Source organism: Saprospiraceae bacterium, assembly GCA_016713025.1.
GTDB lineage: Bacteria > Bacteroidota > Bacteroidia > Chitinophagales > Saprospiraceae > OLB9.
Genome location: JADJPZ010000004.1, coordinates 2,133,843 through 2,191,513 on the forward strand (window position 1 = coordinate 2,133,843; position 57,671 = coordinate 2,191,513).

Genomic DNA, 57,671 nt, shown 5'->3' on the forward strand with positions numbered 1-57,671 from the left:
TGATGAAGCTTCATTTTCTGTATATAATCGTGGATTTACCAATAGAGCGGACTGGCGAAGAGACAATATCAACCTGCTGATCAAAATGATGAGTGAAAATATTAAAAAAGTGAAGCCTTGGGTAAAGTTTGGAATTTCACCATTTGGTATTTGGAAGAATAAATCAGCAAGTCAACCTGATGCATCGGATACAAAAGGACTTGAAGCTTTTCATAGTATATATGCTGACTCCAAAAAATGGATTCAGGAAGGATGGGTGGATTATCTTGCTCCGCAAGTATATTGGTCCATCGGATTTTCGATAGCCAATTTTGGTGTTCTTGTGCCATGGTGGGCTGAAAATAAAGGTAACTACAACAGACATTTGTATATCGGGCATGCCGCGTACAGGATCAACAGCGGAGGGACAGACCCAAACTGGGCTAAACCTTCAGAAATGCCACAACAAATCAATTTTACCCGCAATGTCACCGGTGTAAATGGTTCCATCTTTTACAATACTACATCATTTAGAAATAATTTGCTGGGATTTAATGATTCTCTACAAAGCAACCAATATAAAACAAAAGCATTTGTCCCAACCATGCCATGGATAGATTCTGTTCCACCAGCTATAGTTACAGGTCTTAAGATCGAAAAAATAAGTAATGGTTACGAATTGAAATGGGATGCCCAACCAAACAATCAATCTGAATTGGACAAGGTGAAATATTATGCTATTTATAGAAGTCCCGAAGTCAACCCTCCCTTAAGCCATGACAATTCACATCTTATAGCTGTGTTAAGGCATGACGCAATCCAGTTTGCAGATCAATTCGTACCTGATGGCAAATACTTATATAGCGTTACAGCTTTTGACCGATTGCACAATGAAAGTGTTCCGGCAAGTATATCATCTACCATCCCGTCAAAGACCAAAGATCTGTTACAAAAAATTGTAGAAATCTCCCCACCCTATCCTAACCCATTTTCAGATGTGATCAGTGTAAAATATTATATGAAGTCACCTTCTGAAGTGAAAATACATTTGTATGATAATACAGGAAAAATCGTGGCTGAATTGGACAATACCTACTCTCAGATTGGATGGCATGAGTTATCGTATGACGGAAAACACTTGTTACCAGGCATATATTACGTAGTATTAACTGCTTCTGATGGGCACACAACTAAAAAAGTGATCAAATCAGGGTTTTAGTATTTCGTTATATTATTAATGGGTCCCTACCGCATTAAATTAGAAAACGTTTTATTTTTTGTTCTTTTGCCAATCTGCACCGTCATAAAGTAAAGAAGAAGTTTGCAAAATCGTATGAACCAAAATAAGGGTTTCAAGTAAACACCCAAACAAAGTTACTGATGGTAAATTAAATCTAGGTTTCTACTATTGCACAATTCAATGATTTCTAAAAACAAAACTATGAACATAAATGTGAATTGCGTTTTTCAAATTGAAAGAAAAATATATTAAAAACTATTATTTTTTTACAACACCCCATTTTTTTATGGGGTATTGTAAATTATTTATCAATTATTATTCTATACACCCTTATTTTTTGCCCTATTTACCAAAATTATTTATTGTTTTAATAAAACACAAAATCTTAAGATAAATTCCTGTCTATAAGAACATTGGACTAAAAATTTCATATTTGGATATCACATTTTTTACAATTATCGATTTATAAGGGCAAAGTGCTGCATGTACATTTGTGTCAAATTTATTATTTCACAACTAAAGTTTTACATAAATGAAGAAATTAGAAGCAATTGTCAGATCTTCAAAATTTGAAACTGTAAAAAATGAGCTCGCAAAAATAGGGATCAATTTTTTTACATTTTTTGAAGTAAAAGGATATGGAAGACAAGCCTCAGAGCACGTAGTGTACAGAGGCGCAGAATATGATATAGGTTATATCGCCAGGATAAAAATCGAATTGATCGCGGAAGATGCAAACGTCAAAAAGATCGCTGAAACTATAAGAAATGCTGCCAATACCGGAGAAATCGGAGATGGAAAAATATTTATCACTCCCATAGAAGAAATTATATCTATCCGAACCGGAAACATCAATGAATCGGCTCTTTAAAATCAAAAAATTTACATCACAAAAAAATAGAAATCATGACAGAATCAACATTTATTACAAATAACTTATGGATACTGATAGCCACTACGATGGTTTTCATTATGCATTTAGGATTTGCCACTTTAGAGGCCGGATTGGCTCAGCAAAAAAACACTGTAAATATTTTATTTAAAAATGTTATCATCGTTTGTATTGGCCTATTGACATATTATGCGGTAGGATTTAATTTAATGTACCCTGGCAGCGATTATGCCGGAGGAATATTTGGCTTCTCTGGATTTGGCCTTACCCTTCCTGAAGGGGCAGCCGGTCTCCAGGAGTATGCATCAGGAAAATACACTTATTATACAGACTTTATATTTCAGGCAATGTTTGCTGCTACTTGCGCCACCATCGTTTCAGGTGCTGTAGCAGAACGGATCAAATTAATGCCATTTCTGGTGTTTGTTTTTTTATTTGTTTCCATCTCGTACCCGATCACCGGAATGTGGAAGTGGGGAGGCGGATGGCTCAATGAGCTAGGATTTATAGATTTTGCAGGTTCATCATTGGTACACAGTGTTGGTGGTTGGGGTGCATTGGCAGGGATAATGGTTCTAGGAGCCCGGAAAGGAAAATATACAGAAAAAGGAATCAGACCCATACCTGGCCACAATATGCCTCTAGCTACCATAGGTGCTATGTTGCTTTGGTTTGGATGGTTTGGATTTAATGGCGGTTCAGTACTATCAGCCGATCCGGGAGCAGTATCTTTGGTCTTTGTTACGACATGTCTTGGTGCGGCTTCGGGTGCCATCGGAACATTTGTAGTATCTTATGTTAAATTTAAATCTCTTGACCACTCGATGGTTTTAAATGGTCTTCTTGGTGGTTTAGTTGGTATTACAGCTGGAGCTGATGGGTTTACCCCAGGAGGAGCTATAATAGTAGGCCTAATTGCAGGTGCCATTATTCCATTTGCAGTTGTTTTCTTTGACAAACTTAAACTTGATGATCCTGTAGGTGCTACTTCCGTTCATCTTGTTTGTGGCATTTGGGGCACGCTGGCTGTGGGCATATTTGGTACGGGAAGTTTTGTCACTCAACTTATTGGAGTAGCTGCCATTGGTGCTTTCACTTTTGTATTTGCTTTTGTTCTTTTCTTTGTTATCAATAAAACAGCAGGACTGAGAGTGGATGACGATATGGAAAGAAGAGGCCTTGATGTGACAGAGCACGAAATGAGCGCCTACCAAAATATTGAAAGAGGAAATTTTGCACTTGCAACATCAGAAATATTATAAATAAAAAACCCTCAAAAATTGGAGTTTTTGAGGGCACTTAAGCACGAAGAAGTCTTGCATGCTCAGTTTCGAATGACAAAATTAGCTGATACCAGGCTATTTCGCAAGACTTCTTTGGATTTTTAAATCAATTTTTTAACTTATTAAATCTAAAGAAATGAAAAACATTTTAACTCTTCTTTTCGCAATCGTTTGTTTACCAGCTTATTGTCAAATCAAAATCGATTCTTTTTTTACCCTTTCAGGATCAGCAGATACCTACTTCAGAACGAATTTTAATACAACCAACGATGCATCCAATGAAGGCACATTGGCCCCACCAACATCCTTTGCCAATCTACCGGGGTTTTCCTTGGGTATGTTTAATCTGATAGGCAAATATGAAACAGCAAAATCCGGATTTGTAGCAGATTTGGTTTTTGGCCCCAGAGGAAAAGACGCAGTTTTCAACTCCTCAGGATCACTGAATATCGTCAATCAGGCCTATGCCTATTACAAACCAATAGATAAAATGATGATTACCCTTGGAAAATTTAATACCTTCGTTGGTTATGAAGTGATTTCACCTGTAGGTAATTTTAATTATTCAACATCATATTTGTTTTCATATGGTCCGTTCAATCATGCAGGACTAAAAGTCAACTATGACTTGGGCGGAGGATTTGGTGTCATGGCTGGAGTATTCAACCAAACAGACTATACCGACTTCAATCCCAATGGCAATTTTTTGACAGGTGGTCAATTGTCTTATAGTTTTGACAAAGGTGCTGTATATTTAAACGTATTGGCAGACAAGGGTTTCTTACAGCTTGATTTCACTGGGATGTACAATCTTACGGATAAAGCAAAAATTGGTCTTAATGCCACCAATGTCAGTGATAATTTCTATGGCACAGCATTATATCTCAATTACAAAACTTCTGATGTATTATCTCTGGGATTAAGGTCAGAATATTTTAAAGACAATGGTATCGGCATATTAAATCCATCTGAGACAACCATCAATAAAAATGAAGTCATGGACCTGACTCTTTCAGCCAATATTACTTTAGGTCATCTTCGCATCATCCCTGAATTCAGAACAGACCTGTTTTCAACAGATTTAATTACACCTGATGCCAAAAAGGTGCTACTTCTGATAAACTTTCTTCATTTTTAGTGGCTGCGGTGTATAGTTTTAAAGTATTTTTATAGATACTTTGACTGACTTTAATATTTTATACTCTGTAAAAAAACTCATTTATTAAGTCACCAATTAAAAACTGGAGTTCCAACCCAGTTTTTTTTTGTTGGCACTCATTGTTTCCATTTTCTTGATTTCTATGATATAAAAAAATTGTTGACCAAAAATATTCAAATTCTTTCTGGGCTATCAGTTATACTAAAAAGAAAATTGAATGTCATATTTTAAAACCATATTTAATTGATTTACAAAATATTATGCTTCTTTTTTTTTTGGAGGAATACTTATTAAGGACTAAACAAAGTCCTATTGAGAAAAGGCATATTTTTTTAACAAAATCTTTAATAAAAGGTAAAAAGAGCATTATACCTTCTTTTCTATCTCCTTTAGATTTTCCATCCTGCTTCTGATCAGGAAGTCATCTATGGTCTCAAAATGTTCGATCACTCTTTTGTTTTTGAATTCAAACACTTTTTCAGCGAGCCCTTGTAGAAAATCCCTGTCATGAGATACAAGGATCAATGTGCCGTCAAAAGCAAGTAGCGCATCTTTTAATACGTCTTTTGACCTTATGTCCAGGTGATTGGTAGGTTCATCCAGAATGAGGAGATTTACAGGCTCGAGCAGTAGTTTGACCATTGCCAATCTGGTCCTTTCACCACCTGAAAGCATGCTCACTTTTTTGTCGATATCATCTCCTGAAAACATGAAGCAACCAAGCAATGTCTTGATTTGTGTGCGGATCTCACCTTCTGCCACTTCGTCCACTGTCTGGAAAACAGTCAAATTACCGTCCAGCAGTGATGCCTGATTTTGAGCAAAATATCCCACTTTGACATTATGTCCCAGCGCACATTTGCCGGTAAAATCTATTTGCCCCATCATGGCTTTGATCATGGTGGACTTTCCCTCTCCATTTCTCCCCACGAATGCTACTTTTTGACCTCGTTCTATAGTCATGGATGCATTCTCAAAAACAATATGATCTCCGTAACTTTTGGATAGATGATCGACAATCACAGGATAGTCGCCTGACCTTGGAGCAGGAGGGAATTTGAGTTTCAATGAGGAAGTATCCACTTCATCGATCTCTATGATAGTCATTTTTTCCAGCATCCTCTCTACAGAATTCACCTGATTGGCTTTGGAATAGGTGCCTCTGAATCTTTCGATAAATTCTTTACTTTCGGCAATAGTCTTTTGCTGCTCTTTGTAAGCACGGATCTGAGCCACCCGACGGTCTTCCCTAAGTTGAAGATAGTGGCTGTAATTGGCACGGTAGTCATAAATTCTGCCCATAGTGACTTCTATGGTTCTGTTGGTGATGTTGTCAATGAAAGCTTTATCATGAGAAATCACCATCACTGCTTTGGCCTTGTGGATGAGAAAGTTTTCAAGCCATACAACCGATTCTATATCAATATGGTTTGTGGGCTCATCGAGGAGGATAAGGTCCGGTTTTTTAAGAAGAATTTTGGCGAGTTCGATACGCATCCTCCATCCACCACTAAATTCATTTGTTGGCCTGGTAAAATCATCGCGTTCAAATCCCAAACCCAAAAGCGTTTTTTCTACCTCAGCATCGTAATTAATGTCTTCAAGCGAGTAAAATTTTTCGCCCAGTTCTGATGACTCTTCGATGAGTTTCATGTATTCGTCAGAGTCATAATCCGTTCTGGTTTCCAGTTGTTGATTGATGAATGCCATCCTGTCTCTTACTGTAAAAATCTGATCAAAAGCTTTGAGTGCTTCTTCAAAAACTGTACAATGATCTTCAGTCAGCAAATGCTGGGGCAGATAGGCAATCACACCATCTTTCGGACATCGTACATTTCCTCTTGTGGGTTTTTGGACTCCGGCAATGATTTTCATCATGGTAGATTTGCCTGCCCCATTTTTGCCCATCAGGGCGATTTTGTCGTTTTCATTGATTACAAATGAAATATCACTAAACAAGGTTTTTCCACTGAACTCAACTGCAAGACTATCTACTGAAATAATACATCTAAAATTTAAAAAGGCCGCAAAAGTAAAAAAAATGCCGGAGTTTTGGTAAAATATCTTAAACTTGTGTGTATAACAAACTGCACAAATTCAAATTTTCTTCCTCGCTACCCTCAATCCCAAGCATAGCTTGGCAGGCTCTGAAGAGCCTGTCAAGCTGCGCTTGAGACGACCTGCCCAATTTAACCATGTTTTTACCTTTTATTAAAAAAAACACTGAAAAAGTGCAATTCCATCTAACTCACCATAACACCTTGATTATCAATTATGAAAACCCCCGCTATTGGGGTGTATCTCAAAATTGCACTATATGATATAATTTTTAAGTTTCTAATTTAGTGTATTATCTTAGTAGTTAAGAGTTAAAGGGTGGGTCGTCCCTTTAGGGAATGAGGGTAGCGGGCAGTTTAAACAATTTTAGTGCAAAAATGGGAAACCCCAGCTATTGTAATATATTTTTGATATATAGGCTTGTTTCTTTCGGAGGACAAGTTAGCATCAAATTTCTTTATTAGAGAAAATAACTTCTATTTTGTTAAACACTCCTTAAATTTTGTGATGTGTGTGACGGTATTAAGAATTAATCATCGGTTGTTGCTTCTGAAGAAAATACTCCCGCCAAGCCTGAGATGAGGTCAATAAAAACGTGAATAAAAATCACTATTATCAGTGATCCTGAAACTAAGAATATACCGCCGAACAACATGGAGATAATAAAGATTTTCAACACTGCCCACCATCCCTGATATAAGTGACTGACTGAAAAGACCACCGCAGGAATGATTATGGCTATCCACATTCCGTAAGCTAAATCAACTGTAAAATGTGCAATATATGTCACCAAAAAACCCCTGAAGACAATTTCCTCGCAAATACCGGCTGAAAAAGCCAGGAAAGTATATGGCTTGAACTCTTCCCAGTTGAGAGGTATGATATATTGCATTTCTTCTATCCTGTCTTTGAAATAGGATTTATTAAAATAGCCATAAGCTAAATCGCCTATGTAAAATGCCAGTATCACCAAACTTAAAATCCAAACCAAAGGATCAGGCTGAATCCAATCAAAACCCAGTGCAGACCAAGGCTTTTTACTGATATTCCAGGAAGTAATAACAAGTAAAGCCCCGATAAAAAGCATGAGACCGTTGCTGTAAAACAAATGTTTTTTGGGTGGTAGAGATTCTATCAGTTCCGGGGACATCTTTTGAGACCTGACTGACATGACCGGTATAATCACCAGAATGAGTATTGCAAATATATGATCAAACCAATTGAATTCCACTGACCTCTTTTTTTGTTACGGCGGGTCAAAGGTAAAAATTTCAACCGGAAAATTATCATTTAGTACGATAGTGCCTGGATCATCAATGAAAATCCTATTTTTGTGATCGTATAATACATCTGGATGGATACTGAACAAAGATCATTAATTCTGGCTTTTGATGCTAAGCGTCTATTTAACAATTTTACGGGACTGGGTAATTATTCACGTACTTTATTGAAAAACCTGCAATATTTTTATCCCCAAAATGAGTACCATCTGTTTACTCCAAAAATCACAAAAAACAAAGAGACAGAATTTTTTATTGATCATTCCGCATTTACTGTGCATACACCGGAAAGATTCAGCCCATTTTGGCGTACCTACGGCATGTCGGAACAAATCAATGCATTAAAACCTGATATTTTTCATGGCTTGAGTCATGAAATTCCATTTGGAATAAATAACAATGTAGTAAAGATAGTCACTTTTCACGATCTTATTTATGAGAAGTATCCCGAACAGTTCAATTGGCTGGACTTAAAGATGTACAAGTGGAAATACCGAATGTCTGCAAAAAGAGCTGATCATATCATTGCCATCAGTAAAAGTACAAAAGATGACTTAGTTGCTCTTTATGATATTCCTGCTGAGAAAATATCTGTGGTCTATCAATCCTGTAATGAAGTTTTTCAAATTGATGATGTTCAGGATTTTACACCTGATGGCGTCCTGAAAAAACAATCGCCTTATTACCTTTATGTCGGTTCCATCATCGAGAGAAAAGGTTTATTACAGACAGTCATCGCGTACGCCGGATTGCCTCAAACATATAGAAAACCATTTATCATAGTAGGTGGCGGTGATAAAGACTATATCAAAAAAGTAAAAGACTTGATTAAATACTATCAGCTGGAACCTGATTTTCATTTTATAAGTGGAATTCCAAATCAGGAATTGGTGACATTATATGATCATTGTTATGCTTTAGTGTATCCTTCTGTTTATGAAGGATTTGGAATACCCATCATTGAGTGTTTGTTCAGAGGCAAACCAGTGATTACATCCGATATCTCATCTATGCCTGAAGCAGCAGGAAACGGAGCTTTGCTGATCAATCCTTTTTCGCCCGAAAGCATTTCAAATGCCATGATTCACTTACATGATGAAAAGACGTACAAAAATCTGACCACTCAAGGTTGGCAACATGTGGTTTCCCATTTTTCATCAGATATTACAGCGCATGAGATGATGGAAATGTATCATAGTTTGAATAATAAAATTGACCAAGTCTAAAACCACATCCCTACCAACCAAATAGTACACAATCCCCAAAAAGTACCTGTGGCCATGCTTAAAACCGCGAGAATGATAGCATGTGGCATCATTTTTTTGTCATAGGTAGCAGTGACTGCCGGAGCAGTAGCAATGCCCCCTACATTGGCCATACTTCCTATTGCTACCCAAGCCATATTGGTCTTTAATCTCCAGGCCACAAAAACCGTAAACAAAAAATGACCGGATATCCAAGTACATAATATCAGAATCAACTGAACATTCATTGAGAGGTTATCAAATTTTAATTTTAAGCCCAGAATGGCCATAATAGTCATAATCAATATGGAAGCTACCTGCAATGCAAAATTTTTATTCCAACCTATCCAAAAATTTCCGATCATCAAGCCTGTCAATGACAGTACAATAATCTGGGTAATAAATGGCAAATTCAACACATAATTCATAGCAGTAATCAGAGCCATTACAAGCAATATCCAGCCGCCTCCTAAATGATTTGAGGTAGTGATGTTTATTTTTTCCAGGTTTTCTTTTGCAGTAATTCCCAACCGATTATTAATAACGTCAGAACGTTTTATAAACTGAAACATTATGATTGTCCATATATTGACCATCAAATTGTCAAAAATGAGAATGGATAGAAAAACATTTTCAGGGCATTCGACGGCTTCTTTTAAAACCAATTGGCTGATACTGCCACCTATCCAGCTGCCAATGACCGTTATAAGTCCTTTCCACTGATCTCCGGCATTCAACCACTCAGAAATGTATGGTACGAACTTACCAATTATAAAAAGTAAGACAGGAAAGAGTGCAATAAAAAAAGAACCGCTGATGAAAACCACCAGAGGTTTCCATCCAATACTTTTGAGTTCTTTGAGCGACATGCTGCTCATAACAATCAGAATGGTAAATGGTATCAATGCATTTCTGCTGATTTTGTGGATGATATGATCGTCAAAATTCAGACCTGCAAAGTTGCAAATGAAAGCAGGAATGATATATGCCATCAAAATGGCAGGTAACCAATCTAGCAGCGTTTTAATGGCAATATTTTTGCTTACAGACAGCATGCGTATCACCAGAATAGTAAATACTACTATGGTCAGGGGCCAAATCATTTCCATAAATGAAATATGCTCCATCAATACTTACCAATGTGAATGATTCTTGCACCCTGTGGTGCCACAGGATTGTTGCTCTTTCCTATGACAATTCCGTCGTAGGGGCATAAATATTCCCGAATGATATCACCAAAGGGATTGCGTAGAGTGGCAATCTTTTGCCCCTTTTTCAGTTTTTGAGTTAATTCCACTTCTACTTCGAGATATCCTCCTGTATCTGTATATATCCATGAAGATGACTTACATATTACTGCATCTTTAGACGTTTCAATTGTGCCAGGTATCATCTTAAGCCATTTAAGCGCATTATTGACTCCAATAACACCGCGGTTTATCATATCTTGCTGATATACCTGAGGATTACCATACTCAACAGTAATGGTTTTAACTCCCTTTTCCACCGATGCCGCCCTTGATGTTTGACCACTTCCACTTCCGAAACTAGGTTGACCCACATTGTCCACTATAATATCGGCATATTGCAGCACTGCAAGTTTGGCTAAAGTGTCATCTTTCATATCTGCCCTGGCGTAGTAACAATTTTCGCGTCCGAAACTCGCTGTATGCATATCAATATTGATGTCCATGTGTGAAATCAATTTATTCAGAATAGTGTACACCCTTTGCTCTGATTCGCTGCCATTTCCTTTGCCGGGAAAAATTCGGTTAAGGTCTTCGCCATCCGAAAATCGCCTGTCGTTCATGACAATACTTTCAGGATTGATACCAGGAATACCTATAACTATACCTTTTAAAGTCTTCGGATCAATACTTCCCATCACTTTTTGTATTACAGGAATTCCATTGAGTTCATTACCATGGATGGCCGCGGTAAGTCCTATCACCGGTCCCAAGCCGTCACCTTTGAGTACCATTACCGGCACCAAAACAGGTCTGCCAAAAGGATCCGTACCTACTTCATACCACAATTTTGAAAGAGCATGTGCAGGGAGATTTTTCAAATTTAATTCATTTACAATGAGAATCTCAGATTTTTGGGAATGTACTTCATTGATGTACATGATCAAAAAGAAAGTAATGAAAATGATCTTACACTTTATAATTGTGGATGTCATAACAAATTTTTAGGGATTTGTTATGTAAAGGTAAACTGTTGCAGGAAAAACCTTATGTTTTTAAAGAAAATAAATAAAATTTGTACTCTGAAACAACCTAACAGCGAAATTAAACGAAGAACTTACATTTCTACATTACTTCCCATCTTCTGGTAAGCAGCTTTTAATGTATGGAGTTGTGCGATGTCGTATATACCTTGTTCTTGTTTTTGGTCTAAATCAGATAAACTGAATGGTACATAGTCAGAGGTCAAAGTAGCATCACTGTTTGTATTTATAGAATAACTAAACACCGAAACCATGCCAAAAATCGTAACCATCACTGCAGCATATGAAAAGTATTTGTATAGCCGGATTTTTTTCTGTGATCTGTGTTTTTCCAATCGGGACTCCAGTCGAAACCAAGCGGTCTCGGGAGTTGACGCCTTATATTCTCTTGCTGCTATTTTCATTTTTTCTGCTTTCATCGTGTTCATAACTTTACATTATTGTATTAATCTATTGATCGGATTTGCTTTTTTTTTGAGAATTTCATGTACTCGCTTTTTTGCCAATATCAGCTGAGATTTTGATGTATTGATACTGATACCTAGCATTTCTGCTATTTCCCTATGTTTGTAATCTTCAAAAACAAACAAATTGAATACAGTACGGTATCCCACAGGCAATTCGTCCAAAATCTTTATGATGTCTTCGGCCGTAATATCATCATCATCTGCCAATTCATCCTCAGCAATGTCTTTTGCCGGGATTTCTACAGTCATATGCAGATTGGTTTTCTTTCTCAAAAACATCAGTGATTCATTGACCATGACTTTGCGCATCCATCCTTCAAAACTACCTTCACCTTTGTAGGCATCTATTTTGGTCAATACTTTAAAAAAAGCTTCGATAAATATATCCTCAGCGTCCTGATGATTTTTGACATATCTCAGACAAACACCATACATCTGATCTTTGTACATATTGTACAAGGTTTTTTGTGCTTCTGGGTCTTCCCTCTTGCAATTGTTGATGATATGTTCCAATTGACCGGACACGAACTCTTTTAATAGTTAAGATGCCAATTATATTATTTTGGTGTGTAGTAACTTCAAAAATTATCTGGGCTGATCCATCAGAATATTATTTCCATCAGGATCTGTCAATGTGATATGTGCCGGTCCCGCAGTAGTGGCATCTGCTTCTGATGTCAAATGAATACCGCAGTTTTTCAGATGTGCCTGTATAGTTCTTACGTCATCAAAGGGATCAACATTTTGTGCATTTTCATCCCATCCTGGATTGAAGGTGATGACATTGCCTTCAAACATGCCTTCAAACAAACCGACGATGGCATTTCCATTTTTCAGAATCAGCCACTTCTGATCGATGTTTTCTCCTAATTTTTCAAAACCAAGATTTGTATAAAATGCATTGGATGCTTGAATATCTTTTACTGCCAGGCTTATGGAAAAAGCCCCAAGTTTAATGTTGGTCATAATTCAAATACTTTAGATAACAAATATAAACCAATTTGTCAAATGTAAATGGCTTTTTTGTTTTTCAAAACAAATTATTTGTTGCACCTCATTTGTAACGAATTTATTTTAGTTATTTCATTGATAATTCAATCATTATTGTAGTTTTGATAAAGATAACATATTTTATAAAAAATGATCCATCCATGAATCAGAAGCCTGATAAAAAAATCGGCCTTATTTACAGCATTTCCCTGGTTATAGGTAATATGATCGGTTCCGGTATTTTTTTGCTTCCGGCATCACTTGCTGTGTATGGAAATATCAGTTTGCTGGGATGGATTTTTTCATTTTTAGGGGCAATGATACTTTCAGTCATTTTTGGAAATTTATCTAAACTTGTGCCTTCAGCAGCTGGAGGCCCCTATGAATACACCAAACAAATTTTTGGCCCATTTCCAGCCTATTTGGTGGCCTGGTGCTACTGGGCTTCCATTTGGTTTGGCAATGCAGCTATTGTGGTGGCCTTGCTTGGATATTTGGGTGTTTTCATTCCGATACTTAAAGAAAATGTTGTAGCCGCCATTTGCACTGGTTGGTTTTTTATCTGGCTGTTTACTTGGGTTAATACCAGAAATATCCGATTTGTTGGCAATGTACAGTTGCTGACAACGATCCTAAAAGTCATTCCCTTGTTGTTTATTGGTGTAGTGGGTATTTTTTATATTGACTATAATAAAGTGAATCTTGCTTTTGAATGGAACTTCTCTCATCTGACGGCGGCTGTAACTTTAACGTTTTTTGCTTTTCAGGGTATAGAAAGTGCAACCATCACAAGTGACCAGGTGGATGGTGACGAATCTACAGTAAAAAAGGCAACTATCTTAGGAACCCTGATCACATCCTTTATTTATATGATTGGCTCTTTTGTAGTCATGGCTTTACTCGGAACGGAAGTGCTGAAAACATCGACTTCACCATTTGCTGATGCGTCGAGTTTATTCTTAGGGCCCTGGGCCAAATACATCGTAGCTGCAGGTGCAGTTTTTTCAACGCTTGGAGCACTCAATGGCTGGATATTGCTTCAGGGTCATATACCTATGGCAGCGGCCCAGGACAGACTTTTTCCACCTGTCTTTGGCATCAAAAATCAAGAAGGATCACCAGCTCGGGGCATCATCATTACCAGCATTATAACTTCTTTGCTTATGCTATTAAATTATATAAATGGTTTGGTTTCGCTGTTTACTAATATGATAACTTTATCGACCCTTGCAGTGATAGTACCCTATCTGTCTTCAGTTGCCGCTTACTTTGTCGTTGCAAATAAAAATAAATATCTTACAGAAAAATCCAAAATATTTCTACCTTTGACAGCTTTTCTCTTTCTGTTTTGGGTCATATCAGGAACCGGATGGGAAACGATTTTTTACGGTTTGAGTTTTATTTTGGCGGGTGTAATATTTTACTATACCACCCTTAAATACAGAGTATAACAGCATGCAATTCAATTTTTATATAGACCCCGATATTACTAAAGCTGAGACTCTACCCGGCTGGTTTTATCATGATACAGCAGTCTTTGAAGCCATTAAAGAAAAAGTATTTGTCAAGACCTGGCAATGGATAGGAAATGGTGATCAGGTAGATTTGCCTGAAATGGCAAGTCCTTTTACCTTACTTGAAGGTTTTCTTAATGAATCCATGCTACTTATTAGAAATGGCAATGATCAGCTCCATTGTATGTCCAATGTGTGTACCCATCGCGGTAACCAGGTTGTAGAACATGCGGGCAAATACAAAAATCTGATGTGCCTTTATCACGGAAGGAGATTTGCGTTGGATGGAACTTATAAGATGATGCCGGAATTTAAAAACACTCAAAACTTTCCCAGACCGTGTGATCATTTACACCAATTCCCTTTATATCAGTGGGGACCTTTTTTATTTACCGGCATTTTTCCTGATTTTGATTTTGAACAAATAGCTGAAATAATAAATCAGCGAATAGGATTTTTACCATTACATGAGTTCAGATTTCAACCTTCATTAAGTAAAGATTATCTGGTCAACGCTCATTGGGCATTGTATTGTGACAACTACCTTGAAGGATTTCATATCCCTTTTGTGCATCAGGATTTAAATGCCGTTTTGGACTATGGTCAATATACTACTGAAATTTACGATCATTGCAATTTGCAGATCGGATCTGCAAATGATGGCGAAGAAATTTTTAATCTTCCATCAGGTCACATTGACTATGGTAAAAAAATAGGAGCGTATTATTATTGGGTTTTTCCCAATATGATGTTTAATTTTTATCCATGGGGACTTTCGGTAAATATCATAAAACCTATCAACAAAGACAAAACCAAAGTTTCATTTCTCACTTACATATGGGATGAGAGTAAGTTACATTCAGGGGCAGGCGCTATGTTGGATAAAGTAGAACGTGAAGACGAATATGTCGTAGAAAATGTACACAAGGGGCTTAGGTCCAGAGTGTATACAACTGGTCGATTTTCTCCTACCAAAGAACAGGGTACTCATCATTTTCACAGACTTCTGGCTGAATATTTAAAAAAATAAAACCTATTATTCTGTTTATCTTCATTGATGCTTACCCAATATAAATAGGTTAAACTAAAGACATTTACTCACTCATACTCTGAGCATTCCATAGGAATAAAGTATCTTAAGCCATTTATCTTTCATTTACCACCAGCATTTCAAAATCCTGTGTAGACAGTTTGTCATCTCTGGAAAATGCTCCAAGCTTTGCACCAAATATATCTATTTCTGTTTTAAAAAAATGAAAAAACTGAACAAATATTAAATAAATTATACTAAACAGAAAATTGTATATAAAAATTTAAATGATAATTATTAAATTTACAATATATTTTGATACAGATTCTTTGCAGAATACTTTCTGTTCTATCCATAACTGGTTTAATTTTTCTTAAAAAAATGATTTTTATATAACAAAAGTTATATATTCGCAATCGGATCATTATTGTACTTTTGTCCTGTTGTTATTTGGATCATGAGTAAAATTAGAATTTGTATTGTTGAAGATGATGCTGAAATCCTTCATCTCACAAAAGCTATCCTGGAGTTGAACGAAAGAATTTCAGTGACAAGATATTACTCCAATGCAGAAAGTTTTATCAGAGACAAAAAATATGTTGATGAAGATATTGTACTTCTCGATATCGGATTGCCGGGTGTCAATGGTATTGAACTTCTCAAGAGAGTTTTCAGCAAAAGCGATCCATCAACGTATGTCATGTACACCACTCATTTTGACACAAAAGAAGTATTTGAAGCGTTAAGAGCAGGTGCCAAAGGGTATATTCTAAAAGGGGCATCACCGGACCGGTTGACACAAGATATATTTGATATAATTGATGGAGGATCACCCATGTCACCTATCATCTCAAGGATGGTTTTGGAGTCTTTTTGCTTAGGAGGAAGCAATGTCGATCATATCAGTGACCTGAGTAAGCAGGAATTAGAAGTATTATCAGGTTTGGAAAAAGGATTGACATACAAGGAAATAGCGATGCAAAAGTTCGTTTCTCCTCATACTGTACGCGCACAGATACGCACGATATATGAAAAGCTGCATGTCCACTCAAAAATCGATGCAGTAAAGTTGTTTCAAAAGAGTCATTTATCAAGTCTATTTTAAACTTAATGGATTTTCTTAGACTAATTTATACCTTAGCAATATATTTTATATATACATCATTTATTTTTTGCCAACCCAATTCAGTATGTTCCATTGATCCTGCATACCATGCAAAAAACATCATCCCATGTAGTTTTGGTCTGCCTGATAAAAATTTTATACTTACACCGGATAAGGTTATTGAAAAATTTCATCAGGGACAGTTTGTAAAAATAAGTGAAACTAATGATGCAGACCAAAGCTGGCTCAGAAATGAACATTGGCTGGTCTTTTCATTAGTTTTTAGTGGCACCGGAAATCTGCCTTTGAAAATTAAATTTTCTGACCTTCAGGGCGTTTGGAAAGTAGAAGACAAATCAGTTGTTCCGATCGAATTTAGTGGATACATCCCTTCATACAGCTCATTTAAGTTTGTTGTTTTCCCAGACCAACACGCTCTTCATATTGAATTGCAGCAAAATAAAATTTATACATTCTTATGCAAAACTCATCCTAAATATACAGAAAGAGGTCCTGAGCATCCTTTGATCTATAATCCTTACCTAATAGAACGACATGTTCAGAAACGAACAGCAATAGAAACCTTATTGCAAGGGTTTGTCTTCGGTATCATGCTGATGTTTTTTATGGTTGCTCTTGTAGCTTTTACACTACTTAGCGAAAAAGCATTTTTGGCATATTGCGTATACGTTTTTTTGGTATCAGTTTATCTTTGGAGAGATTTTGAATATTTGAATTTCAATTTTTTCAGTACCATGAAGTACGTTCCATGGCATTATACCAAAGTCCTTACCACAGTGATTCTGGGCGTGGCTTATATGCTTTTTATAAGATACACACTCAATACTAAAAAGACTTATCCCCTCGTGGACAGGATTATGCAGTTTTTACTACTTTTACTCACACTGGCTATTCCGATTGATTACTTCGGTAGCGAATTGCTGGAATTATGGAATTACAGAGTTGCCATGTATTTTATTGGTATCGTCATCTTAGCCAATCAATTGTTCATCAATGTGTATTTCATACAAACCAATGATGCAATAGCAAGAAGCGTCGCTATGGGTTCGATATTTCTTGCCATAGGTGGCATGTCTATTCCATTATCTCCTCCTGACATCCATACCTGGATCGTCAGGTCTTGTTTTATAATTGAAATGAGTTTTTTTATGTTTGCTTTAGTCATCAAAGCCAAAGGTATACTTGCCGATAAAAACAAAATGGAAAGCCAACTAAAGGATATCGAGCTAAGGCATGAATACGATCTTAAGACAAAGTTGGCAGTGGAAAAAGCCACTACTGCAGATAATCTCCGCAATGAGCTGGCAAGAGATATTCATGACGAAATAGGTGCACTCATGACAAAAATCACCCTCTCAAGCCATTTGCTGTCAGGTTTGTCCTCTGATACGAATACACAGTCACACGCCAAAAACATCGAAAAAAATGCTTCTAACGCCAACACTCAACTACGCGAATTACTTTTCTCAATCAATCCGGATTTTGATAAATTTTCAGCGCTTCAAACATATTTCAGGCAAATTGCCAATAATTATCTGGAAGGTATTGAAAACCTAGATTTGGACTTTGAAATATCTACTGATTATCCAGATAGCATTTTTGACCGGTATATAAAAAATCAGTTATTGTTTATTTTGAAAGAGGCTTTAAACAATGTAGTCAAACATGCCAATGCTTCTCAAGTCTCTATTAGATTCATGATGATTGACAGAGATCACTATACATTTTCCATCCATGATAATGGCATAGGCTTTGATATAGGTGATTCAAAAACGCTCAGTATGGGTCTTAAAAACATGAAAATCAGGTCTGAAAATATCAAGGCAAAATTTATTATTTTGAGTAGCAAAGGCAGTGGCACTACTATTATTATTGAAGGATGCACTTCATAAGATTTTAGTGTTATGTTATACAAATTTATACCTTAAATTTAGAAATAAGAAATGAGAATAAAAGTATCTTTAAATTTTTAATGACTAAAATCAATGCACTATGACCCTGACTTCAAAATAATTGCCTTATTTAGCGATCTATATAAGGCAATTATTTTGATTTTTAGGTGCAAAGTTGATCTTAATGGAAACTCCTTGATGGAGACCTGTTGAAATTTCAAATTGAGCATGTATCTTTTGGCATCTTTTTTCTATATTTTTAATCCCATTGCCTTGAATGATCTTTTCTTTTTCAAATCCTTTGCCATCATCTTTGATGGTCAGTTGAGTATTGCTTACTTTTATATCAATATGAATGGCCTCACTATATTTGATGGCATTGTTAAGCGTTTCTTTAATGATCATATAAATCTGATGATGAAAACCAATATCTGCCAACAAGTGCTTATCGGTAATTTCATAGCTGTATTTGATATTTATTTGGGTGATATCTTTACACTCTCGAATAAAATTAGACAGCCTATCTTTAAAAAATGGCACATCGTGACTTTGATCGATAGACCAGACTATATCTTTGAGATTTGATAATATCACTTTAGTATCAGTACCTATTTTTGAAAAGGTTGTTTTGGCCGCAGCGTCACTAGAATTGCTACTGGCCAGAAACGCCATTAAATTTATTTTTGACAAGCCTGAGCCTATATCATCATGCAGATCACTGCTAATTTCTGCACGCATACTCGCTATTTGGAGCTTGGCTTCTATTTCTTTGGAAGATATTTCTTTTTCCTGTTGAATCCAGTTCTTTATAATTGCAATCTGAAAAAATATCATTTCAAACAAAGTACCCAATTTCATATACATTAAAGGATATTCATCAAATGAATACAATCTGACTCCAGAATTGTACCGTATAATCATCACCAAGGTTAATAAAGTGCCGATAACATTGAAAAATACGCCGTATCCAATCAGATTTTTGTTCTGATTTTTATCAAAATTAGTTTCCTTATATATTAAAATGCTTACTGGAAGTACCATCAAATGGATCGAATAAAATATGTATTGTCTTGACATTCCCAGGAAGGGTAGTATGATGAATAAAACAAAAAGAAGCATAAGACCGGTGATGGTCCACCTTATAATTTTTGACAAAAGAAGTTTGCTTTCGGCAAATATGGTTTTGATAAAATATAAATACATCACATTGGCCAAGGTCAAGAGCAAATAATTTACATTTACATACCATTGTGATTCAAAAATAAGATTATCATCTACATTGAGAAATGTATGGGGAGCATTGATGAAAAAATAGGCTGCATTGAATAACAAAAACAATCCATAGTAGATGATTTCTCTTTTCCTGGCATAATAGAGAATGATGCCAAAAAATAAGATTTGAAATAGAATGATACCTTGAAACAGGATGTAAAATTGTTCAATAAAAAATTCGTTCAAAGGAATTGATGTTTTTAAATAAGCAATTATAAAAAACTTCGGATGAAATTAACGCTTTCATAGTTCATTTGGACATTTTACAATTGATTTTCAATCAAAAACCTAAAAATTACCACAAATGAACTATTGTCCTCCCTATACTCATGAGATAATTTTGCCCTTATATTTAATTAACCTTAAAAAATGAAAAAATGAAAAATTTAATTTTACTGCTGACACTTGTATTTTCTATCATTGGCTGCAAAAAAGAGGAAGAAGAAGACAAATTGATAGTCTATAGCCTTAGTGACAAAGTCGCCGGATATGATATGTCCCAATTGAGTATTGAAACTAGCAAATGGATTTTTACCAATCCTTTAGATAATGGGCCTCTTTCTGATGCGGATGGTAGTTTTCATAAAAAACAACCGCTCCCTGATGTGACCATTCTTGCTCCGAATCTTGGTGAGACCCAGGAAAGATCTTTAATTATAAATTCAAAAAACCCAATTTTTATTCCAGCTATGGGTGTCACCGGCTGGTATTATGCCAATGATGCCTGCAATCCTGACTGGAACCCTAAAGCAGGGCAATCAGTTTTGGATTTTCTCCAAAAAGAATTGAGCGGCGTACTTGAAGGAGCTACCAATGTCAAAGTTGTACTCAATGGACAGCCATTGGTACCTGACATGAAAGCCAGAAAAACCACCACAGCTTTGTTTACCATGAAAGTAGATCAATCATGGAACAGTCCTGATTGTAACTATACCGGCAAAGATGCATCCGCTTATGCTGAAGATTACACTATTGCTCTGAAACTACCGAAAGGCAACCATATACTCAAAGTAGCAGGAGAATTTAAAGACATAAACCTGGTGCAGGACATCACATGGAAACTTACGGTGCAATAAGCCATCAGTAGCTAAAAAGTATTTAATATTTTACAAACAGTTATATTATTCATCAATCTTATAAAAAACAAAAACAATGAATGCTATCATCAAAAACATCATTTGGCTGTGGATCATTTTGATCCTGGCCGCCTCCTGCAGCAAGACAGAAGAAACTGAACCTGAAGCTACAAAGTTTAGTGAAAAGACAGTCATCGGAGCATGGAAAGGTGTCAGCATACAATCCGGCTATGACCCGAGCCCATTTACACTGAGTATTGAGAAAATTGAGGTCGGAAAAAAATGCGGAGAAATAGACAATCTTGGTCAGTGCGATTATGATTATATTTTTAAAGAAAAACTGGGTGAAAGCCTAATATTCAGAGAAGAACTCAAATCAAGTGCCATAAACCCCAATTGTATCAATGGCACTTCAGTACTGTCAATAATAAACCAGGACAAACTCAAATACGACTGGGTTGGAGATGATCATCCAAGAAATACCGCATCCGCTACGCTGATCAGAGTCAAATAACATATATACATCAAATCAGTACAATATTTCCGTTATGAATGAAAAGCAAGATATAATAAGCCCGGCAATCAGATTGAGAATCAAAGGTAAAGCCCGAAAGGTAAAACCTGAAGAGATAGTTTTGATCAATGCTGAGAGCAACTATTCAACCCTACACCTCAGCGATTGTACAACAGTATTTACGTCCAGGACACTAAAATACTGGAGTAGTCAGTTGCCCGATAATCATTTTACAAGAGTACACGCCAGCTTCCTGATCAACAGGCTCGAAATCCGGTCTATCACGAAGCGCAACCGCACCATCAACATGGCCAACGGCATGATGGTCAGTGTATCCAGAAAATTTAAATTTAATACTTTACAAATACAAAGTTAATTCCTCACATGAAAATGATGTATAAAATTGTAATTACTCTGATTCAGCTTTTTGTTGTTTTCACTTCAATGTACGCAAAACACTGCCTGTGGTGCCCGGGTGGAGGTGGTGGAGGCGGAGGTGCTTCTACAATAAATTGCTCCAGTTATGAGAATACCAGTACTTTGTTTGTTGACTCAAGCAGACCTAATGATACTGGGGACGGAAAGTCATGGGAAACAGCTAAAAAGTATCTTTATTCTGCTTTATCTATTGCCAATGCATGTGACGCCAGTAGCATAGAGACGATTAAAATAGCACAAGGTGTCTATAAACCAAGTACAGTTGAAAACAGCGATGCCACATTTTTTATTGGTAAAAACGGAATAGTGCTACAGGGAGGTTACCCACCTGGTGGTGATCCAGAGATAATTGATTATACTGCAAACCCAACTATATTGGATGGAGATCTGGGCAATACGATAAGGTCCCACCATCTGGTTATGATGTATGACGTGTATAATATCACATTCAATGGAATCAGGTTTAGAAATGCCCTGGCTGATGGACTTGGTTCACTGGAAATTTTTGAAGGGGTCTTTGCAAGCAGAAAAGATGGCGGAGGTATATTTATGAAAAAATGCAATAATATCAGATTTTATCATTGTGTCATCAACAACAATTATGCGCATGATGATGGCGGTGGCGTGTATTCTGATAGTTGCACTGCAAGGTTTTCAAATGTCATATTTGCAGATAATGTAACTATAAATGACGGAGGTGGAATCTATCTTCAAGGCACATCTAATGCCACTTTTACCAATTGTGCCTTAGTGAAGAATCAATATCTGAACGGTGGAGGTGGAGCCATATACAATACTACAAGTACTACGGTTAACCTGTACAATACAGTGTTTTGGGATAATACAAATTCGTGGAATGGTGGCGGTATCAGAAATGTTTACCATTGTTTACGGCAAGACAACAATACGTTAAATGGAGGCGTATCTTCAAACAATGTGACTCAGGATCCACTTTTCAACAATATTAATGACCTGAATGGACCGGACAACACATGGTTTACATCGGATGACGGACTTCATGCCTGTGATGGAAGTGTTTTGCTCAATCGCGGAGATAACGATGCTCCCAATATTTTACCAAAAGATCTGAAAGGTGCACAAAGAGTGTATAACCAACAAATAGATATTGGGCCTTATGAGCATATTTTCATACCGGATATATCTGAGTTGCCATTTGCCATCAACGATAGTGCAGCAAATAAGATTTACAGTGGATATACCACTCTGGCAAATGATTGTGATATAATTCTGGCAAGATTATGGCCTTCAGGCAGCATTGATGCCAAAATAAAAGTAGTAACCCGCAAGTCGCATGACAATGTCAATACCTTTAATGGCGTACACTTTGTAAACCGAATATATTATTTGGAAAACCTGAGCAGCGGAAACGATTTTGTCGGATATATTACTCTTTATTTTAAAAATACAGAGTTTACCGCTTTTAATAATTTACCGTACTCAGTTAAAAACCTTCCAACATCAACAAATCGGGGAGATACTACTCACTTTCGTATTATCAACTTTGTTGGTTCCACAAATGTATATCAACCACTATTGAACCCTTCAGCTGATCCGGTGGTGATTAAACCCACACATTTTCAGTATGATAGTGCAAATGACATCTGGAAGATCACTTTCAGAAATGAAGGCAGCTTAGGCTTATTTCTAGTGACATCTGTGACTGAATATCAATTTACTCAAAGCGGAGATTTTAGCAATACAAACAAGTGGCTTGATGGCTTGAAGCCAAGCGGGATTTTACCCAGTTTTAATAAAATCACAGTTAATGCTGGTCAGATTTGTAATATTGATGAACCTTTGGAATTAAAACCATATGCTTCATTAATTGTAATGGGTACAAACCCGATAAAACCAAAAATCAATAAAGAAGGCCAACTAAGTAATAGGTCCAGCATACATGATAAAAATCAATCAATAGAAAAAAATGAACACTAAAACCTTTATAATATTAATTGTTTGTTTCTTTTGTTTGACAGCGTGTTATAAGTCACAGAATGCTGTAAGTAGTAATGCGACAGTTGTTGACGAATCATTAGCCAAAAAAGACATTCTTAATGCCATCGAGCAGGAGACCAAATGTTTTTTTGAACGCAATTACGATTGCTGGGCAGAACACTGGAGTCACAAAGCATATGCCTATCAGGCCTGGAATAACAGTGATGGCAGCGTTGGGGTCGCTGCCGGTTGGACTGAAATCGACAAGCAATCTGGCGAATACATAAAGCTACACAAGGCTGATGGTACAAGTCATCCGGAAGTAAAGAGGGATACTATCCGGTGGAAATTTTTTAGTGACAGCCTTGCTTTTCTGATGTGGAAGCAGTACAATGCAGATCGGGATGGCAAGGCTTTTCAGGTATCATATGAAACAAGGCTGATGGAAAAGTCAGATAATAAGTGGCGGATATTGAATGTAAGTGCGTTTTGGGATTCGAAAAATAAAGTAATGCTATAGGTATTAAAATTTAAGTTTGAAGGTATCAAACAGGTAGTCTGACAGCCTTTTTTCGGTCAAAGTAACTCCATTTTATAATCCAAAAACATAACTATATAGTGAACAGAAAATATTCTGCGAAAAATTTAAATCATAATGTATTGTAAATTAAATAATTATGATTTAAATTTTCGCAATCAATTTTCTGTTTGGATAACTTAACCGTACTCTACATTCGCATATATCATTTTTTTATTTTGATCAAGACTTAAGTTGGATCCTGCAAAGCTACTCCAAATCTCTCTGCGATGACCAGCATTTCAAAATCCTGTGTAGACAGTATGTCATCTCTCGAAAATGCACCTAGTTTGGCGCCAAATATATCAATTTTTGTAAATCCCAATGATTTAAGTAGCCAAGTGATTTCAGATGGGACATAATAGCGTTCATTACACTCAATCTGTTTTTCGATACCTTCATCATCCTGAAATGATGTAACATTATGATCGCGAAATGTCATCAGGTCAAAGTTTTTGCTGTCATAAGTGGCATTGCCTTCATTCTTACTTTCAGAATGGAAATCATTGATGGAGTGAAACAAAGGAAACAAACCATTCAATGTTGTAAATATAAATTTTGATTTCTCTTTTAACGCGCGGGATACATTGGTCAGAATTTCAAAATTCATCTCATCAGTTTCCATCAGCGGAAAACCACCTTCACACAACATAATGGCGACATCAAACTGCCTGTCGAATGGTAACTTTCGCGCATCAAACCTCAAAAACTCAATATTTAACCCCTGTTTATTAGCGTTTTCTTTGGCTTTTGAGAGCATGGATTCTGAAAGATCAATACCTGTGACATCGTATCCCCTTTTGCACAGCTCTATAGAATGCCTGCCTGTTCCACAACCCACATCGATGATTTTCAGCTCTTTGTTGAAATGAACTTCTTTTTCAATAAAATCACTCTCACCAAGTGTGCCTTCGGTGAAGATCTCATTATCATATTTTTGACCGTAATTTTCAAACAGTGTTTCGTACCATTGTTTTCTGCTCATTTTGTAAGTTTTTAAATGATGTATTTTAGTTTAGGAATTTTTCTTTGTTTTACCCAATCTAAATCTTTCCCTTGCAAGGGAAAGACTTCATAAAGATATCTTAACTAAATGACATTGAGTTTTTAAATGATAAAAAAAACTTTGACGGGTGATTTTTATCTTTGCTTATCATGAAAGCGTTCGTGAACCGGCGTCACCATGAGGTTGCAAAAAAGTCCTATCAATAGCAATCCTGCCATAATGTGCATCGTCAGTGAATATACTTCAGCAGCAGGCATGCCTTTTACCTCCAATTGATATTGACGCAGATAGTTGATGATAACAGGACCAAAGATGGCAGCAGCCGACCATGCAAGCAACAGACGTCCGTGGATGGCACCAACTTGTTTTGTACCAAATAAATCCCTTAAGTATGCAGGTATAGTAGCAAAGCCACCTCCATACATACTCATGATGATCGCAAAAGCTGCCACAAACAGCACTACAGAACCTGATTTGCCGATGGAAGGTATGGAAGCATATAATATAATCCCAAGCGTAAAAAAGACTACATATGTCGTACGACGACCGATATAATCAGACAATGATGACCAGAAAAAACGTCCTACCATATTGAACAAGCTGAGTAACATCACAAAACCGGCAGCTTTTTTGGCATCGATGGCATTGGCTGCGCCTACTGAAGCTTCAGAAAACAATTCCTGTATCATCACCGAGGCCTGGCCAAGGACACCAATCCCGGCAGTCACATTAAGCATAAGGACACCAAAAAGCAAGTAAAACTGAGGTGTTTTTACCGCATTGTCTACCAGCACATGTTGTGTGGTTACCATCTTCTTCTGCTGCATTAGAGCGGGATCAAAACCTTCAGGTTTCCAGTTTTCAGCCGGAACTCTGACAAGAAAAGCACCCAATAACATAACAAATAGATAAATGATTCCCAATACAAGGAAGGTTTCACCTACTCCTGTCGAAGTATCGCTTTTGAAACGATCCATCAGGTAAACAGACAGCGGTGAAGCAATCATCCCACCACCACCAAAACCCATGATGGCCATTCCTGTAGCCATTCCGGGCTTGTCAGGAAACCATTTGATCAATGTAGATACCGGTGATATATAGCCGAGTCCAAGTCCGATGCCACCTACTACTCCTGACCCAAGATACAACAACCACAATTGGTGCGTATAGATACCCAGTGCAGAAAGTAAAAATCCGCAACTGAAGCAAATTGCTGCAGCAAACATTGCTTTACGAGGACCTACTCTTTCCATCCATTTACCAAAAGTGGCTGCTGATGCTCCCAAAAAAAACAAAGCGATACTAAAGATCCAGCCTAATTGAGTAAGTGTCCAATCTTCAGAAACTGCTGCCGAAACACCGATAAGTTGTGAAAGAGGCTTATTGAATACGCTGAATGCGTAAATCTGCCCTATGCAGAGGTGAATGCAAAGAGCTGCGACAGGTACTTTCCATCTGTTGAAGCCGTCAGGTGCTACGGTAAACTCTCTTGAAAGGAATGACATACATGAAATGATTTGGTTAGTTAAACTCCAGACATAGAATGCGATTTATTTTAAATCACACTCACATGACAAGTTAAAACGTAAAGTTAATATTTACATAGATCTTATTAATGGTAATGTGCGAAAACTTTATGTTTTTGACAAGCCGTCTTAGCCTTAAATCATGATGTTTGATCTTGTTACTGCTTGAAAAATTCAATAAACACACACATCTTAAACTTTATGCAATCTTGATATTTCCTCCTGAAAGTCATTTTGTAACTCATGGTGTACCAAGGGTATGAGCTTTTGCACCTTGATCAATGTATTCAGATATATGTTCAAAACTGCCTTATGAGTATGTTTGTTAATACCTTCCTTATGGATGTGTTTACAAAAATGAATCAATAACTCTGCTTCGGCATCTTTTGAGCCCATATACTTCGAATACCTCGTTATCAATTTGAGTGCTTTTCTGAGGGCTTTTTTTACCAAATATGGAGAAAAATTCTTTAAGTTACTTAACGATTCTGTTACTTCATATTTTATATCACTGATGTATCCTGCCTGATCAAAGTCATCAAACAGAAGATAGGAAATCAACTCTTTATTTTCTGTTTTGAATTTAATAAGTCTCAATGTCAAGGTCATCAACTTTTGGGGAGCAATTGTCTCCAATTCTTTTTTGATTTGATGTAAAGTTGCTGCTTTCACAATGGAATCGACTTGGTTTAGAAGTTAACTTTAAAGGAAATAAGAGCATGTTTAAATTTTTATTGCCTTAAAATCAATGTATTATGAACCTGACTTCAAAATAATCGCCTTATTTAGTTCACTAAATGCGTTGATTATTCTATTGCCAGAACCATAATCTCTTGATTTACAACTAAGAAAAATTTTAAACATACTCTAAATTTTTGAAGACTAAAATGCTTTTGATTTGAAAAACTAAATTTTAAAGAGCTGATTAACAATTGAATGTACCGTAGATCTTAAAAAATTGTTTTAAATTAATGTCAAACCTTGAAACTGGCTACCCAGAGGCTACATCTTTTCATAGAGTACAATTGATTCGATTGCCTGAATTCCCGTAGTTTTTTCAGTTGATAAAATTTTTCCCTGTTCATCTGTATATTCCAGAGTATAAGGTGTACTCTTTTTTAACCTGATTTTCAAATACTTATTAAGATCATCGGTGGCCGACGGAGAGTAGCCAAAATCAATTTCCTTGTCATTGGCTTTAATGGTGATCTTCTTGGAAACTCTTACATTTGAAGCTGGAGAAGTGTATAATACTATCTCTGCCCAAAGCTCATCTTCCATTAATTTCTCTTTCTCCATTTGCTTTTCATATAGTCTGATATATCGTTGTGTTACATTTTCAGCATGTATTTCCTTGGATGCACGATCCCAAACGAGTGGATACGACGTTTGTGATGGTTTATATGAAGCTGCATATATCCAGTGTCTGGGGTTTTGTATATCCGCTCTTCCCGCATCAGCTACAAACCAGCTTTTATTCAACCCATCAGGATAATATTCTGTAAAATACCATTCACCATTGATCCAGACCTCTACCCAACTATGATTACCACGCATATTGGTCCACATAGGAGTCCCTGCGATACGAGCCGGAATACCCACAGACCTGAATGCATTGACCAGCAAAAATGAAAGTCCTGTACAAGTGGCCATTTTTTCTCTGATAGCCTGCAAAGGACTATTATTGACTTTGCTGCGCTTCACATTGTAATCAACACCTAATATTTTTTGAATATTCAGATTGACAGAATCTATAGCCTGATATATGTTATGGCAATCTTTAACTAAAGGCTTAAAAGTTTTGTAAAACTGTGGCCTCCAGTTGTCTCGGTCTTCGTCAAGGCTACAATAGGGCAACACTTCATTATAAAACACACTGTCCGGCAAAGTGCGACACCAACTGAATTCATCACGTGCCACATAAGCCCAATTCAACTGATCGGATATAAATTCTGTAGTCAGTGAAGTGATATCTTTTTCGGGCATATGATTAAGTAGAAAAAGAGCACCTGGTTTTTGATTTTTAGATACATTTTGGATGACCTTCTTAATGTTATCAGCATTTGAGCCAGCCTTGACTAAAATTTTTTCCAATACAACTTTATCTGTATAAGCATGGGTAATTTTTGATGTATGACAACTCATGAATGCAAAACAAAAAAAGAAGAAAGTGATCCTGATCATAAGGCAATTATTGGATAGTGGAAACAAATGTATGTATAACAAATTGCACAAATTCATATTTTCTTCCCCGCTACCATCATTCCCTATAGAGCTTGTCAAGCTATGCTTGAGATGACCCACCCAATTCAACCACGTTTTTACCGTTTATTAAAAAGAACACTGAAAAAGTGCAATTTGTTATACACACGAAACAAATGTAAAGATAAATCATTTTCCAAAATTTAATAAATTTGCGGATCATCTTTAAAAACATGAATTTTTTTATGCATATTTAATCATAATTTATTCAAAAATATTTACCTTTGCGCTCCGTTTCAAAAAGTTCTTTTAATCATGGGTGTTTCTAATCTGTATTCTCTGCCTTATCTCGGTATGAAGGATGGATTGCACAAATATCACTTTACTGCGGGAAATGATTTTTTTGCTGCATTTGAGCATAGTCCTATCCATCAGGGTGATTTTGAAATAAATCTTGAAGTAGATAAGAGAGGTTATCTCAGTGAGTTTGTGTTTGAGATTTCAGGGAAAGCAAAGGCAGTATGCGATCGTTGCCTTGCAGACATCAATTTTCCTGTAGCCGGACATTATGTTCTTCACAGCAAGCTGAGCACTGAAGAAGTTGAAGATGATGAAATCATATCCATTAAACCTGACCAATCACATTTAGATCTGAGTCAGTATATATATGAGATGATATGCCTTTCTTTGCCTTTGACCAATGTATATGATTGTGAAAATGAAATGCCCAGAATCTGTGACGATGCAGTGTTGTCAAAACTGGCTTCCGGTGACAATACCAAAGAAGCAGATAAACCAGATTCCATTGTATGGCAAAATCTGAAAGGACTAATTGAAGACAACTGATTTTAAAATTAAAAACATTTAAATTATTTTATAATGGCACATCCAAAGAGTAGGGTCTCCAAAGCAAGAAAAAACAAAAGAAGAACTCACCATAAGGCGTTGATTCCTCAATTAACAGTCTGTAAGACCACAGGCGAAGCTCATATGATGCACAGAGCCTACTGGCATGAAGGTAGCATGTACTACAAAGGTCAGGTAGTGATTCAGGCTAAAGAAGAGGAAGTAGTAGAATAAAGCACCAAGATTTGATACTTTGAGAGATATAGCTCCATCAGTAATTGTTTACTATGGAGCTATATCTGTTTATACAAGAAATCAGACTTATTTTTCAAAACAAGATGTATTAAGCTTTGAAAGTGCACTACAAATAACTAATTTTGCAGGGTTACAAAAATTAAAATTCACATGAAGACAATCATCAATTCATCTAATGCCCCAGCCCCTGTGGGTCCATATAACCAATCGGTCCTTGTAGGAAATACACTTTATCTCTCAGGTCAGATAGCCATCAATCAGGCAGAAGGCAAACTCATGACCGATACTATAGAAGAAGAAACACATCAAGTAATGAAAAATCTTAGCTATGTCCTTGCAGAAGCAGGAATGACTTTTGAAAATGTGGTAAAATGCTCTGTTTTTGTTAAAGACATGGAGATGTATGGCAGAATTAATGCAGTATATGCGTCGTATTTCAATGAAGACACAGCACCTGCCCGTGAACTTGTCCAGGTAGCCAATCTCCCTAAATATGTCAATGTGGAGATCAGCTGTATTGCCGTAAAGAGCTGATCAATGTCGACTTACCATAACCCTATGGATTGGCTCTTTTATACTTTTTCCAGATCTGTTTGAAGTTTTTTGCCATAGCTTTAGAAGTGGTCTTACCAAACTGTATGACATCGTTATGATCTTCAAGAGCAGGTGCAGCACAAGCAACAGGGTCTTTGTCAGATCCATTGTAAATGCCTATTTCCATTACAAAAGGAGACAAATCCGACTCAGCAATAATTAAAAAGTTCTGATTGACTTCCTCTTCAGTAAGCTTATATTTTTTCTTATAGAGATCTAACTGTTTGGTAATGGTTTTTGAAGCAGGAATAATGTATTTATATTTAGTTTTTTGCCCGAGATTTACACTCACAAGCTCAGAAAAATCTTTGTTTTCTACATCATAATGCAGTGCCGGGCTGATGACCCATACTTCTTTGGCTTTATCTTCGAGTTTGATTAGTTGTTTAATTGTCATTTCTATTTATTTCTTTAATTGGTGCAAATATAGTTATGGTTTTTTGAATGTGCTGCGTTGTTGAAAGATTTTTCGAGCTCCAAAGCGTGAAAGGCAACAACTGGAAGGTGTAGTATGTTTAAAAATTTAGCCTTGCTATGAACAAGTCAATATTGAAGTACCATTTTCCAATTCACTTTAAGTGCGTACCATAAGAATGTGAAGTTATACCAAACAGAAAATTGATTTCGAAAAATTAAAATCATAACTATTTAATTTACAATACATTATGATTTAAATTTTTCGCAGAATATTTTCTGTCCACTAGTATTCAACTGTCAGTCTTTCAAACAATTGGCAGGCAAACTAAATTCGTTAATTCATATATTGTAAGAACATAACCTACAGTTTAGCTATTTAGTAAATTTTCAATTATGAAATAAGTAAATTACCATCACTATCGTAAATATTGCTTTTACTGATATTGTATCATATAATTCTCAAAAATGTAAATATACTCTTACCTTTGCGTCAAAATTATAAAACATAAATGATCAGTGATATACTTATAACCCTTACGTTGGTATTTCTCAATGGATTTTTTGTAGCAGCTGAATTTGCCATTGTAAAAGTTCGTGCTTCTCAACTTAAAATAAAAGCTGACGATGGGGATAAAACTGCCATATTATCATCCCATATTGTCAATCATTTGGATGGATATCTTGCAGCTACCCAACTCGGAATCACATTGGCAAGTTTGGGTCTCGGCTGGGTCGGCGAACCGGTTGTTTCCAAAATTATCATCAATTTGTTTCACTTATTTGGACTGCAGATATCAGAAACTTTGGCTCATAGCATAGCGCTGCCGATAGCTTTTGCCATAATAACTGTTTTGCATATTGTATTCGGTGAGCTGGCACCTAAATCCATAGCCATCCAGAAACCTGAATCTACCACAATGATGATTGCTTATCCACTCAATGTTTTTTATTATATTTTCAAACCCTTTATATGGGTACTTAATGGTATAGCCAATTTTATTTTAAGAGCATTGAACATTCAAGCAGTACATGGGTCTGAAATCCATAGTTCTGACGAACTGAAATACCTGATCAAACAGAGTACTGATGAAGGAAATATAGTCAATGCTGATTATGAAATTATCAGAAACGCATTTGATTTTTCTGAAACCAATGTCAGACAGATTTTGATCCCACGCAATCAGGTAGTAGCTCTTGATGTGGACACATTTGATGAAAAGATGATTGACAAACTGCTGGAAGAAGGCTATTCAAGAATTCCATGTTTTGAAAAAAATATTGATAATATTATAGGTGTTGTTTACGTCAAGGATTTGCTGATATTACTTAAAAATAATAATGAACTAAACATCCGTCAGCTTGTGAGACCACTGATTGTAACTCCTGAATCAAGAAAAATCGGTAGCCTGTTAAAAGAGTTTCAGCTAAAACACATTCAAATGGCCATTGTTGTCAATGAGTTTGGTGGCCTTGAAGGCATAGTCACTATGGAAGATATCATCGAAGAATTGGTGGGTGAAATCCAGGATGAGTACGATAATGAAATACCAATAGTAGAAAAAATAGACGAAAAATCATTTAACGTCATAGCCACTTCACCCCTTGATGATATCAATGAGTTTTTGCCATATGCCATTGAGTCCATAGAAGAAGCCACAACTCTGGCCGGTGTGATCATTCATAAGGTAGGCGGTATCCCCTCTGCCAATGAAAAAATAAGAATCGACGAATATGAAATCACCATCATCAAGAAAGTAAGAAACTCTATCAATCTTGTCCACCTGAAAGTGGTTAGTTAGAGCTGGTCGCCATTTATAAATGGACAAAATTAATAAGCGGGTTATTTAGTGATTAATTCTGCTTTGTCAAATTACATAGGCTATCTTATTGATTGGAAACTGGTGGTTTAACCCAACAGATGTGACGGAGTTTCGACCTTAACAAATTCAACTGTATTGGAAACTGTTGGGTTAACCCAACAGTTGTGACCCAAATTTAGCAATACATTAATCTTTAACTAACTAACTAACTATGAAAAAATTTCAAATTTCTGGTTTATTAACTTTTGATGAAAGTCTAGTTGACTTAGATTTTTAAAGGTGTCAAAGGGTGTCAAGGTAGAATAAATAGATAAAGACTTACTCCAATAACGAATAGTCGATCCCTAAATGAAACAGAGCATCTCCTAGTGAAACAACGCTGGCATTGTTATGCCCTATGATATGGCCTGAATTTGGAGCGAGCACCTGGAAAGATTTATTTCCAAATGGGTCTTTGATTTCTCCCATCACTTCATCTTTCTCGACATATTCACCGGATTTTTTGGACCATATAAAAATACCTGGCTCACTCGCCCTTACCCATTTATCTTTATGGATTATCCATTGGTCGTCTGACATCGAGAGCGATGGCTCCTGGATCATGGTAAGTTTCACCAAGAGGTTTTTTATGACCTGAATACCTGATAATATAGAAAGATTGTCCAATCTGATGGACTCACCTCCTTCAAACACTAAAGCCGGTATCTTCATATCATAAGCTGCCCTCCTGAAAGAATGGGGTATCAGTGGCTGCTCTATCAGATACTTAACACCACAGCTTTGTGCCAGCATGGTAGCAATCCGGTCATTTTTATTATAACGTATCTGAGGAAAATTGTGTCGAGCTTCTCCGCCTGTATGAAAATCAATGGCTACGTCGACATATGGAAGAATTTTTTTAGTTATGATCCTCGCTACCCTTGAAGCCAAGGAACCATTTAAATGCCCGGGAAAGGATCTGTTGACATCCTTACCATCAGACACATCTCTCGTAAAGTTGATGAAACCAAACACATTTAATAATGGAATTAATATGACTGTACCGCAAGTGACGGAATCAAAAATGGATTCTTCAATACTGCGCCTGACTATTTCGATGCCATTGATCTCATTTCCATGGACACCTCCAAGTACCAGCAATGACGGGCCAGGAACGCCAGTATGCAATACATAGGCGTATACGTTGATTCGGTTACCTGAAGCAAGTTTGCCTGCATTGATCTTGATTGTATGGAGTTTTCCATGCGTGATCATTTCATTTTCGATGATCAGCTCTGAGATATCTTTAAGCTTGGGAGTAATAAATTCAGGAAACATAGTATTATTTTCTGTTTTTTTACATATTGTATGATTTTTCCGGCAATGTCCACTCCAGTTGTACCTTCTATCCCTTCCAGGCCAGGAGATGCGTTGACTTCGAGCACAACCGGTCCTGAATGAGTTTTTAACATGTCCACACCAGCAATCTTCAAGCCAAGGATTTCAACTGACTTTAATGCGGTCTCTTCTTCCTGCGAAGAGAGTTTGATCAGTTCTGATGTACCACCTCTGTGTAGATTGGATCTGAAATCTCCGGGTCTTGCTTGCCTTTTCATAGCACCCACTATTTCACCATCTACTATAAATGCCCTTATATCCGCTCCTTTGGCTTCCTGGATATATTTTTGGAGTATGACTTTTTCTTTGGTTGCATAAAATGCTTCAAGAATTGATTCTGCATTACTTTTATTTTCAGCGAGTATAACTCCCATACCCTGAGTACCAGTGATGAGCTTTATGATAATAGGGTAAGGTTCCATTTCTTCCAATAAAAAAGGCATTGTGTACGGATTACTTACGTATACTGTTTTCGGTACCCCGATACCATTACTTCCGAGGATCTGAAGGCAACTTAACTTATCCCGTGCCTTTAGAAGCGGCTCTGCGTGAAGAGTTGAGAATACCCCCTGACTTTCAAACTGCCTGATGACAGCTGCTCCATAACTTGTAGCTGTATTACCTATTCTTGGTATGACGGCATCCACATTTTTAATCGGCTGATTATTAAAATAGACACTAGACCTTCCTGATTCCAATACGAGGTCACAAGTCATGTGATCTATCACACGAACATAGTGATTTCTGCGTCGTGCAGCGTCGACAAGGCTCTGTGTACTATACAAAGCAGCGTTGCGTGAAAGGATAATAATATTCATGCTTGTTTCAGGCCATATAAATTGGGGTAAAGATAATATTTAAAAGTTATTTGGGTCAGAATATGTAAAAATTGGATGAAACCATTACATTAGTGTCTCAAAAACAATTCATGATGCCAATCGCTCTAAACAATAAAAAAACGATCAAGGCCTGGGCTATTTTTGATTGGGCCAATTCAGCTTATGCGTTGGTTATTTCAACGGCGATATTTCCCGGATATTTTGAAGAATATACTCCAAAAGAAATAAGTATTGGGCCTATGAATTTTTCAAACAGTGCACTTTATTCTTTCGCTGTTTCTTTTTCGTATATAGTGATTGCTTGCCTCTCTCCATTATTGTCAGGTATTGCAGATTATAGCGGGAGAAGAAAGTATTTTCTAAAAGCTTTTACATTAATTGGCTCCTTAGCATGTATCATGTTGTATTTTTTTAAAGGCGAACCACAATTATGGCTTGGCACATCAGCTTTTATACTTGCCACTATTGGGTTTGCCGGTAGCCTCGTTTTTTATGACTCATATCTCCCACTGATTGTGACTGAAGACCAATATAATCGGGTCAGTGCCAAAGGATTTACATATGGATATATAGGGAGTGTCATTTTACTTATAGTGATTCTATTGATGATATTATTTCCTGCCACTTTTGGTCTTGCAGACAGTCAGATTGGTGCACGTATAGGCTTTTTGCTCGTTGGCGTCTGGTGGTTAGGTTTTGCACAATACACATTCCGCCACATGCCGCCAGACCAGATCAATCTGTTCAGTAAAGACATGATCAAAAATGGCTACATAGAGATCAAAGGTGCATTTGAAAGAATTAGAAATATCCCGGATATCAGAAATTTCCTCACTGCTTTTTTCTTCTACAGTGCGGGGGTTCAAACGATAATTTATTTAGCCACTGTATTTGCGAAAAAGGAGCTCGGTTTTGCTGTTGGCGAATTGGTCTTGCTTGTACTCATTCTGCAATTGGTGGCCATTGGCGGAGCACAGGCATTCTCTGTCTTAGGCAATAAAAAAGGTAATAAAACTTCCATACTTACTATGATTATCATTTGGATTTTTATATGTCTTGCTGCATATTTTACTTATGACAAGCTTACATTTTATGTCATTGCCGGATTTGTTGGTCTGGTGATGGGTGGTATACAATCACTATCCCGAGCAAGTTACTCTATGCTGATACCAGAAAAGGACCATGACACCACTTCATACTTCAGCTTCTACGATGTGGTATACAAATCAGCCATAGTTGGCGGCACATTCATATTCGGATTGGTGGATAATATTACCAATAATATGAGGTATTCTGTTTTGGCTTTGGCGTTTCTGTTTGTTATAGGATTTTATTTTATGAGCAAAACGAAGATAGAGAGAACGGTCTCAACTATATGAAATTGGTGTATCCCAAAATTACACTTTCTTAAAATTGCTTTTGTTTTACGCCAACTCTAAAGGAAGACAAAAGGAATTTTATAATAAGTGCCATAAAAAATCGATTGAATAAACAGGAGGAAAAATTTCTGACAATAATGATGAAAGTGATAAAAATCAAAGAACGAGTGCACTCCCTCCATTTTAAGGGTGACTGAATGGTTGCAAAGCAAATTGAGTGAACGATTTCACTCAATAATGAAGGAACCACAAACGTCGGCTTGTGGACACATTTGGGGTTGGTAAATTTAGAGGAATTGAATGAAAAAACGGTCTCACATATATGAAAGCCTTATTTTTACACAAGAATTAAAATAATCTATCTATTTGATACACAACATAATCAAATTTGGCTCTGCACTCCTTTTACTTTTGTGGCTAACGTCTTGCCATTCGATAAAAAATTCAAATCCGGTATCAACAATTACCGAAGTGTGGATAGGAACACCATTCTGTAAGCCGAAAAAGATTGTCTTGGAAAAAACAAACACCTACCAATGTCTCAATCATGAATTTATAATCAGTAAAGATGCGCTTCTGAATGAACCTTTGACCATTGAAGAAGAATTCCAAAATGCTTTCAGAGGGAATTATTATGCCAAATTTTTTGAAATCATCCACATAGATTCAAAACTGTACCGGGTTTTCAGGGATTCAGTACAATTGGTTTCCATCTCTGATCTGAACCTAAGTAAAAAACAATTATTTTCATGCCCAACCTGCAATAAAAGTGCCACTTTGATATTCAGAAACCGGACATATCATTATCCTTTCTTTTGGCCCGAAACGGCTTCCAGTTCATTTCAATATAACTTTACAATAGACACTATTTCAGGCTATTACCGGAAAATATGGATAGCTAAGTCAGACTCTCTGCCTTCTGGAGTCACATTCAGAAAATCTGCCTTAAAGTCCTTTACAATCTACAATCCTAAAACAAAAGACAAACAAGCCATTCAAAATATTTTAGTCAATATAAAACCTTTGTAATTCTGTCATTTCTTCTCCCGAAACATAAGTTTTGTACTGCTTTTAAAAAAAAACTAACTCTAAGCATGCAACATTAACTCCATTTTTGTTACTTAACTGTATAAATCAAATTAATTCATTTCTATATCCTTCAAGTTGTGGTAACAGTTGCGGAGCAAGATAACAAAATGAAAGAGTTAGCACAACGTTGCAAAAACGGAGATCAGCATGCCTATACTGAAGTGTATCATTTATATGCACGAAAAGTATATAATACGATATACAGATTTATCGGCCATACGGGAGAAGCTGAAGATATCATGCAGGATTGTTTTGTTGATGCTTTTACAAAAATAGATTCATTTATAGGCAAGGGTTCATTGGAAAGTTGGATAAAGAGTATTGCTATTAATAAGTCACTCTCACATCTGAGAAGCCGTAAACTGACATTTGCTGAACTGGATATCAACATACATCATATTGCAGAGTTTGATGATGACCAAATGGACTATATGAAATATTCTTGTGAACAGATACATAAAGCCATATTACAATTATCTGACGGATACAGGACTATAGTAAATCTTTATGTTTTTGAAAATATACCACATGAAGAAATAGCTCAATTATTGGGTATCAGTCACAGCACCGTCAGAAGCCAGTATCATCGGGCAAAGAAGAGAATAGAGATGTATTTAAATGGTTTTGATTAAATTTTTAATTTTAAAATAGTAATGGACAAATTTAAAGAATATATTGACCAAAACAGAGACCGGATGGATATCGAGGTACCACCATATGTCATCAATGCTGTAATAGGGAAAATAGAAAAGAAAAACAATAAAAAAAGTTTTGAGCCAAAGACCATTATTGCATTATTTCTGGCGGTGGCAGCGTGCCTTATACCAGCTATGCTCATTGTTTGGTTTGCGTTTAAAGGAGGTCCAACCCACGACAACCTACCTGATACGGTTACTATAACAGCCATTCAAAAGGAAAAAGATCTAAAGGCTGAGAATCCGATAGCCACTCCGGAACTGATACCGGCGGACAACAATAAAAACGTCGTACTTATCGCACCAAAACAGACATATCATAAACCAGCATCCGGATTCAATAAAAACCAATTTTACCAATTTGCCCATGATGGAAATTCGTCTGCCAACCGCTACAGTGCGATGAAGCTTCCGGAAAATGTTCATAAAATTGATCGTGAAATATTAAATGTCCTCATTCATACATTGAATAATGACCCTTCGGACAATGTAAAACTTGCAGCCTTGGAATCATTGGAAAATTTTGTATCAGAACCTTATGTTAAGAAATCTCTGATCGCTTCCCTTAAAACACAAACAGACCCAATCATACAAATCAAGCTTATCAATATTCTGTCCAATGCCCGTGTCAACGCTATTGAAGAAGAATTGAATCGTATGTACAATTCGGATGAGACCGAAATGATGATCAAACATGAAATCCTTCTTGCAAAACAAAAGTTATCCTTATAAATATTTTTAAACCAATTTAATCTTATTCTTATGAAAACACAGTTATTTATTCTATTTATCCTTATTACAGGGTTTTGCAATTCCTTCGCGCAAAAGTACGAAGCTAATACAACTGCCAAAACATTAGTGCTCGAATCCGGTGGATTGGTCATCGAAGGCCACACGGGCAAATCCATCATCATAGAACAGTATGAAGAAGATACTGAAGACGCTGAAGATGAAAAAGAGAAACAAGATAAAAAGGATAAAAAAGGTGAAAGGCTATCATCATTGTCAAACATTAGTGTGTATGTAAAACAGACAACTAAAAATCACCGTTACCCTGGAGATGATTGCAATGGTAACGAGGACAGAAAAAAAGGATTAACAGTACTTAATCCCAGTGGCTTGAAAGACAATACAGGTTTTGGATTGTATATTAATGACAACGGTACCAATATTGAAATCAAACCGGTATCCAGAAATTGCTGTAATAATATCGTTGTAAAAATTCCAAATACTATGAATATAACAGGAAATATCAATGGCATAGTAAATCAAAATTCAATAAAAATATCAAAAATTTCCGGAGAGATAGACCTGTCTACCCAATATAATAAGTTGTATTTTGATGATTTGTCTGGTCCCATCATGGCCAAAACTACTTATGGAGATGTCGAGGGTTCATTAGCTCAATCTATCAAAGCACCGATTTCAATAATTTCAGCATATGGACTAATAGACTTGAAGCTACAGCCTTCACCAAAAATAAACGTAGAACTCATCACACCTTGGGGCAATACTTATGTTCCAAACGACCTGACAATAGAACTTACTGAGAAATCTGATGCAAAGAGTATAAAGCTACCCGCTATAAAGGGTAAAATCAACGGAGGTGGCCCATTGATAGTTTTAAATGCCAGCTATGGCAATATTTATCTGAGAACAAATTAATTATACAGTTTAGCCCAGTTCATTCATTTTGTTACCAAAGGATCATGCAATAAATTTTGTTTGATCCTTTGTTTTTTGATGTTCACCAAATAGTCTTTTTTGACCTAATGACAATAACAAGTAACAAACCATTATGTGGTTCCATATCGGATGACTTTGTTAATATGAACATTTATTTGGTATTGGCATACGAATATGGGTGGCATCAGTTGAAGATTTTTAATTTTAGGATTGACCAGTGATATGGCCTTCATTTGATGTCAAAATCTGCTTCAAAATAGTGTCCAACTATTAAATTCAGTTATTTTTGTAACATGATTTTCAAAGGCAATATAATTTCATCTGTTCAGGAAAAAATAATGTGGGTATTTTTCTACCCACTTATTGCTCTATCATTTATTTATATTGCTAATGATAATTCTCTAGTTGAACTTCTTGAGAACCCTTCATTTTTTTCAGATATAGTATTTGCAATAATCTTGACTTATGGTGTTGGCCTGTATTTAAACAAATTAAATGCAAAACTCGACTTAGAATTTTCATGGGTTGAATATTTCAAAATTCGAGTAGCAAAACAATTTGTATTTGGTGTACTTTCGCCTTTGTTGGTGGCAATATTGCTCGAAATTGCATATTTGAAAGCCATAGATATTTCCTTTTTTGAAAGTTCTATTCTTAATTTAGAGTTGCCGCTTGCATTTATATTTTTGATGCTCATCAATTTGGGCTTATTAGCTGGCAACCTTTTAAGAAATGAAAAAGTCACCGATACAAGGCAGGAACCAATGTTTAAAAACTCATCAAAAACCTTAACTTACTTCAATGTCCAAAAAGGCCTTGTTGAAGAAAATCTGGCACTTGAACGATGTGCCCTAATAATGAGTGCCAATAAATTGTTGTGGTTGCAAACTTTTGAAGGCGAAAAGTATCGTTTACAAGGGACTTTGGATGAATGGGAAGAAAAACTGAAATATTCAAATTTTTACAGAGTAAACCGGCAGTATCTTGTTTCATACACATCCATCCAATCAGTTGAACCAACTTCCACAAGAAAACTAAAAATAAACTTTGTATTTCCTACTGAAAATGTGTACATTTCCAAACCCAAGGTTGCTAAATTCCGACAATGGTGGAAGCAATAATGGAAAGTTTAGCGGTTTTTTGTACCGGTTTAGTATTTTAGAACATGATTTTAAACTTGCCACAAAATAATTAATTTCATTTTTGCAAAAAAAATATCCGCAAGAATGAACAGAATTCAAGTATTGCTCATTTTCTTTGTATCAAAAGTTTTGGTAGGACAGGGCAAACCAATTCCAATAAATATTTCAGTTATTAACCAATCTACAGCTATCCCATTTACAAGGTTTGTATCAACACCTATCCACCCGGGACTTCAAGTGGGGACAGAATTCGAATATCAGGTTAATGAAAATTCACGACTTTTTCAGACAGCAAACATTAATTATTTCTACCACAACTATCTGGCACAAGGAATTGGGATCAATACAGAATTCGGATATGAATATCGTTTTAAAAATGGGTTAGCATTATCAGGACTTTTGGGTGTGGGTTATTTACACACATTTGCAACTGCTGAAGAATTTACGTTTACAATTGGACAATATGAAAAGAAAGCTGATAAAGGAAATGCAAGATTATACCCTTCATTTTCCTTAGATATTGGCTATTATCTCAAAATGAACGAAAAGAACAGTCCTAAAATATTTATCCGTTATCAATCTTGGGCAGAATATCCTTATTCCCCAGAATTTATTCCCGTAATGACACATATAAATTTGCATATCGGAGCTAAATTTTTTATTTATTCAAAGCACTATTAAAATGAAAAAATCAATATACCTTATCTTAGCTGTATTTTTGCTAAACTCTTGTCAGAAAGACCAAGATATTAATCCTATGTTTTATAATTGTAATTTCAATTTTGTCGACAGCAGTTCAGTAAATCCTAAAAACCAAACATATCAGACTATTCTAAATGATATTACATCAAGTGGTGTCGTTGGAATTACTATGTCTGTCTATCATACCCAAACAGGTATGTGGGTGGGTGCAAGCGGGAAAGCAGACTTGAGTAATAATATAGCAATGCAGCCTTGTAATATCAGCCGAGTGGGTTCAACAGTGAAAATGTATACTGCCACTACATTATTAAAACTTGCAGAAGAAGGAAAGTTAAATTTGGATGATAGAATTGCATCCTATTTACAAGGAGATGTGATTGATAAAATTGAAAATGCTGACAAAGCAACTATCCGACAACTGCTACAACATACAAGTGGTATTTACAATTACATTCAAAATTTGAAATTTCAAACCGCTTCCCTCAATGACTTCATCAGAGAATGGAAACCCAATGAATTATTAAAATATGCTTACAATCAAAAAGCATACTTTCAACCAGACGAGGATGTGCGGTACTCAAATACAGGTTACATTATGCTCGGGATGCTAATAGAAAAAATTGAAGGCAAACCGTTATATAAAGTCTTTGATGACAAAATATTTATCCCACTTGGTTTAACAATGACAAAATTTGCAGCTGAAGACCCTATTCCTAATGGTATAGTGAGAGGCTATATCGATATGTACAGCAATTTACAAGTAATAGAAAGTACGTACTTTAGCGGTTGGGATTATTATACAGCTGACGGTGGGTTAATTTCAAACCCTTATGATATGATTGTTTTTTTTAGGGCTTTAATGAATTTACATCTTATTAGCTCAAACTCTTTGAATCAAATGTTGACATTTAAAAAACCGAAAGAGATGGATAAAGAATTTTTCCCATTATCTTATGGAATAGGTATATTCAGAATCGAAACTGAAAAAGGTATTGCCTATATGCACAGTGGTGATGCTGTTGGTTATTATGCAAATATGCTTTATTTCCCGGCAGATAGCACCACCATAGTTTATGCTGCAAACAGCAACTATGGAAAAATAGATCAATTTGTATCAACAAAAGAAGCGATGGAGAAAATAATAAATGTTATAAAATGAAGATACATACCACAAATTATTTCAACACTTTTATAGAAATAGCCGACGATTGTCCTATTTCAAACAGTGAAATCCCACCTGTAAAAGGGGAAAATAGGACAGTTGCAAACATTCAGTTTGAGATGATCAGCAAAAATCCCTATACATATACTTCAGACGACGTACTATTTCAAGTTTATGCTGACAAAAATGACCTGATACATGGTGAATACAAAGCAGCAAGAGACCATTTTTTTTCCAAAGGTCAGCCTTGTTTTCGTGCGTCGCCATTGACAAAAAGATATGGTTGGGGAATTCACTATAACAAAGATGGAAAAATGGCCATTTATGGCGCAGATAGTGCGGAGTACGAAAATTTTAAAAAAGATAATACCATAAAACTTATCAAAGCTATGAAATCAAGTAAATAATATCTAAAATTAAAAAATTTAACATGAAACCTAAAATTTTAAACGCCCTCCTTATAGTAACATCACTGTTTGGATATCTGGAATGGAGTGGAGACAGCCATACCTTTCTTTTTCAGGCAGAAGCAGAAATTCTTTACAAACTATTTACAAATCCTACATCGGTAGTTCATCCTTTCATATTGCTTCCACTTGCCGGACAAGTTTTATTGTTCATCACTTTATTTCAAAAATCACCAAGTAAAATTTTAACTTATGTAAGCGTTGCAGGCTTGGGGTTACTCTTGGGTTTTATGTTTATTATTGGCATCATCAGCCAGAATTATAAGATTTTGATCTCCACCCTTCCGTTTTTAGTAGTAGCAGTATTGACCATCATAAATTTAAGAAAAACCAAATCAATATGAACATTTCATTCTCAGATATTAATTGGGTAGCCGTTATTATAGGAACTGTAGCATATACTGCTTTTTGCGGTATTTGGCACAGACCATTTGCTTTTGGCAAAAAATGGGAACAAGCTATGGGCTTTGAGAGACATGAAAACTGGAAGGAAACAAATCTATATTATGTTGTTCCAACTATTTCTTGCTTCCTTACCACCATAGTAATAGCAATTTTACAAAAAATGATTGTTGCAAATTCATTCTCACATGCACTCATTATTGGAATATTGACAGGTTTTGGTTTTGCGACAACCATTGTTTTTACCACTGCAGTAATTCCGACGATGAAAAAGTCATTGATGTTTGGCCTAGTTACCGGTACAGCACAAGCATTGGGAATAATAATATCATCGTTACTTGTTTTTGCATTCTCATAAAAGTCTAACCAACATACTGCTAAATTAGCATTAATAACTAAAAATGAAAATTGAACACATAGCCATTTGGACAGATGACATTGAAGGATTAAGGAATTATTATACAAAATATTTTGAAGGCATCCCAAATGAAAAGTACATAAATAAACATAATCGGTTTCAAAGCTATTTCCTGACATTTAAAACAGGTGCACGGCTGGAAATCATGTCAATGCCCAATATCCCTGACAATGCCAATGACACAGTCATATCACAGCACAAGGGAATCATACATTTGGCTTTTGGTGTGGAAACCATAAAAGATGTTGAAGAAAAAGCAAGTCAATTGAGAGCGGATGATTTTCCCATATTAAGTGGCCCACGGATTACCGGTGATGGCTATTTCGAGTTTGAAACGCTGGACCCTGACAGCAATCGTTTGGAAGTAACCACAAAATTGTAAAAAGTAGCATGCATAAAGCCATCGTCATAGGAGCAACATCAGGAATTGGGAAAGGACTTGCTAAAATTTTGGCACATAATAACTACGTTGTAGGCATAACAGGGAGAAGGACAGAATTACTGAACGAATTGAAAAATGAAAACCCTAACGCATATTTTATCAAATCTTTTGACATTACAGACGCCAAATCTACGTGTCAGAAACTGGAAGAGTTAACGACTGAACTTGGCGGACTTGATTTGCTTATTTTGAGTTCTGGTACTGGAGATTTAAATGAAACATTGGACTTGGACATAGAACACCGGACGATTGCAACCAATGTCGTAGGTTTTACAAACATTTTGATTTGGGCATTCAATTTTTTTAAGCGACAGAATTACGGTCATTTAGTAGCGATTAGCTCGATTGCAGGGCTTCGCGGAAATCGACATGCACCTGCTTACAATGCAACAAAAGCATATCAGATAAATTATTTAGAAGGACTGCGTCAAAAAGCAAATAGACTCAATAGTCCAATTTTTATTACTGATATAAGGCCAGGTTTTGTAAATACTGACATGGCCAAAAGTGAAGGAAAATTTTGGGTAGCCACCGTTGACAAAGCGGTTTTGCAAATATTTGAAGCAATTAAACAGCAAAAAAATATAGTTTATATTACCAAACGCTGGAGATTAATCGCCATTATTCTGCGGATGATTCCAAGTAAAATTTATGATAAAGCGTAGCTCACTTTTTCAAGACAATTTTGATCAGTTTTGAATTGGCATAAATATCCACACTAATTATTTTCATAAATCGGGCAAAAATTCCAGGTTTTCTGGTCCACCATTCAGGGGTCATTCCACTTCAAATTATATAATCTGATGGCTATGCAGGAAGCATTTCCGGAACCATTATATAACTCAAATAGTGAAATAATGCTGTTACCAAATTCTGAAAAATTAATATTGGCTTAACATTAGATCAGAATAAATTCAGATTTTTTCACCAACTTTGCGCGTTTATAAAATGAGCAAGTTCTATTAAGACACTTTAATCGTTTTCAATTAAAAACCTGAGATGGAAGCTTTTATCATAACTGGTGTATTTGTGCTGGCAATCTTGGCAGTGATGGACCTTGTAGTGGGTGTGGGCAACGATGCTGTCAATTTTCTGAATTCTGCGATAGGGTCCAAAGTGGCTTCATTCAGGACTATCATGTGGGTGGCCACTGCAGGTATATTTATCGGAGCCTTGTCATCTGCCGGGATGATGGAAATCGCCAGAGAAGGGATATTTAACCCAGAGTATTTCAGTCTTGAAAACGTGATGGTGATATTTCTGGCTGTGATGCTCACAGACATCATTCTGCTGGATACTTTCAATACTTTAGGCCTTCCCACTTCTACCACTGTATCTATCATCTTTGAGTTGCTAGGTGCTTCTATTATGGTGGCGTCAAGCATGATTCTGGCAGACAATCTTCCTTTAAACTACTTATTTAACATCAATGACGCCAGCAAAAACCTGACGGGTTTGATCAATTGGTCCAAAACCAATACTATTATTTCCAGTATATTTCTATCTGTACTGATTTCATTTAGTTTTGGTATTTTGGTGATGTGGATATCACGGGTTTTATTTAGTTTTAATTATACCAAAAGACTTAAATTCACAGGGGTTCTTTGGGGCGCATTGGCTATGTTGGCATTAAGTTATTTTTTGATATACAAAGGTCTTAAATCCACCTACTCTACTGAAACATTAACAACATCGGAACTGGTTTCTTACATTAAGTCCACCAATCCAAATGCTTCAGATACCTTATCTTTTCAAGAATCTGTCACCATCATCGGTACAGACGGTAATCCAATGGTTTTTGAAAAATTAAGTGGAACCGATAGCGGAAATGCTGAATATGAGATCTTTTTTGGAAATAAAAAAATAAAATCTGCAGTCAGTTTTATCAAAGACCATATGGTTTGGTTTTTGATTTCCTTTTTTATATTTTGGGTGGTCGTATTCAGTATATTATACAAATATGGCTACAATCCTCTTAAAATTGTAGTTTTTGCCGGCACCTTCAGTTTGGCCATGGCTTTTGCAGGAAACGACTTAGTTAACTTTATCGGAGTACCATTGGCCGGTATTCAATCCTATCAATTGTTTTCTTCTGCTCATGCTGTTTCAAGTAGCATTTCTCCCGATGATTACATGATAATTGGACTAAAATTCCCCATTCAGACACCATATATATATCTTGTTCTGGCAGGTATTATTATGACCCTTACTTTATGGTTTTCAAAAAAAGCAAAAAACGTCACTGAAACCGAGGTTAAATTAGGAACTCAGGAAGAAACGGATGAAAAATTTTCTTCCAATCTATTGTCCAGGACCATTGTAAGAAGCACTATTTCTTTTACGCACTCATTTGGGAAATTATTGCCGCTTTCGCTTAAAAACAAAATCAATGCTCAGTTTATACCGGTAGTACATCCTGATGATACGGATGCGCCTGCATTTGACCTCATCAGGGCTTCGGTCAATCTCACCCTAGCAAGTATGCTGATAGCATTGGGTACATCATTCAAATTACCGTTATCAACTACGTATGTTACCTTTATGGTAGCTATGGGTACCTCACTGGCGGACCGTGCATGGGGCAGAGAATCGGCCTCGTATAGGATTGCAGGGGTGATTAATGTAATAGCAGGATGGTTTGTTACTGCAATTGTAGCTTTTATGTCAGCGGCCATCATGGCTTTGATTTTAATTAACCTCAAAATCATAGGTCTAATCATTGTATGCGGGATAGTCGTGGCCACCATTCTTTATACTACTTACAAGAACAAAATCAAACAATCAAAAATCCTGGAGACACATCAGGTCATGCAAACGCTTGATTTTAGTACAGATAAAGCCCTTCATAAAACCGGAAAAAAACTTTCAGAAAGCCTGATCAAGATCGCTGATGCATACAGTTTGGTTTTAGAGGGATTAATTGCAGAAAATCTACAGAAGATAAGTGAAGCAAAATTCATCAATCAGGAACTAACTACATATTATGCAGATATAAAAAATAACTTGTTCAAAGCTATCAAAAAATCAAAATTGAGTGAAAAAACTACAGCACAACTCTATATCCTCAGTAATGACCACATGCAGGATATACTGCAGTCATTGACATTTATCATCAATAATATTGAAAATCATATTACAAACGCGCACAAACCTGTAGATCCAGGTCAGGCAGAAATTATAAGAAAAATCGAAATTGAAGTAGTCACATATCTTAACATAATTGCCAATGCCATTGATAGAAATGATTATGAAGATATCAATGATGTCAAGGCATACAAAAGATCGATTTTTGACAATATCGAAGAAGCACTGGCAAAACAGGTCGAAGGTGTTTCCAAAAAGGAATACGGCTTTAAAAACACCGATCTGGTCATCAATCTGTTGCTGGAAACCAAAGATCTTGTCGCAATATCTGTCAGGTTTTCTAAGTTGCTTCGCAGATTGCTGAAGGGAGAAAGTCCTCTTGGCAACAGATAAATACCCGGGATTATTATCCACTGAAAAGATTGGCCCAGCTTTATTTTAAATAAAGATGAATCGTACTCATTTTTAATTCATTCAGAATAAGATGTATATCATAAAATGTACTTGAAGATGATTTAAATCATTGACATAAGGGTAGTTTGAGACTATCTTTGTACATGAAATAAATCTATCAGTCATGAAAGACATAGCAAAATGGTGGGCAGCAATTTGCTGCATGTTTTTACTCACAACCTTTTCCTTTGTTTCATGTAAACAGTCGGCAGAAAAATCGGCAGAAAAAGTGATGGAAAACACTTTGGAACGTTCTACCGGTGAAAAAACCGACATAGATATCGATGACAACAAGGTAACTTTTGAAAACGATAATGTAAAAGCCGTTATCAATACAGATGCTAAAGTCTGGCCTGAAGATGCTCCGGCAGAAGTTCCAAAATTTGCCTGGGGTACTATCACCAACACAACGACCACCGATATGGGTGAAAGCAAAAATTGGGGTGTACATTTGAAAGATGTACCTACAGAAGCACTCAACAAGTATAACGCTGAACTTAAAAAAGCAGGGTTTGAAACATCTAAGTTTACTATGAACAAAGGAGGTAATGTTACCGGTCAAAAAGGACGGCTTATAGTCACCGTAAACATGGGTGAAGGAAATGCACATGTGGGAATTCAACTGGAACTCTGATTTTCTATCCTTTAGTTTTCAACAATACCTATACAATTTTCATAATTGATTTATCTGGTCTTATTAAGAATCTATAGATATCTTGCATAATTACCAGAGTTTTAACCTTATTAAACCCGAAATTTTGTCCCTTTCTAAAGGCGACATTTGTACTACTTTTTCCACTTTAATTATTATTAGATTTATAAAAATCTGATAGTCTTACTTTAATACAATAAAAAAAAGATGAACTAATGATATTATTTTTAATATTTTAATCTTGTTATTAAAAATAAAATTACCTTTGCATCATCAATTGAAAAATGATTTTAATTATTTGAGTTATCAAACTTGTGATATTAAAATTAAAAGAGTATATATTGAAAAAGATATTTGATTGTATAAAACCTTGCTGATTGAAATAAAAGCCTTAAAAACAAGACAATTTACAATCCCAGATTTGCAATTAAAAATTCTTTAATTTTTAAATTCAATAGAATACTCATACAGGTTTACCCCAATTTTCCAAAAAAATAAATACCAGAATCTCTATCTTGAGTATATAAATTGATGCACTTTACCATCACACAATTAAAAACTCTAAATAGATATTTTTAGTTTGATGACAATGTGATTTTATCAGATTGAGATATTCCTTAACGAACTTAAAATCAATGACATATGCATAGTTCATTACTTAAATTTTTGTTTACAATATTCTGTATGTACATGATCCAATCCATTGGATTTACACAGGATATACATTACAGTCAGTTCTATAATTCACCTCAAAATCTAAATCCTGCCCAGACAGGCATATTTAATGGTGACCATAGATTCATTGCCAGTCATCGCAGCCAGTGGCGATTTGTTCCGGTACCCTGGACTACTTTCAGTGGTGCTTATGACAAAAACATCACTCCATATGGTAATGAAAAATTTTTCTATGGCCTTGGTTTTAACCTGAATTATGACAAACAGGGTGATTCCAGATTAAACCTGATAAATCTGGGTGTGAACGGAGCCATACATCGTATGATCAACCAAAAGAATGTGATTAGTCTTGGACTTGGGTTAGGATTTGCCACACGAGGATTTGATACAAAATCACTCAGGTGGGACAAGCAGTGGAATGGAGATATTTTTAATACTGGATTGTCCAGCCAGGAGCCTTTTGAAACAACAGAAAGAATCAATTATTTTGAAACAGGACTCGGAATCAACTATAGGTATCAGAAATCCGCAAGGACACACCTTGACTTGGGGATCGGAGCAATGCATCTTATCGAACCCGAAGTGTCCTTCAACGGAGAGAAACCTACTAAATTACCAAGGAGGTATACTTTATCTGGAGTAGGAAACTTTCAACTCACTGAAAAGTTGGATCTGCAGTTGCATGCATTACATCAGATTCAAACAAAATATGACGAGACTGTTTTCGGTGCATTGGGAAAAATTCATGTAAATCAGGAAAGAGGCAAAGCACTTCAATTACATCTGGGTTTAGGGTACAGAACTTCGGGATCATTTATCCCTACAGTAGCAGCCCAGTACAATGACTGGTATCTGGGATTCAACCTTGACATGGATAAAACAGGCTATAACAATGCACTGAATACAAGCCGTGGCGCATATGAACTTCACCTTAGGTACATCATTAAAAATGTAAAACCATTTAAGTTTAAAAACTGTATGATTCTTTAATATTTAAATGGTTATACATTATTTTAAATTATAATATAAAAAATAAATTTATGAGCAAGATAAAATTTTTATTTCTATTTATCGCTTTTGCTGTGCTCTCTGGATTACAGGCTCAATCAAAAAAAGCATTTCTGGCAGAAGCTGAGAAAGCATTTGCAGAAAAAAACTATCATGGAGCATTGGTGTATTTTGAAGAAGCATTGGCTTTTGATAAAACCGATGCAGCTATCATGTATAAAACTGCAGAATCGGCCAGAATGTACAATGCCTATGGATATGCTGCTTCAAAATACCATACACTTCTTGATACCATCAAGAGCAATCAATATCCAGAAGCAGTATTCAGACTGGGCGAAATGTACCACAAATTGGGCATGTATGACAAGGCATCGATGTATTACAATCAGTATTTGTCTGAATATGCAAATGACAATCAGCAACTGACCGGGGAATCCAGAAAAAATATTGCCGCAGTCAATAAAGCTAAAAGTTTGAGTCAAAATCCCGATCCCAACTTCAAAGTGGATTTGATGGGTGAAGACATCAATACTATAGATGCGGATTTTGCTGCATCAGATAATCGAGGAACTTTGTATTTTAGCAGCATGAGATTTGAGTCAAAATCAAAAAATCTTCAGTATAAGCAGCTAGCCAAGACCTCATGAAAAAGTCAGAAATGTCTGCAGAATTAATTGGTCTTAATACTATACATGCCGACAAATCTGTTGCCAATTTTGCATTTAACGATGCCGGGAATAAGGTTTATTACAGCATCTGCGATTATGTCAATGGTTGGACACAATCATGCGAGATCTATGTTTCCGATATAGATCAAAACGGCAATCTTACGAACGAAACTAAAATAGGTGAAGCGGTAAATCAAACAGGCTCAAGTAATACTCAGCCCTACCCCGGCACCCATCTGACATCCGGCAAAGAAGGTTTATATTTTGTATCTGATCGTGCCGGTGGATCAGGAGGCAGAGATATTTGGTTCAGCGCCATGGAAAACAATTCTTACTCAACTGCCACACCGGTAAAGGAAATCAATACCGATAAAGATGAAATCACGCCATTTTATCATAAGGCATCAACCACCCTGTATTTCAGTTCTGAAGGCAGGGAAGGTTATGGTGGCATGGACGTGTATAGTATTCCTTCCAATAGCACTGACATCACTCTCCTGCCGCCACCTGTGAACACCAGCATGAATGATATGTATTATTATGTCAATCCTGATGGCACCCAAGGATATCTTACATCAAACAGGACGGGATTTTACAATCAGTTTGCTTCATATGAAGCCTGCTGTATGGACATATATACTGTAAAAATCGATAATAAAATTGAGCTGGATGTATATACATTACTTTATCCTGATGGTACCGACCTGACCGGCACTACTATATGTCTGTACGACGAAGATACAGGTAAGCTCATCCAATGTCTAACCAATACAGATTTGGAAAATAAAAAGTCATTTATACTTGCTCCAAACAAAAACTATAAAATCACAGCTACGAAAGATGGATATACTACCGCAATGGAAAGATTCAAGACCAATAGTACTGATAAAAAATTAGTAAAAAAGCTTTACTTAGAACCCGAAAAAATCAGACTTGAAGTCTTCACTTTTGACGAAAATACAAGAAAGGAGCTCATCGGAACCACTGTGACACTTACTGACCTTACTGATGGTAGCGTAAAAGAGATAGTAATCACAAATAGTTCATCCAATGATTTCAAATTTGATGTGGTAAAAGGGCGACAATACAAATTGACAGCGTCAAAATCAGGTTACTCATCCACCCTAGAGATATTTAATACAAACAATGCCACAGGAGTCATCAGGAAAAATCTGTATCTTCCATCCATGTTGCCATTATCTTTATATTTTGACAATGACTATCCGAATCCAAGGAGCAATTCACCATCTACGAAGCTATTATATATCCCTCTCGCATCTGATTACCTAACCAAAGAAGGTGAATATATCTCCAATTATACCCAACCTTTGTCTGGTGCTGAAAAAGAATCTGCAACTAAAGATTTGAATATGTTTTTCCAAAATGATGTAAATCGCAGCAGGGAAAGATTGACAGAAGTATGCAGATATCTTCAGTCATCATTAGAAAGCGGAGAAAAAGTAGAATTGGAGATCAAAGGTTATGCTTCACCCAGGGCAAAGACTGGATACAATAAGACATTAAGCAAAAGACGTATCAAGTCTGTTGTGAACGAATTGGTCTCTTATAATAATGGCGTTTTGAAAACATATCTGAAGAACAAATCACTCTTTTTTAAAGATGTTTCCTACGGGGAAGATGAAGCTAAACCAGGACTGTCAGACAATCTGGATGACCGAAGAAATTCTGTCTATTACCTGGGTGCAGCCAAAGAAAGACGTGTAGAATTATTGAGAATAAACATTAAATAAACTGATTATTTTAAAAATAAATTTCAAATGATGAAAAGTTTTAATATAATTGTAAAAACTATTGTGTTTTTGCTGATTAGCCTTGCAACAGCACATAAAGTGGATGCAACTCACATTATAGGAGGAGATATATCGTATCGATACGTCAGCGGAAATCAATATGAGATTACATTGACATTAAGAAGAGATTGTGCTCTGGGACAAGTAGATTTTGACAATCCTGCTTCTGTAGGTATATTTTCTGGTGCTACTAATGTGCTTATCAGAGAAGTTAGTATACCATTCAACTCCAGTGATACTATAGGCAATACTCTAAGTAATGCTTGTGGAGTAGAAGGATTGGGCGTATGTGTGCAAGCAACAACGTATAAAGCGATCGTGGATTTGCCATCTATACCTGGAGGATACATTATTTCGTATCAGCGTTGCTGTAGAAACAGTAGCTTGAACAATGTTGTCAATCCACTTGAATCGGGATCTACAGAATGGATTGCCATCACAGAAGAAGCGCTTGCATTGAAGAATAGCTCACCAAGATTTGTTACATGGCCTGATGTGTATATTTGCGCCAACAAACCGCTGATATTTAACCACTCAGCCATTGATAGTGATGGTGATTCTTTAGTATATAGAGTCTGCAACCCATCAGACGGAGCATCATTTCAATTTCCGCAACCACAGCCACCTGCCAGTCCTCCATACAATTTAGTACAGTTCAAGAGTCCATATTCATTAAGTAATATGATGGGCGGCGTGCCTTTAGAAATCCATCAAAAGACTGGTGTAATTACTGCCAATCCTAATCTGGTTGGGCAGTTTCTTATAGGCATATGTGTCGAAGAATACAGGAATGGCAGATTGATATCCACTGTCAGGAGAGATTTTCAGTACAATGTAAGAATATGCCAACCACCTATCATTGTAAACTTCACACCGGAAGTCAATGACCCTTGCGATAGTCTTTCATACGCATTTAAAAACAATACAGAAAACGGCAATACATACGAATGGAACTTCAATTACCCATCATCTGACCCAAGATTCCTTTCAACAGCTCAAAATCCTACTTTTAAATTTTCTCAGCCTGGAATTTATAAAGTTCGGTTATTGGCAAGGTCTTCAACTGGTGCGTGTGACAGCAGCCTCATAAAGGAAATAGCTGTTAAAAGTGGGGGCAATTTTCCGATTTCACCTCTTACTAAAAGAATAGTGGAACTATGTAGCGGCACTTCTTATGATATATTTTCAAAAGTGGACACTAGCAATAAATACACCTGGATACCAACATCCGGATTAGACCTTACCAACCCCGGAAATCCAAAGTTTATAGGAACTCAATCAGGAAAATATAAGGTTACTATAACAAATTCTTTGGGATGTTCGATCACTGACAGTTTGGATATAAAAGTGCTGGATAAAACACCGCCAATAGTTATCACCGGAGAAAAAAATGTATGTTCAGAAGCCGATCTAAGCGTGGCAGGAGGCAACGGAAGTTTTGAATGGAGTAGTACGAGAGATTTCAAATCTATTATAAGTTCGACTTCAAATCTTAAGGCAAAATTAAATGCAATCACCACTACGTTTTATGTGAGGACTGTAAATGGTGCCTGCGGAAATAGCCTTGATTCCATTGAAGTGACAGACCAATCCCTTAGTATATCTATCCCGCCATCCAATACTTTTTGTAAAAATGGGACCAAAGCTATAACAATAATCAATAATATAAATTCGCACAACCTTACCTGGACATTTAGCGATCCTCGCGTAATATCTGCAAATGGAAATGTCATCACTATAAAACTAAATAGTAATGACACTGCATCGTTTCAAATCAAAGGGTCAGTTAAAAATCAGTTTGGCTGTATCCAAGATATCATAATTCCTATCAGTGTGACCTTACCAAAGCCTGTGACATTTTCTGCAGTGCTGGAGTCTTGCAAAGATTATGCTATGTGTTTTTCCACATCAGGTAACTTTGAGGGGAATTTACGTTGGAATTTCGGAACAGGACTTGCAAAAGATACTCTGGTAATGCGTGCCCCATGTTTCAAATATGAAAAACCCGGTACCTATACCGTAACGGTTCAAAATGTAAATACAGAATGTCCATTTGATAATGTCACCAGCCAGATAGTGGTGCCCGAAATCGGTGACTCCACGGTAAAAGTGACTGTCAAAAATGATGTGTGTGCAGGTGACAAAAATGTTTGTTTTACTATTATCGGAAAATATACAGGGAAATTGGAATGGAATTTCGGCGACCCAGCAAGTGGCAACTCCAATACTTCTGATTTGGCTGCGCCTTGCCATTTATATTCGTCCAATGGCACCTATACTATAACTTTAAAAAATCCGAATACAGTTTGTCCATTCAAAGAAGTAAAGGAAACGGTTACGATCATTGAAAAATTTAAAATAAGTCCAATAGCCGATCAGGTAGTGTGTGAAGGTAGTGAAGTCACTTTGACAGCCACATCTAATGGAACAGGAGCCACATATACATGGACTGATCTGACCGGAAAAGTTTTAGGTTCAGGCCCTACTTTCAAACTCAAACCAATGAGCACCACGGATATCCTGTTAAAAGGTACCAATGGTAATGGCTGCCAGGATTCAATAAGAACGAAGATCAGCATTTTTAAATTTGATTATGCTGTTGATCTTCCGGCCATTATTTGTCCTCGTACCGACTATCAGATCAAGATCAATATAAGTAATCCGCAAAATTACACCTTTGTATGGTCTCCTGCAGAACTCATCGTCAGCGGAGGTACAACAAATCAGCCTATAGTCAATGCACAAACCGGCAAATCTTTGAGTGTGGTCATCACAGACAAAGCTACAGGATGTAAAGAGACCAGGAATATCACCCCGGATGTCAAAAGCCCTGTAGTTGCTACTTTCGCTGGAAAATTTTGTGCCAACCAGCAATCAGTGCTCACCCTCAATATAAGTAATCCGAATGACTATACCTACACATGGAGTCCAACATCAGCTATAGTTTCAGGAGGTAATACCAATGCCCCTGTAGTCAGAGTCACCCAAGGTCAGCAGATCAAGGTAATCGTAAAAAATAAGATTACAGGTTGTGAGGAAGAATTGACCTATACGGCACAAGTACAGCCTCCGTTAGTGGTAGAATTTGTCGATCCTAATCTTGAAATCAAACAAGGAAAGACTGCCACCATCAGCATCAAAAATCCTGTCACAGGAGCAACCTACCTGTGGAATAACGGAGACAGAGGTACATCGATAACTGTATCGCCCATCACTAATACCACCTATACTGTTACTGTCACAGACCGAGATGGTTGCGTCGGGACCGGTCAGATTACAGTTAGAGTCACGGTAGTACCTTGTACAGACAAAGACGAATACCTGCCCAATGCATTCACACCTAACGGTGATGGTAAAAATGATATCCTTTTGGTAAAATCCAATGTCATCACCGAACTTGAATTTGTTGTTTACAACAGATGGGGGCAGGAAGTATTTAGTACTACAAGGATTGATGAAGGCTGGGATGGAACATTTGAAGGAAAACTCATGGCGCCTGATGTGTATGCGTATTATATCAGAGCTACTTGTATCAGTGGTGACCGGTTTTTGAAGAAGGGAAATGTCAGCTTGTTAAGGTAAGATATTTGATATAGCCAAAGCTTGGCTGAGATGTAATACATCATTAAGACTGACTCACAGTGATTGTGGGTCAGTCTTTTTTTTTCTGATAACCACAAATATTAAGATGGTCTGAATAAGCGTAGCCAAACCATTGGAGATAGTGATAGCAACAGCATCAAATCTGATACCATAAAAAAACCAAAACACAAAAATAAGCCACCATCCTATGACGTATCCTAATGAAAGACTGCTTGGCTGATGAGATTTAAACTCTTTAAAAACTTGTATGCCGATGACAATATTGGCCCCTAATCCCACTATTAAACCCGCAGTTTCAAAAAATCCGGCTGGTATGATATCCAAAAAATCCATGATGATCTATTTTACATTTAATGGCCAAAAGTAGAAGGATTTTTAGAATAAATAGTGTTTTAGTAATTTTAATCTCAATGTCGTTTAGTTAAAGTATTTTTACTTATTTTTACCCATCCTAAATCCTTCCCATAGAAAGGAAGGACTTCATAATATGGCCTTAACTAAACGACATTGATTTTAATCTAATCTTTCTTGGTAAAAGTATCCATCAGTAGACAAACGTAAACTTTGTAACCAATATAAAAAATATTCATACCTTGTTCTAAATTATTCAATTAGAGAGAAAATGAAAAAATTGTTTTGCATTTTTGGAATGCTGATAGTACTTAGCCAATCGGTATCTTCTCAGAAATATGATATTATAATTCTCAATGGAAATATTTTTGATGGGTCGGGCCAAAAGTCTTTCAAAGCTGATATTGGGATCACCGGTGAAAAGATCACTTTTATCGGAGATGCAAAAAACATGAATGCAAAAAGAGTTATCAATGTTGACGGAATGGCGATTTCACCGGGATTTATAGACCTTCATGCACACCTGGAGCCGATCCTCCAGACACCTGACGCTGAAAGTCATGTCAGACAAGGAGTAACTCTGGCTTTAGGTGGACCTGATGGAGGAAGCTTATGGCCTTTCGGACAAGCATTAAAAAAGATTTCTAAAATGCCTTTGGGTATGAATGTAGCATATCTGGCAG

The 57,671-nt window shown here is 36.4% G+C and carries 53 protein-coding genes and 1 pseudogene (2 of these 54 cut by a window edge); 38 read left to right on the forward strand and 16 right to left on the reverse strand.

The window, feature by feature from the left end; translation table 11 throughout:
- The 4 genes and pseudogenes from IPK35_15410 to IPK35_15425 all read left to right on the forward strand — a co-directional run.
- Window positions 1-1,198, forward strand: the 3' portion of a protein-coding gene (locus IPK35_15410; protein ID MBK8054606.1) for a family 10 glycosylhydrolase. It extends 602 nt beyond the left edge of the window; only the last 1,198 of its 1,800 coding nucleotides appear in the window; its start codon lies beyond the left edge, outside the window; its stop codon occupies window positions 1,196-1,198.
- Window positions 1,199-1,751: 553 nt separating this feature from the next.
- Entirely contained in the window at window positions 1,752-2,090 is a 339-nt protein-coding gene (locus IPK35_15415; protein MBK8054607.1) for a P-II family nitrogen regulator, read from the forward strand.
- Window positions 2,091-2,125: 35 nt separating this feature from the next.
- Window positions 2,126-3,373 carry an ammonium transporter gene (gene amt, locus IPK35_15420; protein ID MBK8054608.1) on the forward strand — a complete coding sequence of 416 codons (1,248 nt, stop codon included), beginning with the start codon at window positions 2,126-2,128 and terminating at the stop codon, window positions 3,371-3,373.
- Between the two features lie 157 nt (window positions 3,374-3,530).
- A pseudogene (locus tag IPK35_15425) lies at window positions 3,531-4,567 on the forward strand (porin).
- A gap of 352 nt (window positions 4,568-4,919) precedes the next feature.
- On the opposite strand, the gene IPK35_15430 reads toward IPK35_15425, so the two are convergent.
- Window positions 4,920-6,557: an ABC-F family ATP-binding cassette domain-containing protein gene (locus tag IPK35_15430; GenBank protein MBK8054609.1), complete on the reverse strand. Its 1,638-nt coding sequence runs from the start codon at window positions 6,555-6,557 to the stop codon at window positions 4,920-4,922.
- A gap of 583 nt (window positions 6,558-7,140) precedes the next feature.
- On the reverse strand, window positions 7,141-7,842 hold the full coding sequence (locus IPK35_15435; protein MBK8054610.1) for a CPBP family intramembrane metalloprotease: 702 nt from the start codon (window positions 7,840-7,842) through the stop codon (window positions 7,141-7,143).
- Window positions 7,843-7,965: 123 nt separating this feature from the next.
- On the opposite strand from IPK35_15435, the gene IPK35_15440 reads away from it, so the two are divergent.
- Complete coding sequence (locus IPK35_15440) at window positions 7,966-9,117, forward strand: glycosyltransferase family 4 protein (protein MBK8054611.1); 1,152 nt, start codon at window positions 7,966-7,968, stop codon at window positions 9,115-9,117.
- On the opposite strand, the gene IPK35_15445 is transcribed toward IPK35_15440, so the two are convergent.
- From IPK35_15445 to IPK35_15465, 5 genes are all read right to left on the reverse strand, one after another.
- On the reverse strand, window positions 9,114-10,235 hold the full coding sequence (locus IPK35_15445; protein MBK8054612.1) for a DUF819 family protein: 1,122 nt from the start codon (window positions 10,233-10,235) through the stop codon (window positions 9,114-9,116). The genes IPK35_15440 and IPK35_15445 overlap by 4 nt on opposite strands.
- A 26-nt stretch (window positions 10,236-10,261) precedes the next feature.
- Entirely contained in the window at window positions 10,262-11,263 is a 1,002-nt protein-coding gene (locus tag IPK35_15450; protein MBK8054613.1) for a succinylglutamate desuccinylase/aspartoacylase family protein, read from the reverse strand.
- Window positions 11,264-11,439: 176 nt separating this feature from the next.
- Entirely contained in the window at window positions 11,440-11,784 is a 345-nt protein-coding gene (locus IPK35_15455; protein MBK8054614.1) for a hypothetical protein, read from the reverse strand.
- Between the two features lie 18 nt (window positions 11,785-11,802).
- Window positions 11,803-12,357, reverse strand: a complete 555-nt coding sequence (locus IPK35_15460) for a sigma-70 family RNA polymerase sigma factor (GenBank protein ID MBK8054615.1) — start codon at window positions 12,355-12,357, stop codon at window positions 11,803-11,805.
- A 60-nt stretch (window positions 12,358-12,417) separates the two neighbouring features.
- Window positions 12,418-12,789 (reverse strand): VOC family protein, encoded by a 372-nt coding sequence (locus IPK35_15465; GenBank protein ID MBK8054616.1) that lies wholly within the window; start codon window positions 12,787-12,789, stop codon window positions 12,418-12,420.
- Between the two features lie 194 nt (window positions 12,790-12,983).
- On the opposite strand from IPK35_15465, the gene IPK35_15470 reads away from it, so the two are divergent.
- The 4 genes from IPK35_15470 (at window position 12,984) to IPK35_15485 (ending at window position 18,384) form a co-directional block, all read left to right on the forward strand.
- Entirely contained in the window at window positions 12,984-14,273 is a 1,290-nt protein-coding gene (locus IPK35_15470) for an amino acid permease (protein MBK8054617.1), read from the forward strand.
- A gap of 4 nt (window positions 14,274-14,277) precedes the next feature.
- Complete coding sequence (locus tag IPK35_15475) at window positions 14,278-15,366, forward strand: Rieske 2Fe-2S domain-containing protein (protein ID MBK8054618.1); 1,089 nt, start codon at window positions 14,278-14,280, stop codon at window positions 15,364-15,366.
- Window positions 15,367-15,823: 457 nt separating this feature from the next.
- Window positions 15,824-16,471, forward strand: a complete 648-nt coding sequence (locus IPK35_15480; GenBank protein MBK8054619.1) for a response regulator transcription factor — start codon at window positions 15,824-15,826, stop codon at window positions 16,469-16,471.
- A 5-nt stretch (window positions 16,472-16,476) separates the two neighbouring features.
- The gene (locus IPK35_15485; GenBank protein MBK8054620.1) at window positions 16,477-18,384 is read left to right on the forward strand and encodes a hypothetical protein; all 1,908 of its coding nucleotides are present in this window, start codon (window positions 16,477-16,479) and stop codon (window positions 18,382-18,384) included.
- A gap of 138 nt (window positions 18,385-18,522) precedes the next feature.
- On the opposite strand, the gene IPK35_15490 is transcribed toward IPK35_15485, so the two are convergent.
- Window positions 18,523-19,842 (reverse strand): hypothetical protein, encoded by a 1,320-nt coding sequence (locus IPK35_15490; GenBank protein MBK8054621.1) that lies wholly within the window; start codon window positions 19,840-19,842, stop codon window positions 18,523-18,525.
- Between the two features lie 191 nt (window positions 19,843-20,033).
- On the opposite strand from IPK35_15490, the gene IPK35_15495 reads away from it, so the two are divergent.
- The 5 genes from IPK35_15495 (at window position 20,034) to IPK35_15515 (ending at window position 24,160) form a co-directional block, all read left to right on the forward strand.
- Complete coding sequence (locus IPK35_15495) at window positions 20,034-20,732, forward strand: hypothetical protein (GenBank protein MBK8054622.1); 699 nt, start codon at window positions 20,034-20,036, stop codon at window positions 20,730-20,732.
- A gap of 76 nt (window positions 20,733-20,808) precedes the next feature.
- Entirely contained in the window at window positions 20,809-21,246 is a 438-nt protein-coding gene (locus tag IPK35_15500; protein ID MBK8054623.1) for a hypothetical protein, read from the forward strand.
- A 34-nt stretch (window positions 21,247-21,280) separates the two neighbouring features.
- Complete coding sequence (locus tag IPK35_15505; GenBank protein MBK8054624.1) at window positions 21,281-21,622, forward strand: LytTR family transcriptional regulator; 342 nt, start codon at window positions 21,281-21,283, stop codon at window positions 21,620-21,622.
- 14 nt (window positions 21,623-21,636) lie between these two features.
- A complete protein-coding gene (locus IPK35_15510) occupies window positions 21,637-23,640 on the forward strand; it encodes a hypothetical protein (protein MBK8054625.1) in 2,004 nt (667 codons plus the stop codon).
- Window positions 23,630-24,160, forward strand: coding sequence for a hypothetical protein (locus tag IPK35_15515; protein ID MBK8054626.1), 531 nt, complete (start codon window positions 23,630-23,632; stop codon window positions 24,158-24,160). Before IPK35_15510 ends, IPK35_15515 begins: the two co-directional genes overlap by 11 nt.
- Before the next feature lie 247 nt (window positions 24,161-24,407).
- Here IPK35_15515 and IPK35_15520 read toward each other — a convergent pair whose 3' ends face one another.
- The 4 genes from IPK35_15520 to IPK35_15535 all read right to left on the reverse strand — a co-directional run bounded on the left by IPK35_15520 (window position 24,408) and on the right by IPK35_15535 (window position 28,933).
- A complete protein-coding gene (locus IPK35_15520) occupies window positions 24,408-25,202 on the reverse strand; it encodes a methyltransferase domain-containing protein (protein MBK8054627.1) in 795 nt (264 codons plus the stop codon).
- A gap of 155 nt (window positions 25,203-25,357) precedes the next feature.
- Entirely contained in the window at window positions 25,358-26,728 is a 1,371-nt protein-coding gene (locus IPK35_15525) for an OFA family MFS transporter (protein ID MBK8054628.1), read from the reverse strand.
- A gap of 213 nt (window positions 26,729-26,941) precedes the next feature.
- On the reverse strand, window positions 26,942-27,421 hold the full coding sequence (locus IPK35_15530) for a hypothetical protein (protein ID MBK8054629.1): 480 nt from the start codon (window positions 27,419-27,421) through the stop codon (window positions 26,942-26,944).
- Between the two features lie 330 nt (window positions 27,422-27,751).
- Window positions 27,752-28,933, reverse strand: coding sequence for a transglutaminase domain-containing protein (locus IPK35_15535; protein ID MBK8054630.1), 1,182 nt, complete (start codon window positions 28,931-28,933; stop codon window positions 27,752-27,754).
- 333 nt (window positions 28,934-29,266) lie between these two features.
- Between IPK35_15535 and IPK35_15540 the strand changes: the two genes are divergently transcribed.
- The 3 genes from IPK35_15540 to IPK35_15550 all read left to right on the forward strand — a co-directional run bounded on the left by IPK35_15540 (window position 29,267) and on the right by IPK35_15550 (window position 30,586).
- Window positions 29,267-29,797, forward strand: coding sequence for a DUF177 domain-containing protein (locus tag IPK35_15540; GenBank protein MBK8054631.1), 531 nt, complete (start codon window positions 29,267-29,269; stop codon window positions 29,795-29,797).
- A gap of 33 nt (window positions 29,798-29,830) precedes the next feature.
- Window positions 29,831-30,031 (forward strand): 50S ribosomal protein L32, encoded by a 201-nt coding sequence (rpmF, locus tag IPK35_15545; GenBank protein MBK8054632.1) that lies wholly within the window; start codon window positions 29,831-29,833, stop codon window positions 30,029-30,031.
- Window positions 30,032-30,202: 171 nt separating this feature from the next.
- The gene (locus IPK35_15550; protein ID MBK8054633.1) at window positions 30,203-30,586 is read left to right on the forward strand and encodes a RidA family protein; all 384 of its coding nucleotides are present in this window, start codon (window positions 30,203-30,205) and stop codon (window positions 30,584-30,586) included.
- Between the two features lie 22 nt (window positions 30,587-30,608).
- On the opposite strand, the gene IPK35_15555 is transcribed toward IPK35_15550, so the two are convergent.
- Window positions 30,609-31,043, reverse strand: coding sequence for a hypothetical protein (locus IPK35_15555; protein MBK8054634.1), 435 nt, complete (start codon window positions 31,041-31,043; stop codon window positions 30,609-30,611).
- A gap of 529 nt (window positions 31,044-31,572) precedes the next feature.
- On the opposite strand from IPK35_15555, the gene IPK35_15560 reads away from it, so the two are divergent.
- Window positions 31,573-32,862: an HlyC/CorC family transporter gene (locus tag IPK35_15560; GenBank protein MBK8054635.1), complete on the forward strand. Its 1,290-nt coding sequence runs from the start codon at window positions 31,573-31,575 to the stop codon at window positions 32,860-32,862.
- 339 nt (window positions 32,863-33,201) lie between these two features.
- Here the strand turns inward: IPK35_15560 and IPK35_15565 are convergent, their stop codons facing one another.
- Complete coding sequence (locus tag IPK35_15565) at window positions 33,202-34,200, reverse strand: succinylglutamate desuccinylase/aspartoacylase family protein (protein ID MBK8054636.1); 999 nt, start codon at window positions 34,198-34,200, stop codon at window positions 33,202-33,204.
- Window positions 34,152-35,078, reverse strand: coding sequence for a RimK family alpha-L-glutamate ligase (locus IPK35_15570; GenBank protein ID MBK8054637.1), 927 nt, complete (start codon window positions 35,076-35,078; stop codon window positions 34,152-34,154). Before IPK35_15570 ends, IPK35_15565 begins: the two co-directional genes overlap by 49 nt.
- Before the next feature lie 110 nt (window positions 35,079-35,188).
- On the opposite strand from IPK35_15570, the gene IPK35_15575 reads away from it, so the two are divergent.
- The 19 genes from IPK35_15575 to IPK35_15665 all read left to right on the forward strand — a co-directional run bounded on the left by IPK35_15575 (window position 35,189) and on the right by IPK35_15665 (window position 56,616).
- Window positions 35,189-36,478, forward strand: a complete 1,290-nt coding sequence (locus IPK35_15575; GenBank protein MBK8054638.1) for an MFS transporter — start codon at window positions 35,189-35,191, stop codon at window positions 36,476-36,478.
- Between the two features lie 366 nt (window positions 36,479-36,844).
- Window positions 36,845-37,507: a hypothetical protein gene (locus IPK35_15580; GenBank protein MBK8054639.1), complete on the forward strand. Its 663-nt coding sequence runs from the start codon at window positions 36,845-36,847 to the stop codon at window positions 37,505-37,507.
- 167 nt (window positions 37,508-37,674) lie between these two features.
- On the forward strand, window positions 37,675-38,199 hold the full coding sequence (locus IPK35_15585) for an RNA polymerase sigma factor (GenBank protein ID MBK8054640.1): 525 nt from the start codon (window positions 37,675-37,677) through the stop codon (window positions 38,197-38,199).
- A 21-nt stretch (window positions 38,200-38,220) separates the two neighbouring features.
- Entirely contained in the window at window positions 38,221-38,994 is a 774-nt protein-coding gene (locus tag IPK35_15590) for a hypothetical protein (GenBank protein MBK8054641.1), read from the forward strand.
- Between the two features lie 30 nt (window positions 38,995-39,024).
- Window positions 39,025-39,927, forward strand: coding sequence for a hypothetical protein (locus tag IPK35_15595; GenBank protein MBK8054642.1), 903 nt, complete (start codon window positions 39,025-39,027; stop codon window positions 39,925-39,927).
- Between the two features lie 314 nt (window positions 39,928-40,241).
- Window positions 40,242-41,069, forward strand: coding sequence for a LytTR family transcriptional regulator DNA-binding domain-containing protein (locus IPK35_15600; GenBank protein ID MBK8054643.1), 828 nt, complete (start codon window positions 40,242-40,244; stop codon window positions 41,067-41,069).
- Between the two features lie 105 nt (window positions 41,070-41,174).
- Window positions 41,175-41,771: a hypothetical protein gene (locus IPK35_15605; protein MBK8054644.1), complete on the forward strand. Its 597-nt coding sequence runs from the start codon at window positions 41,175-41,177 to the stop codon at window positions 41,769-41,771.
- A 1-nt stretch (window position 41,772) separates the two neighbouring features.
- On the forward strand, window positions 41,773-42,951 hold the full coding sequence (locus IPK35_15610) for a beta-lactamase family protein (GenBank protein ID MBK8054645.1): 1,179 nt from the start codon (window positions 41,773-41,775) through the stop codon (window positions 42,949-42,951).
- Window positions 42,948-43,361: a hypothetical protein gene (locus IPK35_15615; protein MBK8054646.1), complete on the forward strand. Its 414-nt coding sequence runs from the start codon at window positions 42,948-42,950 to the stop codon at window positions 43,359-43,361. The genes IPK35_15610 and IPK35_15615 overlap by 4 nt, the downstream gene beginning before the upstream one ends.
- A 23-nt stretch (window positions 43,362-43,384) precedes the next feature.
- Entirely contained in the window at window positions 43,385-43,765 is a 381-nt protein-coding gene (locus IPK35_15620) for a hypothetical protein (protein ID MBK8054647.1), read from the forward strand.
- Window positions 43,762-44,181: a DUF1761 domain-containing protein gene (locus IPK35_15625; protein MBK8054648.1), complete on the forward strand. Its 420-nt coding sequence runs from the start codon at window positions 43,762-43,764 to the stop codon at window positions 44,179-44,181. The genes IPK35_15620 and IPK35_15625 overlap by 4 nt, the downstream gene beginning before the upstream one ends.
- 43 nt (window positions 44,182-44,224) lie before the next feature.
- Window positions 44,225-44,623, forward strand: coding sequence for a VOC family protein (locus IPK35_15630; protein MBK8054649.1), 399 nt, complete (start codon window positions 44,225-44,227; stop codon window positions 44,621-44,623).
- Window positions 44,624-44,631: 8 nt separating this feature from the next.
- Window positions 44,632-45,348: an SDR family NAD(P)-dependent oxidoreductase gene (locus IPK35_15635; GenBank protein ID MBK8054650.1), complete on the forward strand. Its 717-nt coding sequence runs from the start codon at window positions 44,632-44,634 to the stop codon at window positions 45,346-45,348.
- 334 nt (window positions 45,349-45,682) lie between these two features.
- Window positions 45,683-48,160, forward strand: a complete 2,478-nt coding sequence (locus IPK35_15640; GenBank protein ID MBK8054651.1) for an inorganic phosphate transporter — start codon at window positions 45,683-45,685, stop codon at window positions 48,158-48,160.
- 184 nt (window positions 48,161-48,344) lie between these two features.
- Window positions 48,345-48,854, forward strand: a complete 510-nt coding sequence (locus IPK35_15645) for a hypothetical protein (GenBank protein MBK8054652.1) — start codon at window positions 48,345-48,347, stop codon at window positions 48,852-48,854.
- 660 nt (window positions 48,855-49,514) lie between these two features.
- Window positions 49,515-50,537: a PorP/SprF family type IX secretion system membrane protein gene (locus IPK35_15650; GenBank protein ID MBK8054653.1), complete on the forward strand. Its 1,023-nt coding sequence runs from the start codon at window positions 49,515-49,517 to the stop codon at window positions 50,535-50,537.
- A gap of 50 nt (window positions 50,538-50,587) precedes the next feature.
- Entirely contained in the window at window positions 50,588-51,202 is a 615-nt protein-coding gene (locus tag IPK35_15655; GenBank protein MBK8054654.1) for a hypothetical protein, read from the forward strand.
- A gap of 11 nt (window positions 51,203-51,213) precedes the next feature.
- A complete protein-coding gene (locus IPK35_15660; GenBank protein MBK8054655.1) occupies window positions 51,214-52,974 on the forward strand; it encodes a PD40 domain-containing protein in 1,761 nt (586 codons plus the stop codon).
- A gap of 27 nt (window positions 52,975-53,001) precedes the next feature.
- Entirely contained in the window at window positions 53,002-56,616 is a 3,615-nt protein-coding gene (locus IPK35_15665; GenBank protein ID MBK8054656.1) for a gliding motility-associated C-terminal domain-containing protein, read from the forward strand.
- Between the two features lie 54 nt (window positions 56,617-56,670).
- Here the strand turns inward: IPK35_15665 and IPK35_15670 are convergent, their stop codons facing one another.
- Entirely contained in the window at window positions 56,671-56,970 is a 300-nt protein-coding gene (locus tag IPK35_15670; protein ID MBK8054657.1) for a hypothetical protein, read from the reverse strand.
- Window positions 56,971-57,259: 289 nt separating this feature from the next.
- On the opposite strand from IPK35_15670, the gene IPK35_15675 reads away from it, so the two are divergent.
- Window positions 57,260-57,671, forward strand: partial view of a D-aminoacylase gene (locus tag IPK35_15675; GenBank protein MBK8054658.1) — the start only. 1,166 nt of this gene lie beyond the right edge of the window; 412 of the gene's 1,578 nt are visible here — the first part of the coding sequence; the start codon lies at window positions 57,260-57,262; its stop codon lies off the right edge, out of view.

Bases quoted from the DNA above. Each gene is read 5' to 3' on its own strand.
- IPK35_15415 (MBK8054607.1), top strand. From the start codon at position 1,752: ATGAAGAAATTAGAAGCAATTGTCAGATCTTCAAAATTTGAAACTGTA.
- amt (MBK8054608.1), top strand. From the start codon at position 2,126: ATGACAGAATCAACATTTATTACAAATAACTTATGGATACTGATAGCC.
- IPK35_15440 (MBK8054611.1), top strand. From the start codon at position 7,966: ATGGATACTGAACAAAGATCATTAATTCTGGCTTTTGATGCTAAGCGT.
- IPK35_15450 (MBK8054613.1), bottom strand. From the start codon at position 11,263: ATGTACATCAATGAAGTACATTCCCAAAAATCTGAGATTCTCATTGTA.
- IPK35_15455 (MBK8054614.1), bottom strand. From the start codon at position 11,784: ATGAAAGCAGAAAAAATGAAAATAGCAGCAAGAGAATATAAGGCGTCA.
- IPK35_15470 (MBK8054617.1), top strand. From the start codon at position 12,984: ATGAATCAGAAGCCTGATAAAAAAATCGGCCTTATTTACAGCATTTCC.
- IPK35_15475 (MBK8054618.1), top strand. From the start codon at position 14,278: ATGCAATTCAATTTTTATATAGACCCCGATATTACTAAAGCTGAGACT.
- IPK35_15480 (MBK8054619.1), top strand. From the start codon at position 15,824: ATGAGTAAAATTAGAATTTGTATTGTTGAAGATGATGCTGAAATCCTT.
- IPK35_15485 (MBK8054620.1), top strand. From the start codon at position 16,477: ATGGATTTTCTTAGACTAATTTATACCTTAGCAATATATTTTATATAT.
- IPK35_15495 (MBK8054622.1), top strand. From the start codon at position 20,034: ATGAAAAATTTAATTTTACTGCTGACACTTGTATTTTCTATCATTGGC.
- IPK35_15500 (MBK8054623.1), top strand. From the start codon at position 20,809: ATGAATGCTATCATCAAAAACATCATTTGGCTGTGGATCATTTTGATC.
- IPK35_15505 (MBK8054624.1), top strand. From the start codon at position 21,281: ATGAATGAAAAGCAAGATATAATAAGCCCGGCAATCAGATTGAGAATC.
- IPK35_15510 (MBK8054625.1), top strand. From the start codon at position 21,637: ATGATGTATAAAATTGTAATTACTCTGATTCAGCTTTTTGTTGTTTTC.
- IPK35_15515 (MBK8054626.1), top strand. From the start codon at position 23,630: ATGAACACTAAAACCTTTATAATATTAATTGTTTGTTTCTTTTGTTTG.
- IPK35_15520 (MBK8054627.1), bottom strand. From the start codon at position 25,202: ATGAGCAGAAAACAATGGTACGAAACACTGTTTGAAAATTACGGTCAA.
- IPK35_15525 (MBK8054628.1), bottom strand. From the start codon at position 26,728: ATGTCATTCCTTTCAAGAGAGTTTACCGTAGCACCTGACGGCTTCAAC.
- IPK35_15535 (MBK8054630.1), bottom strand. From the start codon at position 28,933: ATGATCAGGATCACTTTCTTCTTTTTTTGTTTTGCATTCATGAGTTGT.
- IPK35_15540 (MBK8054631.1), top strand. From the start codon at position 29,267: ATGGGTGTTTCTAATCTGTATTCTCTGCCTTATCTCGGTATGAAGGAT.
- rpmF (MBK8054632.1), top strand. From the start codon at position 29,831: ATGGCACATCCAAAGAGTAGGGTCTCCAAAGCAAGAAAAAACAAAAGA.
- IPK35_15550 (MBK8054633.1), top strand. From the start codon at position 30,203: ATGAAGACAATCATCAATTCATCTAATGCCCCAGCCCCTGTGGGTCCA.
- IPK35_15555 (MBK8054634.1), bottom strand. From the start codon at position 31,043: ATGACAATTAAACAACTAATCAAACTCGAAGATAAAGCCAAAGAAGTA.
- IPK35_15560 (MBK8054635.1), top strand. From the start codon at position 31,573: ATGATCAGTGATATACTTATAACCCTTACGTTGGTATTTCTCAATGGA.
- IPK35_15565 (MBK8054636.1), bottom strand. From the start codon at position 34,200: ATGTTTCCTGAATTTATTACTCCCAAGCTTAAAGATATCTCAGAGCTG.
- IPK35_15570 (MBK8054637.1), bottom strand. From the start codon at position 35,078: ATGAATATTATTATCCTTTCACGCAACGCTGCTTTGTATAGTACACAG.
- IPK35_15575 (MBK8054638.1), top strand. From the start codon at position 35,189: ATGATGCCAATCGCTCTAAACAATAAAAAAACGATCAAGGCCTGGGCT.
- IPK35_15585 (MBK8054640.1), top strand. From the start codon at position 37,675: ATGAAAGAGTTAGCACAACGTTGCAAAAACGGAGATCAGCATGCCTAT.
- IPK35_15590 (MBK8054641.1), top strand. From the start codon at position 38,221: ATGGACAAATTTAAAGAATATATTGACCAAAACAGAGACCGGATGGAT.
- IPK35_15595 (MBK8054642.1), top strand. From the start codon at position 39,025: ATGAAAACACAGTTATTTATTCTATTTATCCTTATTACAGGGTTTTGC.
- IPK35_15600 (MBK8054643.1), top strand. From the start codon at position 40,242: ATGATTTTCAAAGGCAATATAATTTCATCTGTTCAGGAAAAAATAATG.
- IPK35_15605 (MBK8054644.1), top strand. From the start codon at position 41,175: ATGAACAGAATTCAAGTATTGCTCATTTTCTTTGTATCAAAAGTTTTG.
- IPK35_15610 (MBK8054645.1), top strand. From the start codon at position 41,773: ATGAAAAAATCAATATACCTTATCTTAGCTGTATTTTTGCTAAACTCT.
- IPK35_15615 (MBK8054646.1), top strand. From the start codon at position 42,948: ATGAAGATACATACCACAAATTATTTCAACACTTTTATAGAAATAGCC.
- IPK35_15620 (MBK8054647.1), top strand. From the start codon at position 43,385: ATGAAACCTAAAATTTTAAACGCCCTCCTTATAGTAACATCACTGTTT.
- IPK35_15625 (MBK8054648.1), top strand. From the start codon at position 43,762: ATGAACATTTCATTCTCAGATATTAATTGGGTAGCCGTTATTATAGGA.
- IPK35_15630 (MBK8054649.1), top strand. From the start codon at position 44,225: ATGAAAATTGAACACATAGCCATTTGGACAGATGACATTGAAGGATTA.
- IPK35_15635 (MBK8054650.1), top strand. From the start codon at position 44,632: ATGCATAAAGCCATCGTCATAGGAGCAACATCAGGAATTGGGAAAGGA.
- IPK35_15640 (MBK8054651.1), top strand. From the start codon at position 45,683: ATGGAAGCTTTTATCATAACTGGTGTATTTGTGCTGGCAATCTTGGCA.
- IPK35_15645 (MBK8054652.1), top strand. From the start codon at position 48,345: ATGAAAGACATAGCAAAATGGTGGGCAGCAATTTGCTGCATGTTTTTA.
- IPK35_15650 (MBK8054653.1), top strand. From the start codon at position 49,515: ATGCATAGTTCATTACTTAAATTTTTGTTTACAATATTCTGTATGTAC.
- IPK35_15655 (MBK8054654.1), top strand. From the start codon at position 50,588: ATGAGCAAGATAAAATTTTTATTTCTATTTATCGCTTTTGCTGTGCTC.
- IPK35_15660 (MBK8054655.1), top strand. From the start codon at position 51,214: ATGTCTGCAGAATTAATTGGTCTTAATACTATACATGCCGACAAATCT.
- IPK35_15665 (MBK8054656.1), top strand. From the start codon at position 53,002: ATGATGAAAAGTTTTAATATAATTGTAAAAACTATTGTGTTTTTGCTG.
- IPK35_15670 (MBK8054657.1), bottom strand. From the start codon at position 56,970: ATGGATTTTTTGGATATCATACCAGCCGGATTTTTTGAAACTGCGGGT.